Source organism: Pseudoalteromonas sp. SR45-4, assembly GCF_014163535.1.
Lineage (GTDB): Bacteria > Pseudomonadota > Gammaproteobacteria > Enterobacterales > Alteromonadaceae > Pseudoalteromonas > Pseudoalteromonas nigrifaciens.
The window spans coordinates 1-57,671 of sequence record NZ_JACJDO010000021.1; the positions used below are offsets into that span (position 1 = coordinate 1).

General features: G+C 37.9%; 49 protein-coding genes (1 of these 49 running past the window's edge). 23 read left to right on the forward strand and 26 right to left on the reverse strand.

All coding sequences use genetic code 11. The annotated features are described in order from the left end of the window. Positions 1-180 (reverse strand): hypothetical protein (locus tag H5058_RS10310; protein WP_182677996.1); only part of this gene is annotated, 180 nt, incomplete at its 3' end. A 367-nt stretch (positions 181-547) separates the two neighbouring features. Then, positions 548-955 carry a hypothetical protein gene (locus H5058_RS10315; protein ID WP_182677998.1) on the reverse strand — a complete coding sequence of 136 codons (408 nt, stop codon included), beginning with the start codon at positions 953-955 and terminating at the stop codon, positions 548-550. A gap of 247 nt (positions 956-1,202) precedes the next feature. Between H5058_RS10315 and H5058_RS10320 the strand changes: the two genes are divergently transcribed. Together H5058_RS10320 and H5058_RS10325 are read left to right on the forward strand one after the other, a co-directional pair. Next, positions 1,203-3,758 (forward strand): Ig-like domain-containing protein, encoded by a 2,556-nt coding sequence (locus H5058_RS10320; RefSeq protein ID WP_182678000.1) that lies wholly within the window; start codon positions 1,203-1,205, stop codon positions 3,756-3,758. Between the two features lie 82 nt (positions 3,759-3,840). Next, positions 3,841-4,098 (forward strand): hypothetical protein, encoded by a 258-nt coding sequence (locus tag H5058_RS10325; RefSeq protein WP_182678002.1) that lies wholly within the window; start codon positions 3,841-3,843, stop codon positions 4,096-4,098. Positions 4,099-4,468: 370 nt separating this feature from the next. On the opposite strand, the gene H5058_RS10330 is transcribed toward H5058_RS10325, so the two are convergent. After that, complete coding sequence (locus H5058_RS10330; RefSeq protein WP_182678004.1) at positions 4,469-4,918, reverse strand: hypothetical protein; 450 nt, start codon at positions 4,916-4,918, stop codon at positions 4,469-4,471. A gap of 823 nt (positions 4,919-5,741) precedes the next feature. Continuing rightward, positions 5,742-6,464 (reverse strand): DNA/RNA non-specific endonuclease, encoded by a 723-nt coding sequence (locus tag H5058_RS10335; RefSeq protein WP_182678005.1) that lies wholly within the window; start codon positions 6,462-6,464, stop codon positions 5,742-5,744. Positions 6,465-6,604: 140 nt separating this feature from the next. Here H5058_RS10335 and H5058_RS10340 point away from each other — a divergent pair, with 140 nt between their 5' ends. Further along, positions 6,605-7,330: a hypothetical protein gene (locus H5058_RS10340; RefSeq protein ID WP_182678007.1), complete on the forward strand. Its 726-nt coding sequence runs from the start codon at positions 6,605-6,607 to the stop codon at positions 7,328-7,330. 480 nt (positions 7,331-7,810) lie between these two features. Here the strand turns inward: H5058_RS10340 and H5058_RS10345 are convergent, their stop codons facing one another. The 5 genes from H5058_RS10345 to dnaN all read right to left on the reverse strand — a co-directional run bounded on the left by H5058_RS10345 (position 7,811) and on the right by dnaN (position 13,491). Continuing rightward, entirely contained in the window at positions 7,811-8,884 is a 1,074-nt protein-coding gene (locus tag H5058_RS10345; RefSeq protein ID WP_182678009.1) for a hypothetical protein, read from the reverse strand. 349 nt (positions 8,885-9,233) lie between these two features. Next, positions 9,234-11,177 (reverse strand): ATP-dependent helicase, encoded by a 1,944-nt coding sequence (locus tag H5058_RS10350; RefSeq protein ID WP_182678011.1) that lies wholly within the window; start codon positions 11,175-11,177, stop codon positions 9,234-9,236. Between the two features lie 202 nt (positions 11,178-11,379). Continuing rightward, positions 11,380-11,943 (reverse strand): hypothetical protein, encoded by a 564-nt coding sequence (locus H5058_RS10355; protein ID WP_182678013.1) that lies wholly within the window; start codon positions 11,941-11,943, stop codon positions 11,380-11,382. Positions 11,944-12,052: 109 nt separating this feature from the next. Then, the gene (locus tag H5058_RS10360) at positions 12,053-12,355 is read right to left on the reverse strand and encodes a hypothetical protein (protein ID WP_182678014.1); all 303 of its coding nucleotides are present in this window, start codon (positions 12,353-12,355) and stop codon (positions 12,053-12,055) included. 2 nt (positions 12,356-12,357) lie between these two features. Then, positions 12,358-13,491 carry a DNA polymerase III subunit beta gene (dnaN, locus tag H5058_RS10365; RefSeq protein ID WP_182678016.1) on the reverse strand — a complete coding sequence of 378 codons (1,134 nt, stop codon included), beginning with the start codon at positions 13,489-13,491 and terminating at the stop codon, positions 12,358-12,360. 180 nt (positions 13,492-13,671) lie between these two features. Between dnaN and H5058_RS10370 the strand changes: the two genes are divergently transcribed. Beyond that, positions 13,672-14,739 (forward strand): hypothetical protein, encoded by a 1,068-nt coding sequence (locus H5058_RS10370; protein WP_182678018.1) that lies wholly within the window; start codon positions 13,672-13,674, stop codon positions 14,737-14,739. A 583-nt stretch (positions 14,740-15,322) separates the two neighbouring features. Further along, on the forward strand, positions 15,323-16,393 hold the full coding sequence (locus H5058_RS10375) for a RepB family plasmid replication initiator protein (protein WP_182678020.1): 1,071 nt from the start codon (positions 15,323-15,325) through the stop codon (positions 16,391-16,393). Between the two features lie 36 nt (positions 16,394-16,429). Here the strand turns inward: H5058_RS10375 and H5058_RS10380 are convergent, their stop codons facing one another. The 7 genes from H5058_RS10380 to H5058_RS10410 all read right to left on the reverse strand — a co-directional run bounded on the left by H5058_RS10380 (position 16,430) and on the right by H5058_RS10410 (position 24,048). After that, the gene (locus H5058_RS10380; RefSeq protein WP_182678023.1) at positions 16,430-18,835 is read right to left on the reverse strand and encodes an Ig-like domain-containing protein; all 2,406 of its coding nucleotides are present in this window, start codon (positions 18,833-18,835) and stop codon (positions 16,430-16,432) included. A gap of 156 nt (positions 18,836-18,991) precedes the next feature. Continuing rightward, positions 18,992-20,272 (reverse strand): PD-(D/E)XK nuclease-like domain-containing protein, encoded by a 1,281-nt coding sequence (locus H5058_RS10385; protein ID WP_182678025.1) that lies wholly within the window; start codon positions 20,270-20,272, stop codon positions 18,992-18,994. A 152-nt stretch (positions 20,273-20,424) separates the two neighbouring features. After that, positions 20,425-20,853, reverse strand: a complete 429-nt coding sequence (locus H5058_RS10390; RefSeq protein WP_182678027.1) for a hypothetical protein — start codon at positions 20,851-20,853, stop codon at positions 20,425-20,427. A gap of 341 nt (positions 20,854-21,194) precedes the next feature. Further along, entirely contained in the window at positions 21,195-21,620 is a 426-nt protein-coding gene (locus H5058_RS10395; RefSeq protein ID WP_182678029.1) for a hypothetical protein, read from the reverse strand. 74 nt (positions 21,621-21,694) lie between these two features. Beyond that, entirely contained in the window at positions 21,695-22,312 is a 618-nt protein-coding gene (locus H5058_RS10400; RefSeq protein WP_182678031.1) for a hypothetical protein, read from the reverse strand. A 320-nt stretch (positions 22,313-22,632) separates the two neighbouring features. Continuing rightward, positions 22,633-23,007, reverse strand: coding sequence for a WGR domain-containing protein (locus tag H5058_RS10405; protein ID WP_182678033.1), 375 nt, complete (start codon positions 23,005-23,007; stop codon positions 22,633-22,635). Between the two features lie 180 nt (positions 23,008-23,187). Then, a complete protein-coding gene (locus tag H5058_RS10410) occupies positions 23,188-24,048 on the reverse strand; it encodes a PDZ domain-containing protein (protein WP_182678035.1) in 861 nt (286 codons plus the stop codon). Between the two features lie 801 nt (positions 24,049-24,849). Between H5058_RS10410 and H5058_RS10415 the strand changes: the two genes are divergently transcribed. From H5058_RS10415 to H5058_RS10435, 5 genes are all read left to right on the forward strand, one after another. Continuing rightward, the gene (locus H5058_RS10415) at positions 24,850-25,329 is read left to right on the forward strand and encodes a DUF6884 domain-containing protein (protein WP_182678038.1); all 480 of its coding nucleotides are present in this window, start codon (positions 24,850-24,852) and stop codon (positions 25,327-25,329) included. After that, positions 25,317-25,577, forward strand: a complete 261-nt coding sequence (locus H5058_RS10420; RefSeq protein ID WP_182678040.1) for a hypothetical protein — start codon at positions 25,317-25,319, stop codon at positions 25,575-25,577. The genes H5058_RS10415 and H5058_RS10420 overlap by 13 nt, the downstream gene beginning before the upstream one ends. Further along, entirely contained in the window at positions 25,574-25,966 is a 393-nt protein-coding gene (locus H5058_RS10425) for a hypothetical protein (protein ID WP_182678042.1), read from the forward strand. Before H5058_RS10420 ends, H5058_RS10425 begins: the two co-directional genes overlap by 4 nt. Next, positions 25,967-26,587: a VRR-NUC domain-containing protein gene (locus tag H5058_RS10430; protein WP_182678043.1), complete on the forward strand. Its 621-nt coding sequence runs from the start codon at positions 25,967-25,969 to the stop codon at positions 26,585-26,587. 69 nt (positions 26,588-26,656) lie between these two features. After that, complete coding sequence (locus H5058_RS10435; protein ID WP_182678045.1) at positions 26,657-27,103, forward strand: hypothetical protein; 447 nt, start codon at positions 26,657-26,659, stop codon at positions 27,101-27,103. A gap of 58 nt (positions 27,104-27,161) precedes the next feature. On the opposite strand, the gene H5058_RS10440 is transcribed toward H5058_RS10435, so the two are convergent. Next, entirely contained in the window at positions 27,162-29,057 is a 1,896-nt protein-coding gene (locus H5058_RS10440; protein ID WP_182678047.1) for a DNA ligase, read from the reverse strand. A 394-nt stretch (positions 29,058-29,451) separates the two neighbouring features. Here H5058_RS10440 and lepB point away from each other — a divergent pair, with 394 nt between their 5' ends. Further along, positions 29,452-30,048, forward strand: coding sequence for a signal peptidase I (lepB, locus tag H5058_RS10445; RefSeq protein ID WP_182678049.1), 597 nt, complete (start codon positions 29,452-29,454; stop codon positions 30,046-30,048). Positions 30,049-30,075: 27 nt separating this feature from the next. On the opposite strand, the gene H5058_RS10450 is transcribed toward lepB, so the two are convergent. Next, positions 30,076-32,529, reverse strand: coding sequence for a phosphoadenosine phosphosulfate reductase family protein (locus H5058_RS10450; protein ID WP_182678051.1), 2,454 nt, complete (start codon positions 32,527-32,529; stop codon positions 30,076-30,078). 612 nt (positions 32,530-33,141) lie between these two features. Here H5058_RS10450 and H5058_RS10455 point away from each other — a divergent pair. Beyond that, complete coding sequence (locus tag H5058_RS10455; protein WP_182678053.1) at positions 33,142-33,516, forward strand: hypothetical protein; 375 nt, start codon at positions 33,142-33,144, stop codon at positions 33,514-33,516. Between the two features lie 242 nt (positions 33,517-33,758). Here the strand turns inward: H5058_RS10455 and H5058_RS10460 are convergent, their stop codons facing one another. From H5058_RS10460 to H5058_RS10490, 7 genes are all read right to left on the reverse strand, one after another. Next, a complete protein-coding gene (locus tag H5058_RS10460; protein ID WP_182678055.1) occupies positions 33,759-34,562 on the reverse strand; it encodes a PRTRC system ThiF family protein in 804 nt (267 codons plus the stop codon). 20 nt (positions 34,563-34,582) lie between these two features. Continuing rightward, positions 34,583-35,338: a hypothetical protein gene (locus tag H5058_RS10465; RefSeq protein ID WP_182678057.1), complete on the reverse strand. Its 756-nt coding sequence runs from the start codon at positions 35,336-35,338 to the stop codon at positions 34,583-34,585. A gap of 82 nt (positions 35,339-35,420) precedes the next feature. Beyond that, a complete protein-coding gene (locus H5058_RS10470; protein WP_182678059.1) occupies positions 35,421-36,761 on the reverse strand; it encodes a hypothetical protein in 1,341 nt (446 codons plus the stop codon). A 102-nt stretch (positions 36,762-36,863) separates the two neighbouring features. Beyond that, positions 36,864-37,082, reverse strand: coding sequence for a hypothetical protein (locus H5058_RS10475; protein ID WP_182678061.1), 219 nt, complete (start codon positions 37,080-37,082; stop codon positions 36,864-36,866). Positions 37,083-37,099: 17 nt separating this feature from the next. Continuing rightward, a complete protein-coding gene (locus H5058_RS10480) occupies positions 37,100-37,585 on the reverse strand; it encodes a hypothetical protein (protein WP_182678063.1) in 486 nt (161 codons plus the stop codon). A 143-nt stretch (positions 37,586-37,728) separates the two neighbouring features. Beyond that, positions 37,729-39,540, reverse strand: a complete 1,812-nt coding sequence (locus tag H5058_RS10485; RefSeq protein WP_182678065.1) for a ParB/RepB/Spo0J family partition protein — start codon at positions 39,538-39,540, stop codon at positions 37,729-37,731. 318 nt (positions 39,541-39,858) lie between these two features. Continuing rightward, positions 39,859-44,925 carry an Eco57I restriction-modification methylase domain-containing protein gene (locus H5058_RS10490; protein ID WP_182678067.1) on the reverse strand — a complete coding sequence of 1,689 codons (5,067 nt, stop codon included), beginning with the start codon at positions 44,923-44,925 and terminating at the stop codon, positions 39,859-39,861. A gap of 224 nt (positions 44,926-45,149) precedes the next feature. On the opposite strand from H5058_RS10490, the gene H5058_RS10495 reads away from it, so the two are divergent. Then, positions 45,150-45,317: a hypothetical protein gene (locus H5058_RS10495; RefSeq protein ID WP_182678069.1), complete on the forward strand. Its 168-nt coding sequence runs from the start codon at positions 45,150-45,152 to the stop codon at positions 45,315-45,317. A gap of 58 nt (positions 45,318-45,375) precedes the next feature. Here H5058_RS10495 and H5058_RS10500 read toward each other — a convergent pair whose 3' ends face one another. Beyond that, the gene (locus tag H5058_RS10500) at positions 45,376-46,215 is read right to left on the reverse strand and encodes a hypothetical protein (protein ID WP_182678071.1); all 840 of its coding nucleotides are present in this window, start codon (positions 46,213-46,215) and stop codon (positions 45,376-45,378) included. 177 nt (positions 46,216-46,392) lie between these two features. On the opposite strand from H5058_RS10500, the gene H5058_RS10505 reads away from it, so the two are divergent. The 10 genes from H5058_RS10505 to H5058_RS10550 all read left to right on the forward strand — a co-directional run. Continuing rightward, on the forward strand, positions 46,393-46,914 hold the full coding sequence (locus tag H5058_RS10505; protein ID WP_182678073.1) for a hypothetical protein: 522 nt from the start codon (positions 46,393-46,395) through the stop codon (positions 46,912-46,914). 514 nt (positions 46,915-47,428) lie between these two features. Further along, positions 47,429-47,752, forward strand: coding sequence for a hypothetical protein (locus tag H5058_RS10510; protein ID WP_182678075.1), 324 nt, complete (start codon positions 47,429-47,431; stop codon positions 47,750-47,752). A gap of 8 nt (positions 47,753-47,760) precedes the next feature. Continuing rightward, on the forward strand, positions 47,761-48,555 hold the full coding sequence (locus H5058_RS10515; RefSeq protein WP_182678077.1) for a thioredoxin fold domain-containing protein: 795 nt from the start codon (positions 47,761-47,763) through the stop codon (positions 48,553-48,555). An 87-nt stretch (positions 48,556-48,642) separates the two neighbouring features. Further along, on the forward strand, positions 48,643-49,164 hold the full coding sequence (locus tag H5058_RS10520; RefSeq protein ID WP_182678079.1) for a hypothetical protein: 522 nt from the start codon (positions 48,643-48,645) through the stop codon (positions 49,162-49,164). Between the two features lie 78 nt (positions 49,165-49,242). Beyond that, complete coding sequence (locus H5058_RS10525; protein WP_182678082.1) at positions 49,243-49,686, forward strand: hypothetical protein; 444 nt, start codon at positions 49,243-49,245, stop codon at positions 49,684-49,686. Between the two features lie 15 nt (positions 49,687-49,701). Next, the gene (locus tag H5058_RS10530) at positions 49,702-50,082 is read left to right on the forward strand and encodes a TraR/DksA family transcriptional regulator (protein ID WP_182678084.1); all 381 of its coding nucleotides are present in this window, start codon (positions 49,702-49,704) and stop codon (positions 50,080-50,082) included. Positions 50,083-50,450: 368 nt separating this feature from the next. After that, positions 50,451-52,823, forward strand: a complete 2,373-nt coding sequence (locus H5058_RS10535) for an Ig-like domain-containing protein (protein ID WP_182678086.1) — start codon at positions 50,451-50,453, stop codon at positions 52,821-52,823. Positions 52,824-53,315: 492 nt separating this feature from the next. Beyond that, on the forward strand, positions 53,316-53,687 hold the full coding sequence (locus H5058_RS10540) for a hypothetical protein (RefSeq protein WP_182678089.1): 372 nt from the start codon (positions 53,316-53,318) through the stop codon (positions 53,685-53,687). Positions 53,688-53,885: 198 nt separating this feature from the next. Next, positions 53,886-55,346 (forward strand): HNH endonuclease, encoded by a 1,461-nt coding sequence (locus H5058_RS10545; protein WP_182678091.1) that lies wholly within the window; start codon positions 53,886-53,888, stop codon positions 55,344-55,346. 443 nt (positions 55,347-55,789) lie between these two features. Beyond that, positions 55,790-57,671, forward strand: the 5' portion of a protein-coding gene (locus tag H5058_RS10550) for an Ig-like domain-containing protein (protein ID WP_182678092.1). 494 nt of this gene lie beyond the right edge of the window; only the first 1,882 of its 2,376 coding nucleotides appear in the window; it begins with the start codon at positions 55,790-55,792; its stop codon lies beyond the right edge, outside the window.

The window sequence follows — 57,671 nt, forward strand, 5'->3', positions numbered from 1 at the left end:
ACTCGCGTGCATCAGTATATTATCAAGTTCCTTTAAATCCTTATGCTCATTAATTTTTTGATGTAATTCTTTTACTGTTAATCCACTGCATTGTGCAATCCATTCTGCACCCAGTATGTGAGTGTCAACAAAACTCGAAGTGTAACGTCCAAAATCTTTATCAAATACGATATTTGCCACAAGAAAACCCTTAAATTATAATGAAAAACCCTTTAGCATCAGTGTAGAGGTAAAAAATCACTTTTGCACACCTTTGCCTCAAAGTTTATCTGTTCGTAACATTGATGGTCTAATTAGATTGGACTTGTTCAGCTTGGCAAAGGTTAGGCGGTTAGTTAACGATCCTGATTTTTCTTTTTGCACTGATAGCAATATGGGTGAAAAAAGAAAAAGAGAGGTGAATTACCCATCGACACCGCTTCGCGTCTATCAATGGGTTTTCTCGAAAATTTCGATAAAGTTTCAATCTTTAATGTCTTTTTTAAAAGATAAATAAAGTTTAAATCTACAAAAGTTTCAACTTTTAATGTTCGCTGACAATTGCTTTTTATGTGATTGGCCTTTTTTGTATTGAAATAGGCAAAACATTAAGCTCACTTTCAAAGGGGGCAATTGCACAATGTTCTATAAGAACATCAATTGTTAGGCGCTTGGTGAAACCCGCTTTTCTATACGACATGTAAGCCATACGCTTGCCCCGCACTATTTTTTGATTTGCACCAAGCCAAGTGTGAAGTTGGCTCAGTGTATGGAATTGCATTGCTGAATTAAAGCCAAGCTCAGGACTTAGTTTAATTCCTTTAAAGCTAGAGCGCATACGCATAGGAATCTTATCTATAAGGTTGCGCAGGGGTGTAGCTGGGCTCATTTCAACGCTCGGTAACTTGCCTGTTAATTGGAATTCCATTGCTAGCTTAGGGTTCTTAATCATTGCTTGAACGGCTGTTTTATCCATCGTATATAATCTCTGCATTAACTTAATATGCTTTCATCTTAACTCCATGTATTAAACGCGCAATACTATATTTTTTTATTGGTTTTATAAATGATCGAATGTATCAACATACTTCAAATGACACTACTTAACAGCATTCAACCAGCGTTTATAATTAACACCTGCTAAATAGAGGGAGTAAATAACTATGTAAACTATTGCATTTGGTATAATTTTCACAACTAATTATGACCGTCTGGTGTTTAAAGTGATAGTAAAATTAAAAAGTATACTTGGGGTTTCTGGGTTAGCGCTAATATCGAATATCGCTACTGCTGAAGTGATTTTCTATGACATCCCACAAGTTGGAGTTGTTTCACCTAAAGCATTTATTAATAAGTCTAATGGACTAAAAGTTGGTGTGTCAGCTGGGCTCGACAGAAAAACCGAGCTGCACCTGAAGACAAGTTCTGGGCTAGATATTTATAGAGAAAACTCAAATTATATAACAGTGAATGACCGCATAAAAAACCCATTGGGTAATGATTTTTATGGCCATGTTTTTGCGCTACCATCACTAAGAACCGATATAGAATACGAACTCACACAAAATGTTTATGATAAAGATAATCTTTTAATAAAAACAGAAAGCTCAAAGCTAACAATAGATACATCCGGTGCAACATTAACAAGCTTGAACGTGCAACACCCTAACAACACGTACAACCCACCTAGATGGGTTCACAATGGAAAAAGGGTTTTATCTATACGTGAAGTTAACCAAATAGACGCTAACTTTGAAATAGAAGGTGCTGGTATAGACACGGCAAAATACACTGTGTTTGAACAACAAGGAAATGAGTGGGTACTGCATGGTGAGTACGACGCTATAATAAGCGGCCACTTTGCTATTTTACAAAATGCCAACCATTCAGGAGCTTACCATGGAGTACGCGGCAAATTCCCTTCGTACAGCAGCGATGTAAAAGTAGAGTTAAAAGTAGTAGATACTGCGGGTAATAGCGCTACGACTTCTTCTGAATTTCATTGGGTTACGTGTAACTTTGATAAAGATACACCAAATAGTAAGCATATAAACCAAATTCAAAGAGCTATTGGCATTACAGATCCAAGCTCCAGCGGCATACCTGGAGTACCTAACTCAGCGGGCTACAGAGCTTTCACGCCTGGGGACTTAATACCGCACAACCCTCTTTCGATTATACTCAAAGTACCAATAGAGTTAAGCCGTTACGCCGACCCCGTAAAAGGATACGGATTGGGTTACGGTAGATACGACATTACAGAATCCCCTTTATCAGTGGATAACAACTACGCTTATTACGCTACAGCAAATAAAGTACCTACATCAAATGGCACCTTGATAGGGCAAAGAGTTAACACCGGGGATTTATGTACCGGTTATTTAAATATAGGTTCAAACTTCACAGCTGAAAGTGCACCACCAAACATACTTGGGGCAACTATTACTTTTGATAATAAAGATACATTTGAAGTTGAGGGGCCGCTTAATGAACATGAAAAGCAGTTGCGCAGCAAACTCCCACCCGGTAACTATTATAACGCAATGACTGGATTGCAAAGTGGCTGGTCAGAATTGAGCAATGTGAACGTAAGAGTAAAACCGCAAGCTTATAACCAAATTGTAAGTGCAAGTTATGGCCCTCAAAAATGCACAGTAAAAGCAGGCGATGATAATTGCACTATTAATTACAATATTAAGCTTAAAGACATAGATGGAAAGATGATCCACACAAACTACGGTATTACGTCCTACCGAGAAAATTCAGCTAACCACGGATCGTTTACTCTGATTTACAAGGTTGATTTAACGCCCCCTCGAATTGAAGAAATGAACATAGACCAGACCAATAAAACTGTAAGTGGCCTAATATGGAACCATGCAGGCCCTAATCACTATGTTGATTTCAGAATTGCAACGGCATTTATTGAGGCAAAAAACGTACATACAGGTGACATACATACGATAAAAGGGCAAGTAGCTAACTATACAGTGCCGCACTTTACATTTAATGCAAGCTTAGAGTCATTGCCTGACGGCGAGTTTACACTTGATGTAGTCGCTTATGACAGTGCAGGTAACTCAGCTAGAAAAAGAATTGGTACTGTTAAGGCTGATAATTCAAGCCCCGTGATCACAATCAATAACAAAAATGATGCCTTACTTAATAACGACATTGTAAAAGGGCTAGAGTCATTAAACATTCAATTAACGGATGCATCTAACTCGCAAATCAAATCTGTAACCATTGTCGGTGGTCCTGCAAATGACAAGCTTATGCTTGATTGGGTGGGCACAGGTAATAACGAATATAAACTAGAATACCCTCGGTTATTTCCATCATTACAAGAAGGGGAGAGCTATACCCTTTCTATAGAAGCTATTGATGAATATGGTAACGAGTCAGTTAAATCTATGATTATGCGTTATGTTCCAGCTAATGTAGTAACACTTAAGGCGGGTAGGTTATTAACAACAAATAAGCTATTGCTGAACCGAGGTGATGAGCCACTATACCAAATAGTGTCCACACCTTTGAGGGGTAATGACGGTCAATTAATATCTGGTAAAATACCTGTTGTTTTTACACTCCGATCAGATTCGGAATTTTCAATTAATATATTAGAGCGGACAATTGCACCGGGTGAAACTCATGAGTGGGATTTTGATTTAAGTAGCAACGATGGCCGAATATACTTACCAGTAATCCCAGCCGAAAAAGGTCTTGAAGGTACAGCTAATTTTATGTTTGAAATATTGAATGTAACGACAACTGAATGAATAAATTTAGAAGCAGTAACAAAAATGTAGAGCCGATGCTATCAAGTAAGGCTCTGTTGTCATTATATAGAGGAAGTAATTAATGGTTGAATATCTACGCTGCCGAGTTTGGGGTAAGAATGAGGTAAATAATATTAGAGTTTTGAAATTGATCGCAATAGTATTTTTGCCTATTTCACTTCTCGGTGCATTGCTTTTTGAAGTTGTCTCGCCACCTGCAATGATTGCATCCATGATGACTCATTATATTATTTTCTTTTGGATGTTTTTTGTAGTTCTGATTGGCTGTGGATTTACATTTCTATTTTGTTTAGATAAAGCTACAGCATATCCCCCTTAACACTTGGTAACAGTACCGCGACTGAATAATTGTCGGAGGACAGTAAATCCTAAAACGCCGTTTTGGTGTGCTATAAACTACCAAGACGGTGTTCAATAAGCGGCTATATTTTCAAACGGATTGGAGTATTAGTGTCACAGGTTATACTCGCACCAATCTCTATATCTACATAAGTTTTAAGCGACACATGTAATTAATTAACTGCGACGCTCCAAGAGGTTTACAGAACACCCACAGAACACCATGAGTTAAGCCCTACCGATACGGGTTGCAACAGACGTTTCAAGCGACCTCCTTCAAGTCGCAGAGGACACTCGGTGTTTAGCCTTAAAACCTGCGGTGCCGCTAGGACACCCAGTGAACATCACCATTAAGCAAAGCAATGTTTATCTAAAACGTTTAAAAATTCGTTTTTGACACTGTTTAATAGCTTTTGGTAACCGAGTACAACATCACTCGGGATGAAAAGCTGCGGCCACAATTCACCTTCAACAGACAATAACCCTATCGCTATTCCATTATTGCCATTGTATTTTGTATATACCGTATTCAAATCGTCTATCAAATTCTGCAAATCAACTTGCTCTTGATTGTCTAGTTTAATTTCAGCAACCACACCAAGGACACCCCACCGTAATGCTACGGCATATTCTGCACCTTCCCAGCCTGCTGATATTTCAACTAACTCTGCTGCTTTGGTAATGTCACAGAAAGGCGGTACCGGATTGCAAACTAAATCACCAGCACAGTTGTACAAATACTTAAGGCTATTCAGTTCAAAGCTAGCCATATTGTTTTTTAAATCTTTAATAGAATTCATTAAACACCTCTAATTAACACGTTATTGTTTTCTTGATCCTATTTAACGATAGAAGTATGAACGCGCAACCCATTAAATTACGGTGAGGAAGCAACTTTAAAAATTTATTAAGCACAGCAAGGGGAAGTCTATTAACTTAAAACAGTTGGGTAAGAGCGTGACAGGGAGATTAAAGATTGATTTTACATTATATAAATATAGGTATTAAAGCCAAAGACAGTAATACCTATTTAAAGTCTAGTTACAGAACTCTACAGTGCTTTCTAGCAAAAGCTACCGCTTCTTTTACATGACCCATTTGCATACTGTGCATCCCGTTGCCACTATGCAGTGCCTAACAATCTCTGTGTAGCTAACAAGCAGAGATAACTTAGCACGAAAGCAAATCATTATTTATTATTTATCTGTAGATTCACATGCATTATTAAGATTGTTTACAGTTAACCTTGCCACCTCCGTAATTACAGCGCAAACCGCGAGTACGGATGAAAATCCTATTGAGTACAAGAGTAGGCTCTCCATATCTATACTGACATACCTTGTTTCGTACTTCACAAAGATTAATGAGCAAAAAAACATAAGTGACGCTACGGCACAACCACTAAAAGCAAAGCTTAAATTATTAGAGAGCCTATATATGAGAGTAAACAAAAGAGCTAGACACGCTAGAACAGATACAACAAACATTTCATTTCCCTTTTTAAGTTTTTAGCAAATGCTAAACAGTTAATTAAATATAGTTATAAGCGCATTCAACAAACGCGCAATAGCCTAATTTCATTTTTCAATAAATAAGGTTATACACTTATGTTAGAAATCTCTTTTAGCTTAAATCACAGCCTTTTGGGATGTACCAAGATTGATGTGGTTTCAGATCTTTTATGTGCTCAGGCACGGGTAGCTGCATGCCTATGAGTTTTTCTAAATACCGAACTGACACTATATAATCATCTAGTTTGTGTTTAGCTGCTTCGCTGGTGTTGGGCATCACCCAAGCAATTGCACGATTATTACGAATTAGAATTTTCCAAAACGCCCCAGGAGTATGGATGCCATGACTAACAAAATAATCACTGTTTACTGGTGGGATACTGGTAACTGGCCCCCCAATTATACGCAAAGGCTCAATCTCTCTGTAGCACTCAGCTATAACCTCTGATTGATACATAGCCCCGCGATTTAAGACTCTATGTTGAGGCCAGATGTTAGTCATGTAATCTGACTGACTAGCAGCCAACTTACTAGTTTCTAAGTGGTTATAACTAGCACTATGGCCTCTATCAAAAACACTTTTACCGTTTATTCTGTATGTTGAGCTGCTTTTTTGCTGGCATCGAGCGGGTACTTCTTTATCAATTCTAAAATTAGATTTTCTCTTTAGGTTCGCAGTGTCTTTACCGATTGTATAGTCATACATAATGTGCCCCCTTAATTCACAATCGACCCAGACTTTAAAGCCCTCATATTGCCTCTCTATTATTTCTGCATGACTGCTCATTGATACAAGCAGTAAACCACTTAATAAAATTCTTATTATTGATGTCATTTAAAAATTCCTACACAACAAATATTCAATAAACCACTTAGCATTATTGCTCTTTACGGCTGCATAACTGATACTAACGCTATAAGTTAAAATCGCAAGGCAACTGATCTTAAAAATCAAGTTTAATAACGGACACCATTATGAAAACAACTCTCTGCCTGTTAATCACAGCGGTATTCACGCTCCCAGCTATAGCGGTACAACAAGAAAAAGGCGATGCAAGGAATGGTAAGCGATTGCTGATAACCCCCGGTTACAACACGAATTACACTCCAACCAAGCAAGAAAAGCTTGATGCCGAATGCTACGTATTGCAAAGTAACATTCAGAAAAACGTTGATAGCATTTCATCTTCACTAAACAAGGCTTACCCTAAATTTGGCAGTGACATAGAGAAACTCGCAATTAACGTATACAACAAAAGGGTAGGTGATAACGCCCAGCTCATAGACAACCTAACCAATGCAACTACCGTTAAGTTAAAGTCATTCAAAGAAAAGTGCAGCGCACACACTCCTGAAATTAATAATTTAAACTTCGATTATTTAGAGTTTAATTACGAATACAGTGTATTTAAATCGAGGATAGAACATGAGATAGATCCTGAAAAACTTAAGATCTGGAAAGAAGAGTGTTCATTTATAGAAAGCACATATTTAAAGCTCAGCACGGAAATAGATCAACAGAAAGAGGAAGCGCAACTAGCAAATAATCAGATTAAAACCCTAAAACAAAAAGGGTATTCAACTAGTGCAATACAATCAAACCTTGATGTAGATATGCAGGCAATAGCTATTGCATCGAACACATTGGAAGACTTAGGGAAAGCACGCGTAACGTTTGAGTGCTGGAAGCTAGGGATGTAAAAACTTTGCTGGTGGCTCACTAACTTGAAGAAATACAATTGCCACCATATACTTTCAACTGTATATGGACTTGTTATGAGCGAGCGTATTTAAGTTTGTTTCGGCCCAAAACCTGTGGGTAAAACCGCTAATTATAATAATGCCTAAGTAATTGCTCCACTGCCAAACAGATAAGCCACCAACTCAACACATAAAGCCTTACTTTGGCTAAAAATGAGGCTGTAATATACTTGAGTTATGTTTAGCGCCTGTCAGTTTAAACTATGACAGTTCAAAAATGGCATATCAGCTTTAATTTAATCAATTGGTCTTGGCGCTTTTTTTTGTCTTCGCAGGCCGCGCCAAGACCCCCTTAAAAACCTTGTAATTTTTAACTACCACACAGGTAGCCTGTAAAGCAAAACTTAAGAAATTAAAAAGTGGCAAATAAAGATTTTAGATATTAATGCCACAAAAAATATTGAAAATTAATTTTTACATTTAAAATAACTCCAATACCTCTGAATTAGAGCGAACAAAATCTATAGCTGTAGACAACCTACTTACGGAGGCAATAACTTTATTATTTTTGCCTACTATTTTATAAGGGCCAATCTCATTTAACTCTGTAATCGCTTTACCTGATCCGGTTGTAACATACTTTAACGCATCTAACTCTTCAGCGGTGCTATAAGTAGTGTCAATTTGAGGCCTTAACTCAAATCGAGCTTTAGACCAGCTCAAAAGGTTAACCGCTACACTTTCATGTTCAGACAGGGAGTTAACAACAGCATCAGCAATAGCCTCGCTTATAAATACGTCCTCTGGTTGCTTTTCTTTAAGAGATAGCCCCAAGCAAATCACTTGGCTTTTCGGATATGATTTAAGGTTGTTTTGCACTGCGAAAAAGACACGCTCGCCCAACTCAATACCCACAAGTAACTTAGAGCATGAAGAAATATTTGCACATTTAACAAACACAGATGCTTGGTGCACTAGCATAGCTTTAATTAGGCGCTTGTAATAACCATAAAGTTTAGTAATTAACACCATATTTCTATTACAATTATCTAGCGTTAGCATTGATGCTTTGATTTCATCTTTTATGATCGCCGGAACTCTTAATGTTATAGCGCCACTCTGAGTATAACCAACAGTCATACCAAATAGGCTTTGGTTATTGCCAGTAAAAAACCTTGCTTTAAAAGCTGTCTCAAGGCTCGAAGATTGCGACCTCACATTACTTGAAAGCTGCCTTAAAACCTTTTTAACTTTATACCCGTAAAACGGGATGTCTGGCTTAGTGCTATAGGCATAATACGCAAGGTTTCGTAAAGGTGTTTCTGCCTTAACGTGTGCAGGCAGGTTGCCACCAGCAGAGAACACATATGCGTCAACATTTACCGGGGCAGAGCGGTGAGCTAAAGAGTTTTCAAACGCTAATTCTGATGAATGCTTAGTGTCATTGCTTAATCTAAGCATAAGTGGTTTCAGCTCTTTCATTTCACTGACTGTAAAATGAAATGGGTTTTCAGGTGTTCGATATGGCCAAGTATTTATTGATAAATTACGCATCAAGCTTTCTCACTGGTTTTTTTGTAAACTTTGATACATAAGGTAATTTAAAAGCTAGAACGCGCAACCGGTAAAAGTATAGTTTATTTCTACTTTCTGAGTTTAAAAATAAAACTCGTGACAGCTTGAGGTCGCTTAAAGCTGAAATAGGAAAATATTAAATTGTGTAAAGACACTTTATTAAAGTCTGAATATGACACGGTTAGATAGAAAGTTTTTTATAATTTTTTTGGTTTTAAGCTAACAGTTATTGCATGCAATTATACTGTTTTAAAAAGCTGAGTAAGGCTTTGATGTGCGGTATTTAAAGAAAGTAAATAAATCATTTTAAATACCACACAAAGTGTTATTAACTATTAATAACGCTTGCTAACTTAAGCTCTTTTACAAATTTGCTGGCATTTTTAAATGGTTCACTTCCTGCTTTCTTCGAGCAAAATATTTTAGCTGAATGTGTAGCCCTAGTAAGTGCAACATAAGCTAAGCGGCGCTCTTCTTCTTCGTTAACTTCCATCCAAGAGGACTCACAAACGCCTTTAATTGGCATTACATCTGCATCCCAAAATGGTAAGAATACGTTTTTATATTCACACCCCTTAGCTCTGAATATGGTGGTCAACGCTACTCCGTGTTGCTGATCAACTGAGGACTTAGACATAATAATTAACTTTCTAAAATATTCTAATGCATCTAAGCTATTTAGGTTTAAGCCCTTTAATACTGTAGAAATACAACTAAGACGATCTTGGTGTTCTGTGTATTCTGATGTTGAAGTGGATGTTTTTATAAGCCAACTTTTTATTTTAATATCATCTAAGTATTTATTAAATACTTCATAGGCAGGCCGCTTACTTATCATCATTAAGTCTGCAATTGCGTTAATCCGCTCCCTAACATTTTCTAAGTTTTTATTTTTTGGGTTTGCGTGACAAATTGAGTCAATAGCTGAACGCCACTGCTTTATATCCAAGCAGCCAAGTCTCGATGCAATATCGGCTAATACAGAGTATTGAACATAGGTTTGGGGTTGCTTTAACAGTCCGAACAACATTTGCGACCTTTCATTGTGGTTTAGATAGAAATCGCTGCCGCTCACGAACGTAAGTAACGTAACTAAAAGGTTTATTTCTTTTGAGTTTGATAGAGAATACTGATTGGGTAAGCAGTAAGGTATACGCCTAATTAAAAAGCTTAACTCAAATAGCATTGCTTGCGACCACCTTCTTACAAGAACTGCACTGTCTGAGGGTTTATCACCTACTTTAAATGTATCTATTACCGCATCAACCAGGTCTGCTGCATGCTTAGGTGTTTCTATTAACTGAACCTTGGTTGCTGGTGTGCTTGGGTCTGATTGCATGAGAGCATTAAATCGTTTTTTATTATTTTTTATGAGATTGTTAGCTGCGCTGGCGAGTTGTTCACCAAATCGAAAAGTAGTGGTTAAATTAAAGCGGGTACATGGAACAAACTCTTTTTCAAATGAAAGCATAAACTCAGGGTTTGCGCCACGCCATGAGTAAAGGCATTGATCAGGATCACCAACAGCAACAACACTAGCTTTAACGTATTTAATAAGCTTTATTAATTCATACTGGCAATCATTTATATCTTGAAATTCATCAATCAGAAATAATGAATATTTTTTATAAAAAGTTTTTTTATATTGAGAGTCAGCTTTAAGTAATTTGACGGCTGCACCAATCCAATCATCAAAAAACAAGATTTTTGCATTTTGTCGTAACTTTTCAAACTCAAAATATGCAGGAATTAAAAAACTATAAGAACTGGCTATGCCCGATAGCGCAAACACCTCACTTGCTGGCAACATGCGAGCTTTAACTAAACCTATAAATTGTAGAAGTAAGTCAGCAGATTTTTGCTCTTTAATTAAACTTATTGTTTTAGGGTTCTTAGTTTTAAAGGAAGTTGATTTCAGAGAGTTAAGTGCCATACTGGTTTGTTGTTTACCACTGTCATAGCTTAACTGTAAGTTATTTTCTGTTAGATAACCTGAATCAGTTAAAATGCTTTTAGCAAAGCTATGAAAAGTTTTAATAGCTGGTAAGTCAGTTACACCTTTGCTTTGTATTCGTTCTGAAAACTCTTTTTGAATATCAGAGTTAAACATTAAAACGCATATAGACGATGCAGGTAGACCCCCGTTGGTTTTATTAATAACTAATTCAATAAGGGTTTCTGTTTTGCCAGTACCAGGGCAAGCAGCAACTATTGCGTTAGCACCGTTAAAATCAATAACTGCTTGTTGTTGGCTGGTGGGGGTAATTGGCATGTTAAACCTCAAATTTATATTTAATTTAGTTAGAGCAAGTTTTACTTACTTTCCTAAACGCGCAAGTAGGTATAGGTAAAATTGGTTGTGCGATATGGGAGTTCGTAATAGCAGGGTAAGTGTGAAGTTTTAGGGCTGCCTGATACATGATGCTAACTGAGTGTTGGTAAGCAACATAACAGGGCAGGCAGCACTATTAGTTTTAGCCAATAATCTTTTCAATTAACACATCTATCCACCCAAGCGGAAATAAACTTCTCTTAGGTTTTTTCTTTGTCGTAACCTTTTCCTTTGGAGGGGTCACGTATGTTTCTAGTGCCTCATCAAAATAATAAGGGTTGCTCAATAACCGATAGAGTAACGAGTTTGCGTGTGTTGTATCGCCATCAAGCTCTAAACGATTAGAAGAGGCCACAAACTTTGCAACCGCAGCGGATAATGAGCGACCTTCTCTACACGTAATAATAAGATCATCAATATTTGGGTTTTCCTTAATCATCTTAATCATAACTAAGATTTTAAGTGCCTCAACTTTAGTTGCGCAACCTTCAAAATATTCATAAAACTCTATGCCGTGGCTTTTTATTTGATCAATGTCGTAAGCAGCATCATCAATTCCTATGGAGCTATGATAGCCCCAGCCATTAGTATTAATTGACCCATCAAAAGCTGAACCTGCCTCATGTATTACTATAAGAGCTGCATTGGAGCTAGGAACTAAGGTTCTAGCATCCCTGTAAGGCATAAACGCCACAGTTTTAATCATATTAAAACGCCTTATTTTGATTTTGTAGAAATAATACACCGTAATAGCATGCATACAAAAGGCTACAAACGAAATTTGTAGCCTTTTGGGGTTGGGAAAGTGATTTATTTTAAGCGTAAAGCTCTATGTTCTGCACAAGCTGATCATTATTAATATATTGAGCAATAGAAAGTCGGTTATCCTTAAACATAATTACAATATACCCTTGGTTCATTGGAAGCACTACGGCACAACGCAGATTTGATTCTCGATAAAAAAATGAGTTTTCATCTAAGCCTAAAAGAGTTTCAAATCTAACTAGTAACTCGGTAATACTCTTGGGGTTCTTCACTGTCATTGAGTTCTCGCTAAACTCAATTTCAAAGCAATCAAAGGTTGCACACCATGCACAACCTTTTTTGATAAATTTCATATTTAAATTCTCACTGGCATAATTAAAGCTCTAGTATTTTTACAATCTGTTGCTCCGACACAAAACGCACTTAGTTGATCAGTAAATAGCAGCTCAACATTTTCGCCTTGAATGTGGTTGAGAGCGTCTAGTAAATACCGAGGATTAAGGCCGTACACAAAATCTATTGCGTTTCCAGCAGACGCACCAGCGACTTCATCTAGCCCTAAATCTTCATCGGAGTTAGATAGGGCTTTAAATTTTATAAGATTGTCACAAAACGACATTTGCACTTTTGGGTGTTTATCATCAGACACCAAGACCAGCATACGCTTTAGTGAGTCAGCAAGGTTTTCTTTGTTGGCTACTAACTTGCTATCGCATCGAGTAGGTAGCAATTTCATTACATCAGGGTATTTACCATCAACAAGCGTTGTACTGTAAATCAAGCCACCCCAATTAAACTGAGCGCGGCTGCCATTAAATGACACCTCCAAAAATTCTGCCGACTCATTTAAACGTGCAAAAACAAGAGCTGCATTGATAGGTATCACAAGATCTAAATCAGCATTGCCATCCCCCTCAATTGAATGCTTAATAGCAGACAGCCTATGACCATCAGTACCCACACCATAAAGCGTATTATTTTTAGCTTTTAAGTAAACTGAATTTAAGTAAGCGCGAGCATCAGTACGGCCAGCAGCATAAGCGGCATCATTAACTAGTTGAACAAATGTTTTCGCAGCAACTTTGAAGCTTCCAGTTTGATTTTTTAAAACTTCAAGTTGCGGGTATGTAGTTGGCTCAATTATTTTTAACTGAAGCTTAGAACGGCCAGAGCTTATAACAGCACGGTCTTTATCTTTAAGCCCTTTGAGCTTAACTGGCTGACCTTTAGGTAACGCTCTAACTATTTGGAAAAACTTACTAGCTTCAACGCATAGCTCACCATCACCTTTGGCTTGGATGTACTCAGACTGATTTTCTCTTGTAAATGTTTGAGAGCCATTACTGCCACTAATAGATAAAATCCCCTGCTTGTTAGAAATATATACAAAGTCATAGGCTTGTATATTTGTTTTACGAGAATCAGCATTAGCGCAAGCATGGCCTATAAAATTTAATAAGTACGTTGAGTTTTCCGCTATAAGTTCCATCACTTTCTCCACAGTTTTTAATGGTATGCCCTTTGGTTACTCTTATAATCACCGATCTTTCTATTCGCGCAACCCCCTTAATTTCAATAAAACCAATAAAAGTTATAGTTGCAAATGAAATAGGTGGTATTTGCTAGTATCATTGCGACTTCAATACACAGCGTTATAAAGGTTTATTAAGTGACTTTATTAAGTGAATCAGTTAAGAATGAATTTAACGAATTAATAGTTAGCAAATTGAATGATGGGCACAAACTGCAAGATATACAGGTTAGTGACTTACATTCAATAAGTGTCGGTTGCTCTTATGTAGATTGCGCCAACTGGCTAGATACTTTCAAAGCTAAGTTTGGCCTACATGCGGCAACCAAGCAACCTGTGTGGTTTGATGCTTTTTTAGTGCAAATAAATAGTGCAGCAACGAATATTTGGCCTCGTATTTCAGAGCAGATGCAAGCTGAAATAAATCAAATTAGAAAGAGTGAGAAAGAAGTTAGTAGCGAATTACAATCTCAACTAACGGATGCATTAAACCAGTTAAGCAATTACGAGAAGAAGATATGCTTTTTAAATGCAGAGATAGAAAACTTACAAGCTAGTACAACTGAATCAATGACTGAGGAAACTAATGAGCTTATTAGCTCCCTCAAGGAGTCATGCAGACAAAGTGAGGAATGCCTTAAGCATTTGACAACAGCCCACTTAAAGACAGAGCAGGCGCTTGAGTTAACGATAGCAAACCTCAAAGATGAGCTTGAGAATCAAACTGATTCGCTTGAAGAGTTGGAAAACACGTACAATGAACTTTATATTTTAAGTGAAGAAAAAGATGAGCAAATAAAAAATCTCAATGATGAATTAATTAAATTAAACGCGTCTTTAAAGCAAAAAAATGATGAAGTTGAAAATCTAACCACTGCAAATTCTGACAGTAAGGTAAAAATCAACGAGCTTAAAGATAAAGTTGAAACTCTTAGTAAGGCACAAACACCTGATTCAAAAAATACACTTAAACTTGAAGCAAAGATTGAAAAGCAAAAAGTAACAATTAAGGATCTAAATACCAGAATTATTGAAAATGAAAAAAGGACTTCAATTTTGGTAACACAAAACACAAAACAAGCTGAGCAAATTACTAGTTCAACAGAGAGATTGATGGGTCTGTCAGAAGCTCTATTTAAGGCGGAGTCAGACTGTGAGGTACTACGAGTTAAATTAACAGCGTTGGAGCCTGAGAGTGGCGTGTAGGGCTTATTATGGCGTTTTAAAGTGTATATTTAGAGTTTAATTTCATTTAATTTAGAAACTACTGGCTTTAATAGCTTTTAAGGCTGGTGGTTTTTAAACTAAAATATCCCCCAGTTTTACTTGTTTACCCCCCAAAAAAAGTTATCCACATATCCACACCTTTTATTAATAAGCCTTTTTTTATGTGTTATTAAAACCTTTCTTTAGTGCCCTGTATGCCTTGGTGTATAAGGCCTGTAGAGGTGTTGCCGTGACGTCAAGAAGATGATTCGTGACTTAAAGAGGGTTAAAAAAGCCAATATCGTGACCTAGAGAAGATAAAGCCGTGACAAAAAGAGGGTCGCTTTTTTTAGTTATGTACAGCTCAATATTTATACTATTTTAGATGTTAATTTGTTGCTGAATTAAACAAGCTTTAACTTTGCCTAGCATTTACACAAATAGATAGGTGTTCATTCAAGTTGTTAGTGCTAGGTCTTTCGCTTACGCATTTAAAAAAGTGTGGATATATCTTGATTTACTATAAATCATAGTTAAAATCGTGACACTTTTTGAACCAAAGCAATAAATTTAGGGTAATTAGATGCAGCAGTTATCTACACAAGAGCAAAATAAAGTCTATCTACGGCAATCAAACATGCTCACTACAGCAGCATATAACTTGTCGAGAAACGAGAAACGGCTTGTGTATCTTGCCCTAGATCAAGTCATGAACGGTAAAGTAGAGGAGGTCAGAGGCCGATTCGATATAACCATAAGCCACAAAGAATACGCACTTCAATTCAATGAACCATACAAAAATATAAGCCGCGATATTTCGAAGGCATCTTGTAGCCTTAATAAGAAAGAGGTTGTTTTCTATATACCGTCAGAAGATGGCGATGATGGAGAAAAAGCTCTCGATGGCTTAGGGTGGACTATTAAGCGAAGCGTCAGGCCAAAACAAGGTGTAACTGTGCTTGGCTTTAATGCTGAGCTTGTTGACATAATGAAGGACCTTACAAAATACACGGGCTTCTTTTTTCATAATGTAGCCAAGATCAATAGCGCTTATACAATGAGGCTTTATGAGTCATTGAGGCAGTGGGTTACAATTAAACAAAGTGGACAAACTGAAGGCAAAAAAAGTACCGGCCGCTCAGCTAAAACAAATTCAGTTACCTTTAGTGTTGACTGGTTGATTATGCGTTACCAACTTCCTGATTCTTATAATAGAATGAGCGATTTTAGACGAAGGTTTTTAATACCAGCTGTAAACGAAATAACGGAAAAAACCGATATAGAGCTTACCTACATTGAGAATACATCTAAAGCTGGCAGAAAAAATAAAGTAACATCTATTACTTTTTACTGGAAAGAAAAAAATAAACGCGCATCCGCTGGACTTAAAGCTGAAGATACTAGCTCTGTTACTAGCCCACCTGTAATTACTGATATATTCAATACTGAAAATGAAGAGCTGCAAGGGGTGTTAGAAAAATGCCTTGTTTATATTGATAAATTTACCGAGGAATGCGAGCTACCAACAGAATCTTGGTGCTTGCATTTTATCCAGCTTTTTAGCGTAGTAAGAAAGGAAACCGCTCCAGAGGCGCTTATCAATAAATTAAAGAAAATACCTAGAGCAGAAGATTCGGATGTTAATGACGATTAATACTTATCAAAATTAAAAAAGCCCTTTCGGGCTTTTTTATTTGTCGTAGATGGATTTAAGCTGCGGTATCTCTATCATAAATTCAGCACTGCCGTCTTTTACGTTGGAACCTGGGTAAACAGGAATATTTAATTTACCCCCGGCATTCCCTAAATCAAACTTAATATCTTTCGTTTCACCTGCGCTAATTAGGCTATCGCCGATATATATAGAGTAGGGTGCATCCGACCTTAAACTAATAATAGCATCTTGTAAGCCCGTAGCTAAATTACCTGAGTCAGTCCTCAACTCAGAAGATGTAACTAATGCAACAGGCTTATCATCCCGAAACTTTATGTTAGCTGCTATCGAAAGTGTTTTTAAGCCTTCTAACCGTACCCAGTTTTCAGGTGTATATTTAAAGCTTGCTTGTGTTGTCCCAATATTATCAAACTTATCAACCACTCTTACTGTTAAAGTATATAGCTCACTTTCAAGTAGGGCTGGAAATATTCGGGGTTGCTCTAGCTTCCATGAAGTGGCCCCGGTCGAAGTGTAAGCCAAATAAACAACATCGTTAGCAGGGCCACCCTGGAGTTTTGCATCTAATAACCTGACTGTAGAAGCATCACTGGCAGTAACGGCTAGGCCTGAAATACCTTGAATCATATCTGTAATAGCTAACCCCTTGTAAGTAAGAGCAATACTAGGAGCAGTGTTGTCATTGGTAAACGTTGCTACATGGGCTTTTGGCGAGTAGTTTTCGTGGTTTTCTTTCATTACGGCGTTCACTACATAATTGCCTTCTCCAAGGCCGCTTAAATCAAATTCATAAGAGTAGTTATTTCCATTCATTTCACGCTTAGTGAGCTTGGCTGGAAGTCTTGTGCCATTCGACTCTAAGTAAGCGTCAGTTATATTAATAGCATTGAAGTAATAGCCATTTAGTGGCTGGACAGCATGTACTACTACTTTTTTTGTATTTGGATACCATTCAGTGGAAGTTATTGACGGTATGTGCTGCCCGTTCCAGTAAACATTTGCCCAAGACGGTGAGCTATACAGGCCCCCATCTGAACTCTTAAATGATGCGACAGAGTGAAGGTTGCCGTAAGTGCCTTTGTTTAAAGCATGCGCTGGAGTGTATGTTATGTCGCAGTAGCTGGCTCCCGCTGGTATTACGCAACTCCCCATGTGATTAAACACTTGATCATAATTTCTAACATCTGCTGTACCTCTTGCTGCAAGCACTTCTAATGGTAGTTCACCAACATTTACTTTGCGACTCCAAGAAGACCATCCACGGTCAGAAAATTTATATTGAATTGATCTTGATTTAGGGGCTAATGGTGCAGTGCTAGCAAGCTTCATATCATAATTAACGCCAGCAGTAGCCCAAGTGCGCCGGTCAGAAAATTTTACATAGTTTCTATCAAAGAAGTTGTGTGGTCGTATGTAAACTACATATACATATTTCGGGTCTACATCCTTATAAACCGCACTGTGACCATTGGGGATAATACCCCCACGGGCATTCTCATACCATTGAGATCGTTCTATCCTAAACATTGAGCGAACTGGGTTGGTTTTAACTTCCATGCCAGGCTTATAGGGCACATAACCTGTCTGTCCACCCATAACATTGGTTGAGTCAGGATCATAAACGGCATACATTTCCGCTTGGTTATTAACTGTGTCGAAATACATAAGCTGTTTAGTTGAATAACCTTTGTTTCCAGCTTTATCTATGACCTCAAATTGTAGGCCAAATAATCGCGTACCATCATCACCACTAGGAAACCACCCATTACCATTGCCTATATATGCTTGGTTGGATTGTTGGTCATACTGAGCTCGTGAGAGCTTCAATACCTCTGAGCCTTCAGTGATTATGGCATTTACATGCGATACACCAGAATTTGAATCATTTATGTTGGGCGAATAATAGTTATTATCGTGATATTCACCGGTATACCAAACGTTAGCTGGCTGATTTAAACCATCAACCCCACCATAACTCTTGGCTATAGGTGCGCCGGCTGTTGGTGGTGTTGTATCAATGACCAAGGGGTAGGAATCTGTTTGTAGTACCTTGCCGCTGAGATTAATAATTTCAGCGATCAACACATAAGAGCCATCTTGTGGTTTTTTAATAGTAAACGTCTTGCCGTAGTAATCGCGGCCAAGAGCGGAAATGCGGTCGCTCACATTAATAACATCGCTAGATAGCGTTTGTACTGCTATTCCTGCGCTCGACTTCAGCGTTAGCCTTAGCTTTCTGTCTAACCCCCCGGACACTTTGATACTCATGCTTGATTTGGGATTGAAATATTGATCAGATATACTTTGTTCAACGCTGGAATTATTCATATCAGTCATTGATAAAGTCAAGACCTCAGAATAAGCGCTGAAACTTAGTGTAGCGAGCAAAGCCAATGCCGTTTTTGATAAATGTTTTTTCATAACTTAAATTCCTAGTCGAACATGCAAGCTATTTTATAAAAAAACACTCTGAGTTATCTGTGATAAGTGGTGCTATTTGAGGGTACTTAATAGCCACAGTGTTGCAGAAGTCTTGTGTGTGTCGGTTATGCGCCTACATGAGTGGCGCATAACTACTTATGCGCGGCCACGTTTTGGTAGGTATAAAATCGAAGAGCTATTTGATGTGTACCCCGACCACTGATCTGTATCAATAGACTGCTTCAGGTTTTTAATGTGTTTGTGAAAATTTCTACCAGCTATCTCCCAATCTTCATCGGAAAGCTCAAGCACTTCACATATATCAGCCTCTATGTATTCACAGGTCACAAACGGGAATACGTTTTCAGGACAGGGTATACCTGCTAGGCGACCTACATAGGTATACATATACGCCTGCAAGTCGTAACCTAAATCAGCGAACTGATAAGATGCCATCGTTGGGTTTGCGCTTCGAGTTGTCTTTACGTCTGCTGGTATGCCATCGCGGGTCAGCCAGTCAAAGCGCACTTTAAGCATCATGCCAGTTTCAGGGCATTCAGCGATAACAGAAAGCTCAGCAAATCCATCTTGCAATATAGCGTTAGCGAAGTCATGATTTCTCATTGTTTCACAAGCACGGTGAGCATCATCCCAAACTACAGGGTCTATAGCTGTTTTCAAAAGTAGCGGTTTAACTTCATCATGCTTTAGTGTGTCAATTAGGTTTGTGCGACTTGATGAGGCTGCTATTACCTCATAAGCTTTATCAACAGCTGATTGACCTGCATTAGCGATTATGTGCTGTTTTTGCATTTCCTCAAATATTTCTATAGCTGGGTCAGCAGTAATCAAACGCTCAATTAAAACCGCTTTCGTGCCCGATACAGGCAAGCCATGCTCTTTGCACTTGTCGCGCAAATCATCCAGAGAGTTAAGGGTGTTGGGGTAGTCCACTTGGTTAAGCAGTTTAAAGTACCTATTGTAAAATCCTTCAGGCTCAAGCACCAGCTCATGTGCATATGTACCAGCATCGAATGTACGCTCTGTTTGCTTGCTAATCCTTTTGCGATCAATTTTATCAACGTATGCTCTTTTGTAATGAGCTGGTGACTTGGCGTATTTTTTAACTTTGCTAGAGCTAATAGCATCGAGAGAGTGGTATACCTCGTTTTCCATACCTGAGTAAATACCAGCAACTAAACATCCAGATGCATCTATGAAGTTAGGCTTTCCATTTGAGTCATAAGCAGGCGTAACATTGAAAGGCAGGTTTTCATTTAATGACGCGATTTCAATATCGTAATCACTTAAATACAAGCGCTGGTTAGTGCTTATCGAAGCAACTGATTTTGCTTCTTGCTTTAAGTAATCATCAATAATATCTAAGTAGCCTGCATCAAATGCATTATCAGATATAAACAAACCAGTTCCAATCATTTCTAAACCACTAAATAAGCTAATTAATTAAAACCATTAAACAACGAAAACAAAAACGCGCAAGTACCTTTGCGCGTTGGTTTGGGGATAAATTTTTAGGTTAAATGAAATCACGGTAGCAATTTAATATTGAGGTTACTGAGTTCAGTAAATTATATAGGCTCATCTTTTGCCATGAAGCTCATGCATTTGAAAGCTCTAAATACTAAAATGCCAAATGCACCTAAGCAGAATATACCGAACATACTCTGTAGGTTTCTGGCTAACTGGACAAACTCAGCTGGGTTATTCTGTAGTACCTCATATTCTGGGATTGGTAAGCTAAGCAAGAAGTCGATATAAACTCCAACCATTAAAGCAAGTATTGCAAAAGTAAATATGCCGAAACATATTAGCGCCGTGCGTTGCAAGTGCTTAGCATAATGAAAAGTATTACCTTCAGCCCTTCGAGCTATAACGTACCCAGCTATACCTATACATAGGAAATATAAAGGCAGCAACAGTTGCAGGTAGGCATATGACATACCTGCAATAAACATTGAAATATAAAGGAGCTTAATAAGATTTTTTGAACTAACCATTTTTAGTTTTCCACATAAAAAGTACCCATGAATTATACTTAACTTCCAAAAATAACGCTAAGAATTAAACTCGTGGTTGAGTGTCTGAGAGTTTAAGCCCATCTATTTCCCCAAGTAGCAAGAGATAAACTTACCCGGTATCGGAAGCCCGTTTAAGCTTGGTTGACCATTACAGCATCTTCTCGCTGCACTAGCCTGACTAGCCTTTTTATGATTTAACCAAATTGGCAGTATAGAGCGGAACCACAGGCTGCCAAACTCGTCTTGAAAAACTTTTTGCTTATTCATATAGCCCTCAGATCGTCACGATAATTTTTTTAAACTCGATATAATGACTAGTCTCACGCATTAGCAAGCTTACCCAGATCAACTATTGTAATGTCTTTTAACTCATAGCTATCAAGCCAACTGCTGTCGCAACTTGGGCATTTCCCAATCATGTGACCTTGCTTTTGATCACAGTTGAAAGTGCCAAATTGAATTTCGGTGGATTCATCTTTATAAAACTGACAAACAGGGCAAGACTGAGGTGATAGCAAGTATCGCTCACGCTGCTCATCAGTTAATGAAACAGCATGATTATCACCACATGTCTTTAAAGTGACATCATGAAGGGTAAAAGCAACATTTGTAGTAGAGAAGCAATCACGACAATCTACATCAAAAGAAAGTATATTTTCGACCAGATCTAATGAGTTATAGGCCAAGTTTGTAGAAGAACAGAAAATGCATGATTCTTGATTTGTACTCGATTTAATTTTACACACTGTAAATGCTCATTAATAAATTTATAAAATTGCACAACAATTATTTATCTAGTAGTCGTTGTGCATCAGACAGATTATTTATACTGAACCGTTGCTGATAGACCTTCATACCCGCTTTCTAGCAAGTATCTATATAGGTTCGCCATTAAGTCGCCAGTGTGACGTTGGAGCAATGCAACATCTTCTCTGCTACAACTCAAATTTATAAAAAAACCATTTACCTCAACTTTAATGGGGCTTGGTGGTGGTGGGAGTAGGCTGCTAATCACTTCAACATCTTTAACGTTTATTGAGCACCCGTCTTTAGGTGTGAAATGCAAAGCCAAACTCATTGTATCGGCTTTAACACCCGGTTTTCGTACTAGCGCACCATAAAGGAAGCAACGATGCCCACTAGAGCTAACAACAGTTGAAAAGCAAACCAAAGAATCATCACCATTTAACTGATCTAGTATGATTTTCTTTGCTTCTTCACGACTTAAGTTTTCACTTGCTTGATTAGCTTTTACGATACTAGCTTTTGTATAGCCAAGCGCTTGCAAACCATTGTTGCGGTTTAAGCGTGACTTACAGCATATATTCAACAGATTAACCTCTTCACTACCGGCAAAACCATTACCACCTCTAAATGGAACAGTAATAGTATGAAACTCAAACTCATCGCCAAACTCATCAACTTCTAATACGTACATCACTAACTCCCCATTTTTTTTCTGAATTGAACTCTTTGACCAGCGTCAAAGAAAAACTTTAGTCCAGCTGCACGGCATCTACGGCCTAGCTCAATAGACTGTTTTGTGTGATCAGCATAAGACTGCATTTGATCAACAAGCTTTCCAGCTGTTAAGTGCTTCAGCTTCGAGCTAACAGCCTCTTCCTCTTGGTTAATGCATGGCACTACTTCTAGCTTGCGCAACAACCCATATGCCTCATTGCGAGGGATTTTAACCATCATATTTAATAACCTCCGACTAATTAAAAAGGGGCGCAACCGTTAAATTGCGCGTTACGTTTAAGCTAGAGCCATGCCGCCCCAAAACTGCTCATCAGGTACTTCTTCAATAACAACCTTTACTTCAGGTGCTTCCTGCTTCAATGAGCTAGGCGCTGTTAACGCATTTATACGCTTATCCCTTACTATTTTATAAGGGTCACTTTTCTTTATGGTTTTTGAATCAACAAGTGATGTAGCTTTTAACTGAGCCGAATGGAAATCACTAAAAACAGCAACTTCTTTTGCCTTTGTATTAGTGCCAATGCGACCGAACCGTCGAGTAACACTATAGCGATTAGCACTCTGCCAAATTAAGACTTCATAGAACTTATGACTGTTAATACTCGAATCGTTATGCTCTAAATACCACTCATGAATAATTTTATCTTTCACAATATGACTCCCAACAAGTTGTTTAATTACTAACAATTGTCAGTCGAAAGCCAAAACGCGCAATAGGTAAAAACTAAATTTTTTTTATTAAATTTAAAAAATAGGGCTGGTGGATTTATAGACAACAGATTGAGCAGGGGAGGCCGCAGAGCATGAACTGTGGCCGCAGAAAAAATATAACTAAATGGCTAGAGAAATAACAATCTCTCGGTTGTTGCGCAAAATTGTAATTACGCATTGCTTAGAATTAGCTGGGTAGGCTGAAAGAATATCGAGTAGATGTTGTGAATCGGCAATGTTAGTTTGGTTTACACGAACAATAATGTCGTTTGGTATTATACCGGCGTAGAAAGCAGGGCTTCTTTTATAAATCAATGATACCAGCGCCCCAGTATTGCGCTCCAGTTCTATGGCTGCATCTAAGGGCAAGTCTGTAAACTTAAAACCAAACCTATGTTTTTGTGTACTTTTAACAAAGTAGTAAGCTTTTTGATCATACCTTCTGTTTGTCACCGTATATGGTACTGTTCTTGTAACATAAGCCGTAGCAGATGAAGTTAACTGCTCAACACCCTGATCACCACATCGGTTGCATGATGAGTTATTTTCTAATGGGCCATAATTACTATCCACATGAAACTTGCTATTTACCTGTTCAGACTTTATCAAAGTTACCTTGTCGCTTACTTTTTTCAAGTGCGTGCTAATCTCGGTGTTAGTATAATCAGACTGAGTGAGCACATGAGTTGCGCCCAAGCTAACTGCTTGCTCAACCACGTTTGAAATCGACTGTAGCGGTGCGTTAAAGGAGGAGTACCCCAACAAGACAAAGCCGTTTGATACTTTGTTATAAACATCATTTTTTATATTAGTAGTTACCTCAATACTTGGCTGCTGTCCTTCACGGAGATAAACCACATCCTCCAAGTTGGACTGAATTGCCATTGGCTGATAGGTAGTTTTAAAGCTGTTTACTGTCATGCAACCGCTGAGAGTTAAAGCTGAGATAGCCGCCAGAATAAATATACTTAGTGATTTCATTGATTAATAACACCTTTAGCCATGAGAAATTCCGCCCATACATCTTGCCATGTAGAGGATGCACTAAAACAGTTGTTTTCAGCAAACTTTACAAATGATCTATGTATGCTCGTAATAACGTCATAGCTTTCACAGCGCAAATGGGAAAATATAGATTCTTTTCGAGTTATTGAGTTAATTGTTCCAGATGATAACGCTCTTATATCGTTTAATAATTTAGTGTTTTTCATTTAATGTACGTTCGTCTTGATGATTAATATTAATAACTATTAAACCAAAGTTATCAAAACGCGCAATAAGCATAATTATCAGACTCCAGGTGAAACCCAAACTGAAATATGCCTCGTCTGACCTACATCAATATCGAAGCACAATTCGTCTCCGCGCACCTCGCTTGCAAATGGCGCATCAAATGTAAATCGTTTACCCATAAAGTTCAAATCCAAAGCAAGCAATGTATCAGGTGGTGTATCAACAACAATATCAAACCTTGCCCAATTAGATTTCTCTGATAAATTTCTCTTTATAGTGACTCTTACACAATCAATTACTAGCGTTTTTAATTTTTTAATGTATATAATGTCACTAACATATTCAGCTTATAGAAACATAATTCTAATGGAAACACTATTACTGTTAGTAAGTAATTATTGTTTTGAAATAGGGTGATAATTGCTTGTCATTGAGGGGCTTATATTTGTTTATGTGCAAGCATTCTAATTTAAATAATATAAATTTCTATTTTATTGCCGAGTTAATTAAGTTAATAACGCTAGAAATTGAACTTGTGTAGGTTAATTTATGAGAAAGCTTTATATAATTGAAGCAACGGGTAACAAAAGTGAAGGCCATAATGTCTTGCCAGCACAAGAGATTTATACAGATCAAGCATTTGTAAATTGTAAAAATGTGCTAGAAGAAGAAAGTTTACCGTGGCTAATCCTATCTAAAATGCATGGCTTAATATGGCCTAACAGCAGAATAATTCCATACAACGAAGAATTAATGTCGGATTCGGAAGTTTACCAAAGGCTAGCTCGGACCCTTCAAAACAAACAGATTCTTGCCAATACCATTATTGGTCTGTACGCGCTTACCAAGCCTAAGAGCTTAGAACTCGATAGCTGGCGGTTAGATGTTTTAAAAACAACAGAGTTCATCTTGGTGGGCAATGAGGGTTCTGCATGTCTGGCCATGACAGAGGCAGCGCTACATAATTTTAAAGTTACTAAGAAAGATTTTATAAATTTTTATTCTGAGGGTGAGAAATGTTTACTATAAAAAACTTCCAAAATAAATATGAATGCTCAAATGTTTCTGAGTTAATTGAAACTCTTAAATCTAAATGTGCAGGTAAGTCTGTTGGTATAAGCTTTAAGTTAGCAAGTGGGATCATTAAATCGAGATATGTAGATGTATCGCATTGTGGAAGAATCACAGACACTTACCAAGAAAATCTACCGGTTAACTTTAAAGAAATCGAAGCTTTAGCAGTCAACGCCAATGTAAAGAGTGACGCACTTTCATGAGAGTAGTATCTGGATATTTAGCTTTTGATTGGTTAGAGCGTAAGTTGCAGCAACACTCTAACCGAGATCTAAATAAAAGAGACTCCATCAAAATGCTCTGCCTATATTACGTTAGGGTTCTAGTAGCTCCCTATAAGTTCAACCTACTTATGGTGGGGATTATAGGCCTGTCTATTTATAGTGATGCAGCACAATGGCTTGTCATTACACAAATACTCTTAATCGTGGCACTACCAGTAAAACCATTAGTAAACATGATCCTAATTGGCCTTGCCTACAAAAAAGGCCGATTAGAAGCTGAGAGTGGTAAAACATACAATAACACTTACAGGTATGGCTCTGAGCAACACAGTGCGTATTCAGAAAGCTATTATAAGGTTAAGAGCTAAATGGCTGTTTTATCAGTAACAGAAAGGCAAGAGCTTTTTTCGCTGTCAAAATATGGTGCAGCAACCGGTAAGAAGCGATCAGTCTTACCAAGTTCACTAGGCGTTAATGCTCGTAAAGAAATTCAAAAGGTAACAAACGACAATGTAAATTGTCACCGCAGAGAAATCACTCGGTTAAACAACAACCCGGAGCTAATAAAAAAAGACCGAGAATATTATGAGCAAACTTTATTTTTTGCTGATGTATACGATGAGTTTCCATTGGCGTACAAATTATTAGCTGCTGTACCAAATGGCGGTTTTAGAAAAAAGGCTGAGCGATGGCGTTTAATAGCGAGTGGTACTAGAGCTGGCTGGCCAGATGTTCAACTTTTATTGCCAAAACATAATTCTCACGGTTTGTTTATTGAGTTCAAAAAACCCGTAGAGTGCTACAAAACAATAGGCGCGGCCAAAGCCGCACTCCAAGACCATCAAATAGATATGCTAAATATTTTAAAAGAGACAGGGTATGCTTGCTTTGTTGCATATGGTCACAATCAGGCAATGTGCATCATACGAGCTTACCTATCATCAGATGCAAATGCACTTTCAGAGCTAGAGTTAACCTTTAAAGTTTAACTAATATGGTGTAAGCAATTAAATTAAAAATAATGATTATTAAACAGTAACTAAAAAAGAGGATGTTACATGAGTTCTACAGAGCTAAGTTTTGATTTAGAAAAGGTTATTCAACCACCCAATGCAGCAATACCAATTTATGCACACGTTAAAGTAATAAACGGTGAGCTAAAAAGCACGATGGCATTTACGCGATATGAAGATTTTTTAGATCAGCAGATTATCAATAAAATAGTTATGCCAAACAGACAAATGAAAGAGGTAGCTAATAATTATATTGACACAGACTTGAGCGAATTTATGGATAATTTATTTATTCAATTTAATCATGCCATGTACGAAAACTTTTATTACTTTAGACCTTTGCAAGCTGGCTCTATTATGTTGTCAACATGGTATGAAAAAAACAAAGATAAACCACCACACAAAGTTTCAGAATTTATATACAATTTCTCGCTAGAGTGTTCAAAGTTAAACTGGCGAATTTCTTTGAAAGAGCAACCAAAGGCCTTTTAGAATAAAGGGTTGCTAGACTATTTATAAGTCTAGCAACTCGAACATTAAAAGTCTTAAACTAATAACGATCCCAATACTCTTGCTCAGTGATTATTTCAACACCTAACTTTGTTGCTGCATCAGTTTTTGTTTTCCCAACCTTTTCCCCGCAGCATAATATGTTGGTTTTCTTATTTACCTTCGCCTGAACACATGCATTCTTACTGGTTGCATCAGCAATTAATTCTGCGCGGGGTCTGCTCATAGTGCCAGTGAATACTATGTTTATACCATTTAATAATCCCTCATCACCTTTAGCTGGAGCGGGAGCTGATACTTGATCCATAGTATGTTGAATATTAAAATTTTGATTTAGTAAAAACGTAAGCGTTTCACTTTGCTCAACCAATGCCTTTGCAATAGAATTTGCTTTAATACGGCCAAAACCGGCAATTTCTTCAATTTGGCAAGGCTTAATGTCACCCAGCTCATTGATTCGGTAGCGGGCTAATAGCTTCTTGCTGTCGCCTTTTCCTAGTTTAGATATACCTAATGAAGCTAAAAGCAAATTATCACGTAAAGGCTCTGATTTTAGCCTTTGTATTTCTGCAACAAAGTTTCTGGCTTGCCCAGCACCGAAGCCAACCGCCATATAAGCTTCTTCGTTCATTAAGAGTATTTGTTCGACACACACATAATCCGAGGCTACTAGCTTTTCTACACTTTTCATCCCAAAGAGATCAGCTTGAACAGACTGAAAAAAATGAATGATTTTAGTTACTGACTGAGCAGAGCAATTATCACTCTCGCAAAAAAGGTGCGTATCAACTCCAAAAGTGTTTTTTCTCCATACCACAGGCGTTGCACAACAAGGGCATTCGCTTGGTAAATCGGGATTTACTTTTACTTCAGTTCTGATGTGTTGTGGTATAACAAAACCTGACCTTTTTAAAGACATCAATGCACCTTTGCCTAAACCATGCTCTACAATATAACCCGCATGATGTGCCGTTACCTTCGATATAACCGCACCACTTAATTCAACAGGCTCTATGTTGATTACAGGACTTAATCGGCCTGATTTACCAACTTGCCATACGATCTCTTTAACAGAGCTTTGTGCCACCTCACCAACGGACTTTAGAGCAATTTGCCAAAAATGATTACTTGATGAACTGCCCATAAATAATTTTAGCTCATCGTTAGCAACTTCAATTATAGTGCCGTCAAGCATATAATTAGACGTAATCTTTGTTTCTTGTACTAATGCATCAAGGTTTTCCAATAACTCGGCGCTATTAACTGTTATTTGCGGCATATCTTTATATAAAACTAGATGTATTGCCCCATCTTTAAGAGCTTTTTCAGCATGCTCATTAAAGTTATCACTACTAGCTAAGCCTGCGATAAAGTTGCGTGGATGTGAAAAGTGAGCTGAAAGGTTTTGCTCAAAATAATCAAGAGGAACTACAACCTCGCCAACACCAGCCACACTAGAGCTACCTATTATACGTAAGCCAGAATGGATCAACTTAGTTATATCTGTGCCAAACTGCCCATCACCTCGCGTAACTAGTTGCTCACCATTAGCGGTAATGCGGCCAGCAATACCATCTAACTTAGCTTTTACTTTAAATTGTAAATCAGATGGATTTAAACCCATTTGAGCAGCGGCTTTTTCGCAGCGAACTATAAACGACTCAAGCTGTGCCGTTTCATATGCTTTTTCTGTTGATAGCATTGGGGCAGGGTGCTTTACTCTGTTTTTAGCTGTTACAGCGCTCGTTTCTTGTGGGAGCGTAAACAATGAGTGGTTTGGGTCAATTTCAGAGAGAGCTTTCATATAGACGAAATCAAACTCATGATCACTGACTAAAGGGTTTCCTTTGCGGTACTCAGCGTTAAGGTATTCACATAAGCTTGATAGCTCTTGGTTAGATAAAAGGTTAACTTCTTTAGACAATAACAGTTTCATATTTAATCCATATCTTTTTTATTTAATAGATTAATTATGTATCAGGTTTCAAATCGCGCAATAAAAAAAACCTAGCGGGGGAGCTAGGTTTTGGCTGGGTTTCTCAATCACTTAATTAAGGTAGGGCATCTGTAAGATCAACATCAACTAAGGGTATTCTAAACGCATAAGATTGATACCGCAAGACTGTGTTTGGTTTTTTTAGTGAGATTCTTAATGGATTTGATATAATTCTTACAAATTCAATGATGAGCGTGTACGAAGTTAAAATATGATCAACTTATTTAATCTAATACTTACAATAAGCACATTAATTACGGGTGCAATTTATGCTTTAGAGGTATTTAAGTGGCAACCCGCACGAAGTAGAGCGGCCACAGGTTTAGCACTAGGGATGGACAAATCAAAACAGCTGGCAGCGGAAAGGCCAAGACTTGTTACTACATACATTTTTCTATTTTATGTGTTATTTATTGTGTTTTTTGTTCGCTCATTCCTTTTTGAGCCTTACAACATCCCAAGCGATTCAATGAACCCGACTTACAAAACAGGTGACAAGGTGCTCGTTGAAAAGTTTGCATATGGTATACATGAACCTTTATTTCACAAGAGGCTAGTAAAGCTAAGTAGCCCTAATCGTGGTGATGTGGTGGTTTTTCGCTTACCAGACAATCCAGGCATGAATTATATTAAGCGCGTAGTTGGTATACCAGGAGATACCGTAATCTACCAAAATAAAAAGCTTATAATAAGAGATAAGCACAATAAAGAAGTTATATTAAGTGGTGGTTATCAAGTATTAGCTGACCAAAATAAACCAAGTAAAATAGACAGTTATTATATTCAAGAAAACATGGCTAAAGGTGAGTGGCTAGTTCCTGAAGGCCATTACTTCTTGATAGGCGACAACAGGGATAACAGCCAAGATTCTCGCTTTTGGGGTTTTGTGCCGGGGCAAAACCTTGTTGGTCATGCTTTAATTAAAGTTTAGCCTATAACTTAGCTTTAACTATAAGCATCAAGCAAAATCAAACTCGGCTTGCTCTGACTTAACTAAAACACAGCTAGGCACACCTAAATCAATATACCCATTTACTTCAAATACTGGCTTTGCCACCTCCGATAGAGCATTTACTAAATGCTCTATCGCATATTTCAATTCAAGTTCTAAAGCTAAAGGCTGGCTCTCTGCATACCTTTTTATGTGATCAGATTCAAATAAATCAAAGTCTCCAGTATTTAAAATATATTGAAACTCTTTGTTCTTTAGCAACTGATATTTTTTTGATTTAACATCAAATTTTTTATTGAATTTACTTTTGACTGTAGATATTTCATTTTTAAGATTAACTAAAATACGTGTAATAGATTGTATTTCCTCACCGTTATACATCATGTTTTGCATGTTCGCATGAATGTTAGTAGCTAATATGAACAATGTTTTAAACTCGTTTAATAGCTTTCTTTGCTCTTGATACTCCAACTTATAACGCTTAGCTGCTTTCGATTCAGCTTTGTTTGCTTTCACCCAAGCTTTACGTTTAGCATCTACAGCTAGTTTACGGTTAGCTTCTGCATTTTCAATTTCCTGTTGGGCTGCTTTTTCAGAAGCAACCTTTTTAGCTAAAACTTTATATTCACTGTCATTCAAGAGTAGCGGTTTTAACTTTGGGTCGTTCGCTATACTTTCCATTGTTACATCACCTGTTACGCCCATGCGGTGATATGCTTGCCCCCGTTGAGCCATTGTGTGGTATCGGGCAGATTGACCTTTACCAAGGGTAACAGCACCCATGCGTAACAAATATGATGTTGAGTAATATGGCTTGTAATTACCATCGCGCTTATCCGCATTCAGTTGCTTATACTCATTCCAAACAATAAATTTAGCGACATCAAGATCAACGTCAAAAACTTCAGTGTCCACATAATCAACTACTCTACGGTTGCCTTCATTTGTTTTTATAACACGATGAGTTTGACTGGCTTCGCTATCAAAGTACGTTAGCTCAGTCCAAAAATCGGAAAGGCCATCCATATTTGAACCGTCAGCCCACGTATCAACTTTTAACCACATCGGTTTGGGTTGTTGCACTCTTTCAACTATAGGCATTGTATCCGCTTCTTCAAGCAGCTCTAGCTCGTTGTGCGTATAAACTTTGTGCCATAACTCAATAGCTTCAAACGGCAATTTCTGAAAGTGATGCATTGACCATAAAAACTCGATTGCAATTAATTGCCTTTCATCAATTATTTGAAATTGCGGCTTTGAAAACTGTTGGTTAAACTCGTTATCTTCTACTTGGCCGCTAACCAATTTACTAGCTAGGCTAGCAGCGCGTTGCTGTTCAAGGTAGTCATAACTTAAAATTGCGTGTAACAATTTTTTGAGTGTTTTAGGTGAGTAAACATCGGGTTGTATTTTTATGTAACCCCCGTCATAAATAGTTCTGCCGACAACGTGGCGCAAACTCCAATCATAACGTGATTTAGCTAAAAACTGCTGCACTCTATTTAAACCTTTCATGTAGCTGTACTTAGCAGGATCAGACTCAAGCAACGAAATCATGCTTTTGTCAGTTGTACCTGAAGCAAGGCAAAAAGCGCAACCATGTCTTGCTTGGCAAGAAGTTAGCGCAGATTGTAACTCATCGTCAGGTTGAAAAATCACACATTCGCCACCGCCTGAATCTCTGTATAGATCCACCAGCTTATAAAAATTACGCTGGTAACTTGGCAGAATAGTGAATTTTGAATCGCCTGAGTATGTTAAAAACTCCCATACATTCGCGGCAGTCCATGACTTAATAACGTACATAGCTAGTTTTTTATTATCTTTGCTTTTTGTAACTTTTAGCTCTTGCCCGTTTTGGTTAGCAATGCTGCTTGCTCTGCGGGAACCTTCAAGATCACGACTGCCTAGCAGTAGCACGACATTTGCTTTATCCTCTTTGTTCATGGTTTCTTTATGCAAGGAATCAACTTTATTTGCAGGGTTTATCTTCAATTCATGCGAGCACTGTCTATACTTTGTATTCACGAAAGTAGGCAAGCCACGACCACCTAGAACCCTAGACGGCCATGATGATGTTAGGCTAGGCTTAGCTACATAAACCTGCAATGGTAAGTCATGAGTTTTAATAAACGCCTTTAATTGACTTATACCCTCATCAGCCATAGCTCTCACCTCTGGGTTCTCTATCCCAGTATCTACATGAACCAAATAGTGATGGCTAGATATAGCGTCACCGTTGCGCTTAGCTCTCATTAAAGCCAATAAAACAATTGAAGTTACTACAGTAGAGTCCTTCGCCATTGATGATCCAATTTTCAGAGTTAGTCCTTTTAAAAGTATTTCGTTATAAACTGCATCTACAGAGCTTCTAACTTTATCTTTAATTTCTAAATCTGAATTTTCTAAGTCTTGCTCCCAAGTATCCCAGGAGTCTAACTGTTTAATGTCAATGTTCATAAGGCGCTCTACTTTATCGTTCTAGTTACACTCTATTATACCGAGATATTAAAACGCGCAACCCGTTAAACACATTAAATTAAACTCGCAGGATAGTTCAGGTATAATTCACTAAACACAATGAAATAACATTGTTATACGTTAATGAATGGTAAAAAGTGAATTGTAGGCATGAGAAACATCAGAAGAACAAATAAGTCATTGGCGAACCCACAGATTAGACACCTTAAAGCCCTAACAAACAGTGCGATACAGCACTTCATATCACTAACTGTTAAAACGCTTATCCTATTTTCATTAGCCTTGTTGTTGCCTGACAAGCTAGGTGGCCTTCCTGATAGATTACCCGAAGCATTAATGCTACTAATAAATGTATTCATGATGATGACAATGATTAATTTGGTTTGTACTTACATTAAAATTAATGAATTACGAAGCAAAGCAAGTAAAGCAAAGTAAATTAAGCCTGCCACTCTATAAGTCAGCGCATAACATACAGAAAGTTTAACGCGATCAAATAATAGTGTAAGACACGATTGTTTTGTTCAGGTATAATTCATCTGAATTTTTAAAAGCTACTTTCCTGCACTGCAATGATGAGAGAATTAATGCATGGATGAGACAAACAATCAGCTAAAGCGTTTCACTAAAGCAGAGTTAGACACAGCAATTATGTGTGTAACAGCATGTAAAAATGAATCTATTTCGCATTTAAAGAAAATATTTTGCGTAATAATTATTCTTGGTGTTTCATCAATATACCCACCGAACCTAGTTGAGTGGCTTGGGGTATCTGAAGGTGTAATGGACGCGACAAGGCTAGCTATCTTCTGCTTGTTAACTGTCAGCATATTTAGCGCAGTAACAACCAGAAAAATAATTCAGCATTTTGAAAGTAAACTAAGTGTTTTAGAAATAATAGTTGTGAACACCTCTGTAAATGAACCAATTTCAAAACACACGAACAACTCAACTAAATTAAGCTAATCGTATAGGTTTCCGATAATAACATCATGACTATAGAACTAATCCCCCTTATCAGAGCTGGCGCTATTGGCCTAATTCTAGGTATTGCATTGGTCAACGCCTTACCGCTAGTTCTAGGCTTTTCAAAGTAACTTCATTTTACGATAAAGCACTATTGGTTTTACAATACATACCAAGCATAGAATTTTAACAAAAAAAAATGAGGCGTAATGCCTCATTTTTGTTGCAGTGCATACAACAAATTAAGATTCAGTATAACCATAAAGCGACCACTGTAGGGGGTCAACAGGCATTTTACTAATATCAGCATCATGTAAATCAATGAACAATCCATGATGGCGTAACTCGCCATTACGGAGTAACGGAAATAAAATCATAGAAACCGCGCTTTTAGCAGTCATACTATTAATGCCAAAGGTCTGCTTTGTAATAGCTTGCAAAGTTGAACAAGAATTTACATCCTCTTCATTTTTTGAAGCTTCGCGCCACTGACTACCAAAAAGCTCATAAGGGGTAGGTAGCCGCTTAGCGGCTCCTGTACCGTGACTGCTCTGACTTCCAAGTAAAACGTTGGATTGGTGGTTATCATTACCCAAATCAAGCCACAAGCCCATGCGTTTACGATACTCTAAAGCTTCGCCCACTAATACACGAACAGATGCTTTATCAACTGCGGTAATTACCAAATCATACTTTTCATTATAAAGATCTTCTTTTTCTAGGTAGCGAGGAACAGCTACCCAATCTGTATTACCAAACTGATTGAGTCGATTTATTAAAACTTCGGCTTTATTATGATTAATGTCATGCGACCAGAATTGCTGTCTAAATATATTGGCTTGGCTTACATGATCCCCATCATAAGCTGTTACGTGCAAGCCATCGTGACCAATTGCCACCAGCGTACCGTGCAATTGAAATAAATCAGAAACGATAGCAGAACCAGTACCTCCTAAGCCAATCAATAAAACTTTAATAACGCCAGAGGTCATGCTTTCAGGTAAATAAAAGCTGCGAGAAGTAGAGCTTGAAATCATATTGTTCATTTTTATTCCTAATTAAACCGTTACTTATTACAAAAAAATACTTCGTTCATTCTGTTTGTAAGTACATCACCTAGAGTTGCAAATTCATTCAACTCTACTTTTGGGTTTAATCGGTCTTGTTTGCTGGCTTTTTCCTTCCAAAAATCAATCCCTGAATGAACGCTAGATTTTCCCTTTAAAGCTTTGTCATGCCTAAAGTTTTCAAAAGCACTTTCGTATAGTGTTTCTTGCATTAACCCAATGGTAGAGCTGTCTTTAACCTTTGGCAGCGGGGCAGAGCCTTGGCACAATACATTTGCCGAGTTAAGGTTAGGCAGTGGAGTAGTATATGTCATAGAGTCCATTGTAGGCCGCTCATTAGAGTCCAGCGTAAGAACTCTAAGGTGATTAGAATTTTTTTTGGCAATAAATAGCAAAGTAGGCCAGTTAACTCTAAGCATAAAGGGTTTTTTGCTTGATAGACGAAACCACATTGGATGAAAAACTGAAGGTTGATACCAAACAACCGTATCATAATCTTCAAAAATTAAGTTTTGAGGGATAATGCTTATATGGCTTTCAGCCTTTTGTGACTTACTGGCTTTATTTTCATTTATTATTGATGCCAGTTTTTCAGGGTTTATAATCATCCCTTGTTTAAGGTTGTTATCTGCGTCAAAGTCATGCTTTGTTATAGCCACATCACTGTCGGCTGTATTGTAGAACACTAGAGCGAAATCAGGCTTTGTAATTTTTGTTTCTTGTCGCTTTATACGCGCAGTCGTATCAATGTTCATATTATATTCTCCACAGGAAGCTGGTTGTTTAGGTTTTAAATAACTAAATACTATTATGCATGCTTTTCTAATCGCGCAAGCTCTATTGAATTGAAGCAAGTAAAAGTAAGCAGTAATTGCCAATAGCTATATTTTCAACTTGCTTATACCCAGCTTCACCTTTATCTAGGTTTAATCGTATAGCTCCAGATTCACCTATACTTTGTCGATTTGAGTTTTCAACTTCTAAAGTTTCATCTTCGATCTCAGTACCAAAAGACACAAAACTAAACATTTCCATGTGAGCGTCACTGCCTGACTCCCACACACCTAAATCAAAAGGGTTGTGCGCTATTTCACTAACCACATCTAAAACGGCTGCAATGGTCTTTTTAACCACCAGCTCATTATCATTTAGGTAGTTGGTGCGTACTAGCAATAATTCTTCTTGTAGTTGTAAAACCAATGCCCCAAAACTTTTACCGTTAAAATAACTTAATGGTTCATACCAATCATTCAAGTAAGTTGCTTCATAAAATCGTGCAGCCTGAGAAATTAAGTTAGCGTCATTCTCATAATAAAAACCCAAGGCATTTTTTAGATCACCATCAATTAACTTTTGCACTAACACTTCATCATAATGAGCGGATGCAATTTCGCGTATTAAGCTTTTAGGTGTTTTTAAGTTGTCGAAAACGTCACAAATACCGCCTAATTCATCCCAGCAATCGGAAAACTCTAAAGAATTTGCTTTAAAGCTTAATAATGAAAGAACATTAACGGTTTTGTAAAATAGCTTTGCCAAGGCGGGTGTATAGATACTCATATCAAACATTAACGCTGAAACAACAGCGCCATGCTCTATTCTTATAGCCAAGCCACCATAGTTTTCCTCGTCATATCCACCGCAACCGTAATATGGTTCGTCATGTATAGTTAACTCATAAGACCAATCAGTCTTAGATTGATCATTGCGCCAAGCGTCAAGCTCAGGGGCTAAATCACACTGAACACCTTTACTCTGTAGCATTGATTGAACATTTTTTTCACAGTTTTTTATACGTTCGCTATATGCTAGCAAAACCTTATCAGCTATAAATTGAGCTGTGTCTAATTGTTCAAGTGAGCCAATACGCGCTTCTACTAATGAACCTACAACGTGCTTATCTATCACACCTTCATTTAGCGCCATTACACACAGTTTTTCCCAAAACTCTGAATTTTCAGCAATTTCACTTCTATATGTGAAATCGGTATCAAGACCCAACTCAAGCCTGACCTCTTGCGCCAATGGCACTGGCTGTTTCTTCACAGCCGAGTACCAAGGAATGTAAGCAGGTGGCGTTATAGTAGAGGCGGTAGCTCTGCGACTGGCATTTTCGCTGGGCAATGCGGTGTAAATTGTTTGATAGCTTTTACTGTGGTTATTAGTTGCAAGTTGCATGATTTTGGCACACCTTTTTTAATTTCTTTTTTACTTAACTGCTCTGCGTGGGAGCTAGCACATTGCTTGCTCCAGCGACTAAGAATGTCTTTTAACTCAGGGTCAACCATTGACTTTCACCGGTGGCACAATTACAGGTAAAATCATGCAGCCATTTTCTAGCTTGGCATCTTCCTCGTATATCTCAGTCCAGCGCAATTGCGGGAAGTGCTGACTTAAAAGCCGTTTGTTTTCTGCAATACTAGCCGCTGGGTTAGGGAAAGAAATGTCAGTAGTACCAATACGAAATTTCCACTCAATTGCATTATCATAAATAGCCATTTCAATTATTCCTTATTTTAAAGTGCGCCAGAGTCTGAAAAGAAATCGTAGTTATCATTCATTTCTACATTGGGTAGGGCAGCCTCAACAGGTGATGGCTTAGGAGCTTCAACAACTTTGATAGCATCTTTCTTTACTTTACTTGTAACGCCAGCAGTAACCTTTTCGGCAGCGTCTTTGCTTTTGGTGGCCGCAGCAGGAGCGTTAGTTTTAAGTGCAACAGGTAAAGCTTGAGCGGCTGGTACAAAGCCCTCAGCATATTTTGTGAAGTGTTGGTTGATTTCATCGTCAACCTCTGCGATTTTACCCATAATACGCATTGGAACAGATAAGGCTTTACGCAGCTCCATAGGCTTTGTATTGCATTGCACACCTGAGCTATCGGTAGATGCGCTTGGGATATTTACGATAACTACAACATCATCACCGTTGGTATCTACAGTAATAATTGCGCGAGTTAGTCCAGCATTTCTAATGGTTGAGCATAATGATTGAATGTTCATTTTATAAATCCACAGTAGTTAATTAAAAGGTTATAGAGGTTGGTTGCCTCTTTACTGTTACTAATTTCTCATGGATTTAAAAACGCGCAAGTAGCAAAAAAGGGCATTAAAGCCCTTTTTATAAAAGTATTTTTTATTGTAGTTTATTGTCTTAACAAATCCTGATAATCGGTCGGGGCGTAGTGTGACCAATCAAACTCAAACCCCATTATCTGCTTAATAATTTCAGACTTACGGCTATTGAACAACAAAGAGATTGACCCCTCACCATTGGCTTGTTCGTAGCTATCATTAAATCCCGCATCACTACACATCCTTTGAATTTGAGCTATGTTATACATGTTTAGGCGATCTGAAGTAGGCAGCCAATCAGCAGTAGCAATAGACAACCCATCTTCTCGACTAGCAAGTGCATCAATCATAAGATCAGTAGGACATGTGCCTTCGCGCCCACCAGCGGTTGCATGATGAACAACAGCATTACCCATTTCTTTCTGAATGGTAATTGAGTCAAGACCCATATAAACCATAACTTGTTGATTAAATGTTTTATGTTGCCCCTGTAAACACTCAGGCTTATAGTTTGAAATATTACAAAGCGAAGCTAAGACCATAGCCATTCTGAATCGCTTATCTTGTAGAAAAACATTAGCACTTGAGTGTCGTAATTGCGCTCTGTAATCTTCAAGAGCTGCCGCGCTAGTTTTTCGCTTTAATGAAACCTCAGTTTGTCGTGATTTTATAGCTACTTTTTCTTGTTGTGCATCAACATCAGAACTGGCCTCATGCTCAGTTGTATTAGCTTCTATATCAACAGACTGCTTTAACTCATGTGCTTTCTTCGCATCTTCAATTACCTGTTTATTTGCGGCTGCAAGCTCAGTAAAGCAATCTGTATTAATGCATTGGTCAACAATATAATTACCCCAACGCATAGGGCGATCATCAACTACAACACACTTGCTTTCGCAGCTCATGCATCCATCAGCAAACTGCTTATCACCCACTGACTCTGCTGTAACTGTGCGCCTATCATTTTCAGGTTTTGCCTCCCATAAAATAACGCGCCCATATTTTTCTTCCAACTCTTGGCTTCGAGTTGTTTTTACCCAGCTTTGTGCTTTTTCATTAAAGCATGAGGGCAAGCTGCATTTCGCTTCACATTCGTTATCACCAAGCAAGTCAAACTGTTCGCCAGTGTTATACTGACACTTTTGGCAGTCTGCGGTATCAAATGGTGCTGTTTTGAGGTTTAACTGCCTTTTAGATGCTCTTAGCTTTAACTCTTTCACTGTGTAGGTTTGTGGGTCGGCAAGTATTGCTTCTAAAGTTTGTTCTTGTGTTTTTTCATCGAAGGTAGACAGAATCAGTGCGTGACCAAGAGAAAATTTATTGCTTGGGTCTGCTAGTTTCTCTAAGACATTTTCACTTAAACGCTTGAGTAAAAGGCGCTCACGAAAAACCTTTAAATTTAACCCTAAGTGAAGTGCAGCAGAATTTAAATCTCCATCGTGTAAGCTTAAATACGATTGAGCTAAATCGGCTTCATCTACTATCGAGATATTTTCTCGATCCTTATTTTCGGTTAGCATAATAGCTAATGATTCTTTGTCGGAAAAAGAGTTAACAATAACTGGCACACTAGCTAAGCCAAGCTCTAAAGCGGTGTCGCGTCTGCCATAACCAGCGCAAAGCTCTAAGCGGTTAGGGTTGGTTGTGCTTGGTCTAACGCTAAGAGACTGAATAACACCCTTTGCTTTAATGCTTTCTTTAAACTCAGCTGAGCGTTGTTTATTGCGGCGCTTATTACCGCCAACACTTAAATCACTGATTAGGGTAGGGCAAACGAGCATAGGTGTACCTGATGCTACTTGCGTAAAGTCAAAGCCCATACTAGCTGTAACAACATTGCTCGATACAGCTGAACTCATATTATCTTGTGCCATTGATTGCATACTTTCATTCCCACAGTTGTTATTTGGTTTTGGGTAGTAGGTAAAACCTACTTGGTTACTAACCATTATCCACGAAAGCGAAAACGCGCAACCCCACTATTTAATTGTTGGTTTATGAAGCTATTTACAAATGAAAGATTAAGTTGATCGGGTATACATTCTTAACGTCAATGCGTGACCAGGAGAAGAACTAACATCCACCTCGCTTCGCGCCCGACAAGTCGGGAAAGGAGGGGATTCCTGTTTCATAGCGTATCGCTTTAAAATAAAAAGGCGGTAACTCAAAGTTACCGCCTAACATTTACACTCTAACTAGCTTTATGCCGTTTGCCCGGCAGTGTTATTTTCTGACTCCATAAGTTCGTGTTTTATTTCATTCAAACGTACTTTTGCAGCAATTAAAGCTTCGAGATTATTAAACGGCTTTCCTAGTTCAGCACTGGCCGTTTTAAGGTTTATCTGAGTTTCGTTTAAAAGGCGTTGTTGCCATTCAAGTTGTTTGTATAAACCTTTAAGTAAGTTAACTACCGTTGATATTATTGTATTTGGGCTTTTTTGCACATTAGCATTTATTGTTGTTCTGTATGCATGATTACCACGTATAACAAATTCATAACCACGAAAAGTAGACTCAATATCAATGACAAACCCACAGTACCGCATGACTTCAACTGATTCTGCCTTGTTAAACCTAAAGCTTTTAAGCTCTTGTAATAGAAGCTCACCAGCTGTAGTAAACTTATCTATTTGATAGCCACCAACCACGGCACTAAACACACCCTTTGGTAATTTATTAGCTTCAAAACGAGCCATATCTTTTTTTATGTTTTCTACTGCGTCTGCTATGTCCTCAGAATCTTGAGTTAACTTTTTAATAGAACCTTCATATTGATGCTGTTGCTGCTGGTGGCGTTTTTGTTGAAAACTTAGCCTTTCTACTTCTTTTTTGACTTTAAGAAGCTCTAACAATAAATAATTTCCTGACACCTCAGCTTTTATCTCTGCAAATGTCATAGTGTCACCGCTTATGTCACTTATTTTTCTTTCGTTTGATTTAAAAGACCTAAAAGACTCAATCCATGAACTTTTGTTCTGTAATACCTGATACAGGTACGCGTCTAGGCTCTGCTTTGTGGCATAGTAATTGACAATAATTCCATCAAAATCCCTTGGGTTTGACTGGTAAATGAGATTTCCTTGCCTCTCCACTCTGCCGCTTCTCTGTGTCATGCATGAAGGTTTGTAAGTGGGATCTAGGTGATGCACGGCAACAGCCAGTTTATTAACATTGGCCCCAGTTCCCATAACAGCAGTGCTTGCAATTACGACACGCTTTACACCGTTATTAATTTGTAAGTAAAACTCTTCTTTAGCTTTAGGGGTTTTATAATCTTGAGCAAAAGCGATCTCATGCTCTGGTATGCCACCCTCAATAAGCTTCGCTTTTATATCCTCATAAACAGAGAAATTAGATTCAGCAGCAAAAACTTGATCGCTACCCATTGCTTCAAGCTCTTTAACGGCTGCATCATCACCTTGAGCGGCTTTAACTTTTAAATCCGATATTTGTTTGCGTAGCTTTTCTTTTCCTTTATTTGGTGTTGAAAGGTCACAAAATATTAATTGGGTACCCTTAACATTTTCATATTTTCTATGAATTTTAATTACTTCATCAGCGCAAGCCCGAGCTTTTGAGTTTGGATTTTCACTTGCTAATGGATCTAATATACGCAGGTCTAAGCTGGCGCAGCGAGCATGAAACATTAACAACAACATGTTGTCGTTTTCAATTGGTGACTGTTTGAAGTTTTTAGCGCGGCCAACTAAGTTGTTTTGTATAAAATCAAATTGTTCATTAGATGGTTCTACAAATATTGTATTTGGTTTGCCACCCGCTAAAGGTGGTATTAAGTTATAACCACCCTCAAGTTTAGGTAGGAAATCATCTAATTGAGCTTTTGTTACCGTTTCTGCAATACATGCATATTTGGCTTGTAGTTCAGATAAATTAATGAATTGGCGGAGTCTTGTTACTGGTTTAAAACCTGCACCTGTAGCGTCGATTTCAAATTCAGTAGTACAGCTAGCAAATAAATCGGCCCAAGTATCCAACCAATGCATGTTTTGTGCTTTCAAGTCGTCGTAACAAAGGAATTTTTGTAAAGTAAACAATTCAATTATACTATTGCTAATAGGTGTACCAGTAGAAAATACAATACCAGCATGATCATATTTTTGGTTAAGGTAACGTGTTTTAACAAACAAATCCCAAGCGCGTTGTGATCCTTTCGGGTTTCCCATTCCGCGAACATTAGCTAATGCAGCCGTGTTATAGCATAAGTTTTTATAACCGTGCGATTCATCTACACATAAAGAATCAAATCCTAGCTCGCCAAAATCAAGCGTTTCGTCTTTTGACTTGCGATTTGTTAATTGCTCTAAATTAAACTCTAAATCACGTAATTTTGTTTCTATTCTTTTAACAGAGAACTTATCTCCTAAAAGCGCCATAGCATTTCTAGCTTCTGCTATTTCCTCTTCTATTAGTAACTTTTCTGACTCAGCAGGCAGCGGTATGGCCTTAAAAGTAGACTCAGGAATAAGAACTATTTTTGCTCCGGTTTTTATGCGGTTTAAGGTTTCACGGCGCTTTGATGCACTCATATCTTCAGGTGCTAAAACTAACAGCTTTTCAAGAGGGTAAAGGCGTAGCCACTCAATCGCAATCTGTTGTACTAAGTGATTTGGAAGAACTACGGCCGTGCGATTTTTAATCCCAAGCCTGTGCCAGCTGTGAACAATACTAGCTATAGTGAATGTTTTACCACCACCGACAGCAATATCTAATAGTAAAGATCCTTGCTCCAATGAGCGACGAACACAGGTTTTTTGGTGGGGGCGCAATTCAATTTGCATGCTTTGATCTGGAAATTCTAACATTTCACCTGAATAAACAGGGCGAACATGGCGGTTAAATTGCTCATTATAAATGTTTTCCAGCCTTTCTCTGCGAGTAGGGCAGCTCCACACCCAGTCCTCAAACCGCGCTTTAATTTCAGTTGCGATACCTTCTACTTGAAGTGTGGCCTCTTTATTTACTAACGTACCGCCGCTAGGTAGTGATGTGCGAACAATTAGGCTTTTATTAGCATATAAGCGAGGAATTATTTTAGATGCAGGGTAATCAGCAATACCATATTGCTTTGTATCAACAAGCGAAGCTACACCACTTAGATTGACATGCCATTGACCTAAAGTGTGCTCAGCATCCACTCTACATTCTAGTAGTTGCTTAATGAACTCTTTAACAACATCACTAGGTAGCCAGCCAGCGTTAAGCTCTACTGAAATATCAACAGCTGGTATATGCTTAGGTTGAACTTTTTTAAGGGCATCATAATTAACTACAAGCTCAGGTAAGCTTTGAATTAGCGACTCTACAACACTCAGTTTGCGCTTAACATCACCTGATAGGTAAGATTCTGCAAATTCAAACTTTGAGGTTTCAGGGTTTTTAAATATAAAGCTCCCCACAAGAGCGTTTTTAACGGTATAAATATTCTCGTTACATAGCGCAGCAATTTTATTAAGGTCTATTTCATTGCTATAGTTCCAAACAAGCCACATTGCGTCTATTGGGTTGCTAGCTGTAGTAGGCATAACCCATGGTTTGATTATACGCTCACTAAAAATCTCAGCTTTTGATGCGCTTGGTTTAACAGGTTTAACATTTAGTCGCTTAGCTTGCTCTTTAGTTACACCACGTTGAAAGTCAACCTCAAGACTAGCTAAGTTAGCGTAAAATGGATCGGTTCCAAACGCTCGGCGGTTCGCCGTTTCTTGTAAATAACCGTTTTTAGCAACGAATGCATCATACACAGCGTTAAGCTCTAACCTACAGTTTTCAATATCAGCATCAGGCTTATCGTCACGCTCAAGCGTTAGTAGATTATTAAAAACCTCTTTCACTTTAACCATGGCTTTAATTCGCTGCTCACGCTTGCTCGATAATGCTTGCATAACTTCAAACACGGGTTGATCGCTATAATCACCTTTTCTAACAGCAATCTGACCATCATCTGTAATGGCATAGCCACCTTCTGCAATATAATCGCCGCCGGTTACGCTAGCATGTATAGGCTCAATAAAGGTAGCGCACTCTACTTGGTCGCATTTACTGTATATATCGGCTGGGAAGTGGCTATTTAACGCCTGCTTTACATCTGAAACAAGGTCCACTGAGTTTGAAACACACTGCACTTGCTTGGCTTGTAGGCCTTTTTGAATTTCCATGCTACCTAAAACAGCACTTGGATTTTGAACGAAGTAATCATTTAATAAGTAAGACTCGCCACCAGCTAAAGGCTTTTCTGTGCAGGTAACCCAGTTAGCATTAGATGCACAGGCACTGCTTGAGCGCTGAAAAAGTAACACATCAACAGAAGCGTTAGCGCCAGAGTGATTTAAAAACACCTCTTTTGGTAAACGAATGGCACCTTTTAGATCTGCTAAATTTGCTGCAATCTCACGTGCTTTTGTTGATTTAGAGTCAAAAAATGAAGTTGTAACAATAGCAGCCATTAAGCCACCGTCACGCAATGCCTTTAAGCCTTTGCATATAAAGTAATTGTGTAAGCTCAAGCCTGATAACGATGAATCAAACTTATCAAATACTTTAGCAGCCCCAAAAGGTGGGTTTTGTATAACCAAGTCTTGACTTGATTTTAAATTAAGCTGCTCAAAACCCTTGCCACCATAAATTGTGGCGTTAGGGTATAAGTGCTCTAAAATTTCTGAGCTTAAATTATCCAACTCTACAAGGGTCACTTCTGAGTCTGTATACATAGCATCGGGCATTGGGCTTATCAACCCACCTACACCAGCAGAAGTATCGCAAATTTTACCTGATTTAAACCCTGCTTTTTCGAGCAAATCATAAATGCCACGGCTTAAATAAAAAGGTGTGTAAAAGGCTGATATAGTTGATGCCCGAGCGCTTGAATATTCTTGATCACTTAGTAACGACTTTACTTGTTCACGTTTTGCTTTTAGTTTCGTGTTAGCTTCATCAAAAACCTGACTTACAGCCCCCCAGCCTGAATATAGGGAGAGTTTAGATTGCTCCTTACGAGTAGGGGCACTGTTGCGTGAACGTAAAGCATTAAGCACCTCAATAGCCGTTACGTTAGCCTTAAAGCGCTGAGTAAATGTAGATGGGGTATCTGCAGTATGAGTAGTCAAAAAATCTTTCGCCGGAGCCATAATGTAATCGATTTTGGCTTTGCTCGCGTTGTTGTGATGCTCAGTGTATTTGTTTAGCTCATTAGAAGAGCCAAAAAATAATCCCGTTTGACCTGATTCATGTAGCACTGTTTGAAATGACATTTAAAACCTCATACGCCTTAAGTTAGGCAAGCTAAATTTGTTTAATAGACATATAAGAACACGTAACTTAAAACGCGCAACTGTATAAAACGCTATTAATTTAACTTGCAACCTGATGAGTGTTAGTGGATATTTGAATGTGGTTGAAATACAGAAGGACAGTTAAAATCTGTTCGTTTGTGCGTGACTGACACATATTTATTTTAAGCTTATGGGATGTTTTAATGTTTCACTTATTTAAAGACGGGCAATACTGGGTTTGGGCTAGCGAGTGGGCTTATGAATATGGCTTTATGCCTAGATTTAAGTGTGATAACCGGGAGCAGCTAGAGCAGTTTTATAGTCAAAACGGCCTTGTACTCGGATCGTTAAAAAATAAAAATATAAGATAACAATAACTCTTAATTTAAATGCTATCCGATAATACCCAGCGTTAAAAGTTGCAATAAATTATGACCTAACAAATATAAATCCTATGCTGTATCGAATAATGGTCATAACTAAAGCCAACATCATCATTAGCAAAGCTAAACTGAGCGACATTAAAATACATAGAGAAAAAACCATTGATATAGAGATAAGGAAGTTCTCTAATATCATAGTGAAATCTTTTTCAAACCAACTGAAACCCCACCTTAATACTGTAAGTAGCAAAACAATTATCACACCACCTTTTAAAGCGCCTTTCATATCTGCAGGGGAGGGGGATAGATGCAAGGAAATTGCAGCCGTCAAGTAGGCCCAAATATAAAACATTTGTGGCGATTCATCGGCAGCCTCACTCAATATGCTAATTAAGTTATTCAAATCTACATGGAGCGCACTGACAAAGCTAACTACACCTGAAACATCCCGGTAAGAACTAGCCGAATAATAAATCAAGTCAAATATAGAGTTGGAGGCTGGAAGCATCAATTTTGTTAGTAGGGCAATAACAATGACGCCGCCAAACAAGGGGGCTATACCAATAGGAAAGTTCATTGCTTCTTGATACAGGCTGTTCCGATTGTAAGAGTGAGTTACATAACCAAAAACCCCATCATGCTTAGGTGATTTTAAAAGCCTTACGCTTGTTACCTTGTGACCTCCTAAAAGGCATAAAAACCAATGGCTTAACTCATGAATAGGAACACCTATGGTTGCACTTAAATATGTATAACTCCTACCAAATAACTTTAGGAAAAGGCCACTTACTAATCTTTGCAATAGATACAGAACAGTTATAAAGCCCAGCAATATACTTGACGATTTTACCAAGATATAAAGTGTATCTAAAATTGCATTAACCATTTAATGTGAAAGCCTATTATATAACCCATCTAATAATTCTAACAAAAAACACTTGCGGATAGATATTTATTACGCAAACTAATGACACACAAGTGAGCACTGTAGGCTAGTCAGCAACATTTAGACTGCTTCTATGTGCACTACACTAAAAACATACAAATTAATTTGGAGCAAGCTTTGACTACTAACTCACAAGAACATAAACACAATGAAATTCAATTAGCTGCCGTTAAAGAGCAAATCGCTAGACTACAGTTATTTTTTAATAACAATTCTATCTGCACCATTGTAGGGATGGATTTAATTTCTGATTTCATTGATCACACAAATGATGGCGGCGCTATTATTTTAATGGAAAGTGATAATGAGTTAGTTGAACCAGATAATAATTCAGATCCAATGTTAGAACTGTATTTAGCAGCCCAAGAGGTACTTGATACTGGCCTAACTAAAGAAGACTACCTAGTTATAGATAATGTATTTTCTGACAATCTAGCTATTAATAATGATTATGAAGATAAAGACGAAGGTGCTGCAGAAGATCCAGTATTGCGAGGCGCTTTCTTAGATGCATTATTTGGTGCTGGTCATGAAGACAATCAATCCCCAGTAGACGGCTCTGTAGCTTTGATAGCATGCTTAGCTATATTTTTACGCACTGCAGATATAACTCCCGGTGAAGGCAAATCGATTCACTAGAGGCTTCTGTGACAGAGCACAATAAACTGGAAGTAATTGCACCACTTCTAAAACTAACTGCTTGGATTGTAAAGCACAAAGTTAATACATCTTGGGTTTCTATTGATATAAGAGCAAAAAGCTTGTGTGGCATGATGCTAACCACAATAAGTTACAAAGATGGAGTAGGTAATCAAATACCTATAGCTGTAGATGTTAAGTGGTGTGAACTAATAGGCGACCTCATAAAAAAACTTTCTAGCACTGAAAAGTCGCTGAAAAAAATGTTTTTTAAATTATTACCCTCGGGAAAATTCGACTTCAAGGTATATAACTGAAAAATAAGCCAACTTTTTATCCGTTGGCTTATTTAATAATTTATAGTTTATATAATTAAATCAGTTACTTATTGATATGGCGCAACGCCGCCAAATAACTACCCCTAAATCCACCTATAAAATCGACGCAGGACGTTGGTTAGTTAAGTATAAATGCACAGTCAAAAAGTTATACATAACAGTTGGGTAGAATTAAATTGTCAGTATTTACCAAGAAATTTAACAATGCAGGTATATCTACGCTTGAGCAACTTATGCTTGAGCTTATTAACCTTCGGGTTAAAAGTGGCTGGGCTAAAGCAACATTAAATGCTGAATACCACTGCGGAATGATGATCACCACACTTACTGAAACAGACAGGAGTGGTGCAATACGCCTAATACAAATTCCAACTGAATATTGCGAACGACTGAATAAATTTAGAGATTTATTTTCATCAAGGTTTAAAAAGCCGATCAAAAAAATTACTTTCGAAATCACATCGAAAGGCGCTTACGAAATTACATTAAAAGAGGTTTAAAGGTAATCATGAAACAATATAAAAGTAGCATTTCAGCATTGTTAATTGCAGGAGCCATGACTCTTGGTACGGCAGTGACAGCCAATGCTTCCGATATAACCCCACCGCCACAACTTAGCTCACTTATAAATAATGGCATGGTTGAGGTTGTTGAGTCCTTTAAACATGACTCTTTGACTGGCTGGCTGGTGGAGAACCAAGGTGAATATCACTTGTACTGGGCAACAGCTGACAATTATGTAATTGCAGGACCTTTGATAGATCAAACCGGTATCAATTTAACCTCTAAGTATCTAGCTGCTAAGAAACCAAGCCCGAACTATGACGACCTTTATTCTGACTTCAAAAAGAATGCAACTATTGTAGCAACCAAGCCAGAGCGCGTTGAAAAAGGAAGTAAGGGGGCGTTATATGTATTTGTTGAACCGTATTGTGGTTGGTGCTCTAAGTTAGAAGCAGATTTAGAGCCAGCAATAGCAGCAGGCCTTGATGTGCGATTTGTGCCAGTGGCATTTTTAAATGCACGTAGCGGCGACGTTATTGAGCATATACTTACATCAGAAAACCCAGCTCAAGCCATGGTTGATCATAGAAAACTTAAAGAAAGTCGCCAGCAGGTAAACACTAAACCTATTACAAATGCTACCCGTGAGCAAATTGAACAAAATAGCGAGTTCATGCGTAAGTTTGGCATCAGAGGTACACCTGGGCTCGTATATGAACAAGAGGGTAATGTTCGGATAGGTGGGTATATGAAAGGTGCGCAGCTAAACCAATTAGTAAGAGAGTTAAGTTCTCAATAGAATCCAACTAAGCCCATTATCAATGGGCTTTTATACATATGGTTTAAACTTTTCTACGCAATAAAATCTAAATACAATGGAATTGAAATGATAAAACATTATAGCGCTCTAGTTTTGAGTATTTCTTTATTAGTTTCTATAGCAACACCTCTCGCTGTCAATCAAGCACAAGCAAATGAAGTCAATAAGACCAAGAGTAAATATGACAGTAGCAATGATACAGATATTAAGGGGCGCGATATTGATCAAGATGGGTTGCGTGATGATATTCAAGATTATATTGAAAACAACTACGCCGGCCATCCAATACTGAGAGGGGAGTTAATACGATATTCAAAATCGCTGGATGCATTGATGCTGGCAAAAGGCTTAAAAGGAGCAATTGAAGCCACTAAAGGCATCGATGGTACAAAATATTGCGCTCAATCTAAAGGTTATAACTCTGATGAGTTTTTACTTCATACGACTAGAGTTTATAACTTGCAGGTAAATACAAATAAGCGGCTTATTGCAGCCACTTTAGCAGAACGTATGATAATGAACGCAGCTATTTCTATGTCTCGTGACAAACCATATAGTGAATATTGCGAACCTGAAGGACAAATTTAAAATAATCTATCCGCATGGTCTTGCGCTTTTATTATCTAGCGTTAGTATGTTGCCTAAGTTTTATGAATAGGAGTTTTAATGCAATACAGTCTAGTAGATTCGGCCGCTGTAATTGGATTAAATAGTGCAAGATTAAAGGTTGTAAATGCTTCTCCATTACCAACTGATTTGTTTAAGTTGATAAAAAAATCAGGCTTTTGTAAACCCGCGAAATGCTTTGATAATAGCTGGGCTATAGTCAACTCAGATTTACTTTTAAATGCTCAGTATGTTTTAGCGCTTGGCGTAAAAGTGTTGCCTGTAGAGCACGCATTAATTTACTTTAATGGCGCTTACTATGATCCAACTTGGGAGATTAACTTGGGCAGTGTCGGGGTTGAATACTTAGTGATAGAGCAGTGGGCAAAGTCAGACTTAATAGAAGCTGCAAATGCGAGTCGAAACCAGAATGGTAATATTTACCCGCCTATGATCGTTAATTTAAAGCAAAGCTTACAATTTAAATACCTTTTTGATGTTTAGTATAGGATATAAGGAATGCATGAGTTTTTAAAACCTGACCAATTAGGGCATATAATAAAGCAAGTTAATGATGAAATTTCTATGCTTGAGAATGCTCTGAATGAACCAATAAATAAGAATGTTGAAAGCAATGCGCTTGCAGATATTTTAGATCGAGCGGCACTAGAAGAAGAGCGTAAGCAACAATATATTTCACGCTATAGAAACGGTGCGCAGCTGAAGGCGTTGCAACGAGTTAAATTTAGGCTTCAAAAAGAACCTAGCGAATATGGGTATTGTGAAACATGCGGAATTGAAATTCAGTTTAAAAGATTAGTAACAGTGCCAACGGCAGAAAACTGCTCTGATTGCCAATCCATAATTGAAGTTCAAAATAGATATAAGGCGAGGCATTAAAGTAAATGTTTATTATTTTTGAGCGAGGTTCACCAGAATTAGAATTAGCTTGGAATAAATTAAGCGAGCTAAGTATAAATAGAGGTGATAAAGCGTGCTTAGATAGTTTGACGGGCGAAAGATGGCAATATTTATCGTCTAATAAAACACAACATACTTTTAGGCACAGGCGTCACCCACAAACCAAAGAAAGAATGATCATTAACATCCCTGTCGAATAGCTTAAAAGATAAAACAGTATGCTAGGCCCCTGCTAATTTGTTAGTTGGGGCTTTTTAATAACTAGTGCTAGATCGGCTTGTAAAATCAACACTAAACCACCGCTTTTTCTGTATATTTCAAGTATTAACTATTTGGAGTAATTCACGATGAAGATGAAATTTTTATCGGTGGTTTTGTTTTCATGCATAAGCTCAGTTTGTCATGCTGAATTAATGGAAATAGAATTTACAGATACACTTAATAAAACCAAAAAAATAAAGCCGAGTAACGGTGATTATATAAACCCAACTTCACCAATTAAGTTTGTGCTGGCTGGTGGTTTAGATAGAAAGTTTAGCGTTCAATTAATCGATGCCAGTAATAATTCAGTTGAAAAAATAACAACAGATGTAATCACTATAAATGACCGTATAAATGCAGCCGGTAAAGAATTTTATGGTAAGCAAGTCACTTTAAAATTTAAGCCTTTGCAAACAAGCTACACGGCCAAAATAAATTTACTCGATTTATCAGGGGATATTGTTGAAACAGAGACGCTTAGCTTCATTGTTGACACAACCCCACCTGTTATAACTGGCAATATGACATTTATTAGGCATTCTTGGGGTTTTGGAGATATTTCAAAGTTTGATTACTTAAATTCACGAGAGTTTAGGCTGAATGGTATTAGCGATAATAGAAGTGGATTAGATAAAGCCTTTTTTACAGCTCAATTACTTGGCTCTAACGAGGAAAGGGAGGCACCTGTTTCGTTAGATCCAACAGCTGGGCAAGCAAGCTGGCTTAAGCCTAGTGATGGCGTTGCAGGGAGATTATTTTATCAAAAAAGATCTGATTATAAAGTCGGATTTCGTGTTTTAGATAAAGCCGGTAATGAAGCTAGGAGCACTAGAGTATCTGGTTACAACGGTATGTGTGGAAAGAGAACAGTAAGCCATGTTTGGAACCCGATTGCTTCAAAGTGGGATGAGTTCACGCCAGGTATGAAGGTGTATGAAAATCCCTATAAATTCCGAATGCAAGTAGATAAATCAGAGCACGTAGAAACCAATGGTACAGGGCGCTTTGGTTATAACTGGACACCATCACACACGGATGCTAATTACGCTTATCGAGATTTAACTGGTTATGTACCTGCTTCTGCTTCTTATTACACACAATTTACCGATACTGGTTATTGTGGATCAACTTATCAGCGAGAAGCGCCAGTAACGCTTGCCGATGGTGTTGATGCATCACCAAGATATACAGGCATGTCGTATAAAGTTAAAGGGGAACCTAACTGGATTAACAGTAATACAATAAGTAGAAACTCACCCTATACAATAGAACAAATCACGATGAAAGCAGAGGCGCGCGGTTATGAACAAACTGCTACTGTAGTAAGCGTCGGCTCCTGTATTATTCCTAAAAATACTAGTCAGTGTACCATGGATGTTTCTTATACTAGAAACACTGGGTATGGCTATGCACCATATAGTTTAGAGCTTAAATCGGCAGATGGTAGATTTAATGGTCACTTCGGCCACTTGCTCACGTATTGGGATTTTCAGGCACCAGTTGCAATTGATATTCAGCAAGAAAATGAATTTCTTGCGTTCACAGTATTTGATGCTGATGCAGTTAATGACTGGCGCAGACCTAATTGGCTGCCAAGAGTCATGGATGCTTTAGCAACGAATAATGCAACAGGGCAGGTGATCAAGTTACCTTTAGTTGAAAATAATGAGCCAAACTATCAAAGATGGTGGCGAAAACACAGCTTAACCAGTTTGCCCGAAGGTAACTATAAGTTATCAATTCACCTTATTGACACCTACAACAATGAGCGAACTGAGGTGGTTGCTCAAAGTTTCGAGCGTGATGCAACACCGCCGCAAGTCGCTTTTAAAGTAGATGGTAACCCTCTTGGTGACACATTGAGGGGTTTGGAAAATTTGCGTATAAATCTAAGCGACCAAAACCCATCACAAATAACGCAAATACAATTGTTAGGCGGCCCAACAAATGATGATGTTTTTTTGGCTTGGACTAAAGTGGGTGTCGATGAGTATCGGCCAGAATACCCACGAATATACCCCGAGCCCAATTTAGAAGGTGGTTACGAGCTAAAAGTCACGGTGCGTGACTCCCACGGCAATGAAGCTACGCATAAAGCTAAGTTTGCCTACTATCCAGCAAACCTTATAGAAATAGGCAAAAAAGCCACCTTACCGCTTAATGTGCCTTTAAAATTAAGGAATGATCAATATATTGGTGTGGTGCAAAGTAATGTATTGAGGACAGACTCGGGCGCTATAGCCACCGGCCTACAGGATGTTTTCTTTACACTCCGTAGTGATGCTGTTTTTCCTGTTTATTTTGAAGGGCAACTAATTATGCCGGGGCAAACTAAAAAGCTACAAATAAATTTAGGTGAAGAAGGTCTTATATCTTCGCCAGTTTATCCAGCTGAGACTAAAGAGGGCCAAGTTTATTACATGCTTGATATTCCTCAGTTGAGATCCAAGTTTGACTAATGGCTATTACCCATAAATTAAAGAACTAAATTAATTAAACGAACTACCAAAGCCTAATAAAACATTGCGTTTATTAGGCTTTTTATGTTGGAGGACAAAGTATGAAACTCGACAATAAATACTAAAACCATGACAATAAAGTTCGAAACTTTTTTTTCGATGCTATTTGTCTCAGTCTGCCTTTTGTTCTAACAAGCTTTTGCCCCAAACGTGTTAAAGTAATTACTTTATAGGTCGGCTTTGAGCGATAACCGGACATTGATATTTGCTTAATATCGTCGCTAATTTATTGGTTAAACTGCTCTTTGCGCATATTCATAAAAATGAGCGACGCGCGCATATTGTTCTATTTTACTTTTCTTTAAAGTTTTAGAAAGCTAAGTGGTAGTAATACCTTAGGTAATTTGTTAAAACTATATAAAGTAGATAAATGAGCGTTAACTCCCCGGAAATATGCACGATGAGCGCGCTATTTAATTATTAGGTGGTGCTATGAAATCAAACCGTTGTTTACCTCTAATTTTTTGGGCGCTCATACCAATAACTGTAAATGCACAAACACGCGGCGGCATTTGTCAGAGCGCTGTCTGTGATTTTACAGGGGGATTGATAGGCTTAACTTTGCTTGTATTATTTTTTCTTTCTCTTTCTACATCGATAGCTAAACATGGTTTTTGGAGAGGAATTTTTGAACATACAGCAGTGAGGGTTCTGATTGCATATTGTGCAGTGATTGCTGGGTTAATTTTTGCGATGTTGTTAGCTATTGAAGTTTTTGGAAAAATAGGCGGCGTTTTATTGTTCCTCACCATTGCGTTCATGCCTAAGTCTTGGATAAAAGGTATTAAAGAATATGATAAATAAAGTACCTAACAATCTCCATCAAAATGCGCCCGTTGGGTGCTCTACTCGCAACAAGTTGCTCGCGTTTGTGGCGGGCGTTACCAATGCCCGCAATTGGCGCCGAACCTCGCAAATAGTGAGAACCAGTTAGTCAAAAAATTTGATACCTGAAGTCAAGATTTGACTATCGTTGGCTTTTTCATCTGATGAAGGTAAATTATGGATAATCTTTCCTTAAAGGTTAAGCAAGGAATTTTAAAGCTCTATTCAAAAGGAATTAGAGTGGATGGCGCTTTCCAGTTTTTTTCAAAACAGGGTGTAAAACTAAGTGAAACCGAGAAGAAGGAGTTTAGAGAGAAGTATGCAAATAAATCAAATAAAGAAGATTTAAGTAATTTTATAAGCTCATTAGACTTTGATAACGCGAAAAGCAATTACCAAAAAAGTAAAAAACAAAGTAAAAGAAAGTTAGCTAAGAAAAAGCTTGAAATTAAGAAAAAGCTTGAAATGAAAAACTACGGCCCTAAGTTTAATGTAGGGCTGTATCTTCTAGCTAAGGAAAGCTCTGATTCATACCTAAATACTGCATTCGAAATAGATAGTGATGCTTCGCTCATAACCTCCCAAACATATTCTTATGAGGTTGATGAACTTCAGCAAGAAGAGCCAGCCTTAACTAGCCAAAGTGATGAATTACCAGGCCATCTATATGTTTATGATCCAGAAGATGTAAATGAACTTAGTCTTGATGAAATCTCAGAGGTTTGGCTGCATAGGTATGAGCTATGTGGAACAAAAGAAGCAGCGGCAGAGGTGCTTGCTCTTAAAGATGTAAATGATGGAAATGTTGATAGCTATCGAGGATGGGAAAGTTATTTAAATCATGATTATATTACTGAATTTGAAAATAGAATAAAAAGTGATGCTGTCTTTCAGTATGACAACTATGCAAGTCAAAAACAGTTTAAAGTTGATAATCCATTTGATAGAAAAAAATATAGCCGCTCGCAGCTCATTAAGTTGCCTTTAAAACAGATTATAAAATTATGGGAAGAACGAGATTATTCTTTTAATTCAGTTGCAGCCGCTTGTGAAGCTTTAGCAATTATTCGCTATGCCAATAAAATTGATAACCAAAAGAAGCACTGGAAAGCTTTTCTTGAACACCCACAAATTCTTGACTTAGAGTACGATTATGACGAGGCTGGAGATGAATCTGAAGAGAAAAGTAGATTTGCCAAGCCGATTCAGAAAGAGAATTTGGATTTAGAAGCCTTATCTGAGGATAACCGGAGTAGAGTTACTAGAAGTCAGGTTACTAGGGTTGGTCAGCAGGGATTTCGAGCACTCATTCTGGATAATTTCTATTTGAAATGTGCTATATCTAGCAGTGAAGAACAAGCCTTACTTGAGGCTGCACACATTATGCCTTACAAAGGGGCACAATCTAACGTCATTCAGAATGGCTTATGTCTCAGAGTTGATCTCCATCGGTTATTCGATAAGTTTTTAATATCAATTGAACCGCAGACCTTAGAAATAGTTGTTTCTGATAAAGTAAAAGATACCTACTACAAAAATTTTGCAGGAATAAAATTGGGTAGTAGTAAAGTCGGTGTTTCTAAATCATTATTAAAGAGGCACTTTTATCAATTTATGAAGCATAATAAAAATAGCTGAATCTATTTCAGCTGTGCTTTACTTAATCATTGCTGTTAACTGACTTATCATGATTAGGGTTAATACGCGCATATTCGACTCCTCTGTCAGCAACTGGAAGTGAATGGGGTCAAATCTTGACTTTATACATTAAAAATCTTCAATGTCCGCTCATGGCACAGAGCTGTCATTCGACTCTGAAGCGTTTTTGTCCAAAAGTGAGTTTCAATCTTTGTTGTCACAATTTTTCTTTGGATAGGCACGTTGATTGAATCTAAGTATTGATCATGATTGTCATGCATACCTTCTATTGACACAAAAGGAACGAACTGGGAAGGCAAAAAAGTTTCAAACATTGTCTTCCGACATTTTAATAAGTGGTGCTAGATCGGCTTATAAAATCAACACTAAACCGTCGTGTATTATGTATATTTCAAGCATTAGTTAATTAGAGAATAATTTTAATGAGAATTAAGTTTTTAACGGTTGTTTTGCTTTCATGTATAAGCTCAGTTAGCCATGCTGAACTAATTGAAATAGAATTTACAGATACACTTAATAAAACCAAAAAAATAAAGCCGAGTAACGGTGATTATATAAACCCAACGTCACCAATTAAGTTTGTGCTGGCTGGAGGTTTAGATAGAAAGTTTAGCGTCCAATTAATCGATGCCGGTAATAATTCAGTTGAAAAAATAATAACAGATGTAATCACTATAAATGACCGTATAAATGCAGCCGGTAAAGAATTTTATGGTAAGCAAGTCACTTTAAAATTTAAGCCTTTGCAAACAAGCTACACGGCCAAAATAAATTTGCTCGATTTATCAGGTAACATTGTTGAAACAGAGACGTTAAGCTTCATTGTTGACACAACACCACCTGTTATAACTGGCAATATGACATTTCTAAATCACTCAAATGGTAATGGTTCAATAGAAAAGTTTGACTACTTAAGCGCTAGGGAATTTAGGTTAAATGGCATAAGTGACAGCGCGAGCGGATTAGACAAAGCTTTTTTTACAGCTCAATTACTTGGCTCTAACGAGGAAAGGGAGGCACCTGTTTCGTTAGATCCAGTGTCAGGCCAAGCAAGCTGGTTAAAGCCAAGCGATGGTGTTTCACGGAAATTGTTTTATCAAAACAGATCGGATTATACCATTGGCTTTCGTGTTTTAGATAAAGCCGGTAATGAGGCTAGAAAATCACGAGTATCAGGCTGGAATGGCGTTTGCGGTGCCAGATCTGTTAGCCATGTTTGGAACCCAATTGCTACAAAGTGGGATGAGTTCACGCCAGGCATGAAGGTGCATGAAAACCCGTATAAATTCAGAGTTCAAGTAGATAAGTCAGAGCACGTAGCAACCAATGGTACTGGGCGTTTTGGTCATAACTGGAAGCCCTCACATACGGATGCAAGTAATGTATATATTGACTTTACAGCGTATGTACCAGTGACAAGAACATACTACAATCTTTATAGTGACACAGGTAATTGTGGAGCTGTTCACCAAACATTAGCCCCCGTAACTCTAGCATCAGGTGTTGATGAATCCCCGCAACTAGCAGGTTTTCTTTATCGTGTTAAAGGTGAGAGTGAGTGGATCAACAGTGATAACATTAAAAGAAACAAACCCTATACCGTTGAAAATGTGAAAATTAAGGTACAGCCACGAAATTATGAGCAAAAAGCTACGCTTAATGGTTTGGGCGGCCAGTGCATAATCGCGCCTAGAGCCTCCGAGTGCGTTATGAACATTTCGTACTCAAGAAATACAGGGAGTGGCTATGCACCATATACTTTGTATATTGCTTCAACTGATGGCCGCTTCAATGGGCACTACACATATCTTTACTCATACTGGGATTTTCAGGCACCAGTTGCAATTGATATTCAGCAAGAAAATGAATTTCTTGCATTCACAGTATTCGATGCTGATGCGGTTAATGATTGGCGGCGAGGAAATTGGCTACCAAGAGTCATGGATGCTTTAGCAACAAATAATGCAACAGGGCAGGTGATCAAGTTACCTTTAGTTGAAAGTAATGAACCAAACTATCAAAAATGGTGGCGAAAACACAGCTTAAGCAGTTTGCCCGAAGGTAACTATAAGTTATCAATTCACCTTGTTGATACTTATAGCAATGAGCGAACTGAGGTTGTCACTCAAAGTTTTGAGCGTGATGCAACACCGCCGCAAGTTCGTTTTAAAGTTGATGGTAGCCCTCTTGGTGACACATTGAGGGGTTTGGAAAATTTGCGTATAAATTTAAGCGACAAAAACCCATCACAAATAACGCAGATACAATTGTTAGGCGGCCCAACAAATGATGATGTTTTTTTGG

What these genes read in the sequence shown, in the direction of transcription:
- H5058_RS10410 (WP_182678035.1), bottom strand. Translation starts at nt 24,048, where the DNA reads ATGAAATCACTAAGTATATTTATTCTGGCGGCTATCTCAGCTTTAACT.
- H5058_RS10425 (WP_182678042.1), top strand. Translation starts at nt 25,574, where the DNA reads ATGAGAGTAGTATCTGGATATTTAGCTTTTGATTGGTTAGAGCGTAAG.
- H5058_RS10540 (WP_182678089.1), top strand. Translation starts at nt 53,316, where the DNA reads ATGAAATCAAACCGTTGTTTACCTCTAATTTTTTGGGCGCTCATACCA.
- H5058_RS10520 (WP_182678079.1), top strand. Translation starts at nt 48,643, where the DNA reads ATGATAAAACATTATAGCGCTCTAGTTTTGAGTATTTCTTTATTAGTT.
- H5058_RS10465 (WP_182678057.1), bottom strand. Translation starts at nt 35,338, where the DNA reads ATGAACATTGATACGACTGCGCGTATAAAGCGACAAGAAACAAAAATT.
- H5058_RS10475 (WP_182678061.1), bottom strand. Translation starts at nt 37,082, where the DNA reads ATGGCTATTTATGATAATGCAATTGAGTGGAAATTTCGTATTGGTACT.
- H5058_RS10325 (WP_182678002.1), top strand. Translation starts at nt 3,841, where the DNA reads ATGGTTGAATATCTACGCTGCCGAGTTTGGGGTAAGAATGAGGTAAAT.
- H5058_RS10345 (WP_182678009.1), bottom strand. Translation starts at nt 8,884, where the DNA reads ATGCGTAATTTATCAATAAATACTTGGCCATATCGAACACCTGAAAAC.
- H5058_RS10435 (WP_182678045.1), top strand. Translation starts at nt 26,657, where the DNA reads ATGAGTTCTACAGAGCTAAGTTTTGATTTAGAAAAGGTTATTCAACCA.
- H5058_RS10455 (WP_182678053.1), top strand. Translation starts at nt 33,142, where the DNA reads ATGGATGAGACAAACAATCAGCTAAAGCGTTTCACTAAAGCAGAGTTA.
- H5058_RS10545 (WP_182678091.1), top strand. Translation starts at nt 53,886, where the DNA reads ATGGATAATCTTTCCTTAAAGGTTAAGCAAGGAATTTTAAAGCTCTAT.
- dnaN (WP_182678016.1), bottom strand. Translation starts at nt 13,491, where the DNA reads ATGGAACTTATAGCGGAAAACTCAACGTACTTATTAAATTTTATAGGC.
- H5058_RS10515 (WP_182678077.1), top strand. Translation starts at nt 47,761, where the DNA reads ATGAAACAATATAAAAGTAGCATTTCAGCATTGTTAATTGCAGGAGCC.
- H5058_RS10375 (WP_182678020.1), top strand. Translation starts at nt 15,323, where the DNA reads ATGCAGCAGTTATCTACACAAGAGCAAAATAAAGTCTATCTACGGCAA.
- H5058_RS10330 (WP_182678004.1), bottom strand. Translation starts at nt 4,918, where the DNA reads ATGAATTCTATTAAAGATTTAAAAAACAATATGGCTAGCTTTGAACTG.
- H5058_RS10440 (WP_182678047.1), bottom strand. Translation starts at nt 29,057, where the DNA reads ATGAAACTGTTATTGTCTAAAGAAGTTAACCTTTTATCTAACCAAGAG.
- H5058_RS10430 (WP_182678043.1), top strand. Translation starts at nt 25,967, where the DNA reads ATGGCTGTTTTATCAGTAACAGAAAGGCAAGAGCTTTTTTCGCTGTCA.
- H5058_RS10500 (WP_182678071.1), bottom strand. Translation starts at nt 46,215, where the DNA reads ATGGTTAATGCAATTTTAGATACACTTTATATCTTGGTAAAATCGTCA.
- H5058_RS10315 (WP_182677998.1), bottom strand. Translation starts at nt 955, where the DNA reads ATGGATAAAACAGCCGTTCAAGCAATGATTAAGAACCCTAAGCTAGCA.
- H5058_RS10490 (WP_182678067.1), bottom strand. Translation starts at nt 44,925, where the DNA reads ATGTCATTTCAAACAGTGCTACATGAATCAGGTCAAACGGGATTATTT.
- H5058_RS10470 (WP_182678059.1), bottom strand. Translation starts at nt 36,761, where the DNA reads ATGCAACTTGCAACTAATAACCACAGTAAAAGCTATCAAACAATTTAC.
- H5058_RS10355 (WP_182678013.1), bottom strand. Translation starts at nt 11,943, where the DNA reads ATGATTAAAACTGTGGCGTTTATGCCTTACAGGGATGCTAGAACCTTA.
- H5058_RS10485 (WP_182678065.1), bottom strand. Translation starts at nt 39,540, where the DNA reads ATGCAATCAATGGCACAAGATAATATGAGTTCAGCTGTATCGAGCAAT.
- H5058_RS10390 (WP_182678027.1), bottom strand. Translation starts at nt 20,853, where the DNA reads ATGGTTAGTTCAAAAAATCTTATTAAGCTCCTTTATATTTCAATGTTT.
- H5058_RS10340 (WP_182678007.1), top strand. Translation starts at nt 6,605, where the DNA reads ATGAAAACAACTCTCTGCCTGTTAATCACAGCGGTATTCACGCTCCCA.
- H5058_RS10380 (WP_182678023.1), bottom strand. Translation starts at nt 18,835, where the DNA reads ATGAAAAAACATTTATCAAAAACGGCATTGGCTTTGCTCGCTACACTA.
- H5058_RS10335 (WP_182678005.1), bottom strand. Translation starts at nt 6,464, where the DNA reads ATGACATCAATAATAAGAATTTTATTAAGTGGTTTACTGCTTGTATCA.
- H5058_RS10525 (WP_182678082.1), top strand. Translation starts at nt 49,243, where the DNA reads ATGCAATACAGTCTAGTAGATTCGGCCGCTGTAATTGGATTAAATAGT.
- H5058_RS10415 (WP_182678038.1), top strand. Translation starts at nt 24,850, where the DNA reads ATGAGAAAGCTTTATATAATTGAAGCAACGGGTAACAAAAGTGAAGGC.
- H5058_RS10460 (WP_182678055.1), bottom strand. Translation starts at nt 34,562, where the DNA reads ATGAACAATATGATTTCAAGCTCTACTTCTCGCAGCTTTTATTTACCT.
- H5058_RS10480 (WP_182678063.1), bottom strand. Translation starts at nt 37,585, where the DNA reads ATGAACATTCAATCATTATGCTCAACCATTAGAAATGCTGGACTAACT.
- H5058_RS10385 (WP_182678025.1), bottom strand. Translation starts at nt 20,272, where the DNA reads ATGATTGGAACTGGTTTGTTTATATCTGATAATGCATTTGATGCAGGC.
- H5058_RS10535 (WP_182678086.1), top strand. Translation starts at nt 50,451, where the DNA reads ATGAAGATGAAATTTTTATCGGTGGTTTTGTTTTCATGCATAAGCTCA.
- H5058_RS10360 (WP_182678014.1), bottom strand. Translation starts at nt 12,355, where the DNA reads ATGAAATTTATCAAAAAAGGTTGTGCATGGTGTGCAACCTTTGATTGC.
- H5058_RS10400 (WP_182678031.1), bottom strand. Translation starts at nt 22,312, where the DNA reads ATGTACGTATTAGAAGTTGATGAGTTTGGCGATGAGTTTGAGTTTCAT.
- H5058_RS10350 (WP_182678011.1), bottom strand. Translation starts at nt 11,177, where the DNA reads ATGCCAATTACCCCCACCAGCCAACAACAAGCAGTTATTGATTTTAAC.
- H5058_RS10530 (WP_182678084.1), top strand. Translation starts at nt 49,702, where the DNA reads ATGCATGAGTTTTTAAAACCTGACCAATTAGGGCATATAATAAAGCAA.
- H5058_RS10495 (WP_182678069.1), top strand. Translation starts at nt 45,150, where the DNA reads ATGTTTCACTTATTTAAAGACGGGCAATACTGGGTTTGGGCTAGCGAG.
- H5058_RS10450 (WP_182678051.1), bottom strand. Translation starts at nt 32,529, where the DNA reads ATGAACATTGACATTAAACAGTTAGACTCCTGGGATACTTGGGAGCAA.
- lepB (WP_182678049.1), top strand. Translation starts at nt 29,452, where the DNA reads ATGGACAAATCAAAACAGCTGGCAGCGGAAAGGCCAAGACTTGTTACT.
- H5058_RS10420 (WP_182678040.1), top strand. Translation starts at nt 25,317, where the DNA reads ATGTTTACTATAAAAAACTTCCAAAATAAATATGAATGCTCAAATGTT.